This is a genomic window from Nitrosomonas supralitoralis (genome assembly GCF_003011925.2).
Lineage (GTDB): Bacteria > Pseudomonadota > Gammaproteobacteria > Burkholderiales > Nitrosomonadaceae > Nitrosomonas > Nitrosomonas supralitoralis.
Map to the genome: position 1 here is coordinate 57,672 of NZ_PXXU01000005.1, position 57,671 is coordinate 115,342.

Annotated in this window: 53 protein-coding genes, 1 tRNA gene, 1 pseudogene and 1 riboswitch (1 of these 56 only partly in view); of the genes and pseudogenes, 35 read left to right on the plus strand and 20 right to left on the minus strand. The window is 42.3% G+C overall.

Annotation, left to right across the window (positions count from 1 at the left end):
- Nucleotides 1-2: 2 nt before the first annotated feature.
- Together C7H79_RS02590 and C7H79_RS02595 are read left to right on the plus strand one after the other, a co-directional pair.
- Nucleotides 3-1,427: a glutamate-cysteine ligase family protein gene (locus C7H79_RS02590; RefSeq protein WP_106705739.1), complete on the plus strand. Its 1,425-nt coding sequence runs from the start codon at nucleotides 3-5 to the stop codon at nucleotides 1,425-1,427.
- A complete protein-coding gene (locus C7H79_RS02595; RefSeq protein WP_242447104.1) occupies nucleotides 1,424-2,449 on the plus strand; it encodes a M14 family metallopeptidase in 1,026 nt (341 codons plus the stop codon). The genes C7H79_RS02590 and C7H79_RS02595 overlap by 4 nt, the downstream gene beginning before the upstream one ends.
- A gap of 56 nt (nucleotides 2,450-2,505) precedes the next feature.
- On the opposite strand, the gene C7H79_RS02600 is transcribed toward C7H79_RS02595, so the two are convergent.
- Nucleotides 2,506-3,621: a transglutaminase-like domain-containing protein gene (locus C7H79_RS02600; RefSeq protein ID WP_106705740.1), complete on the minus strand. Its 1,116-nt coding sequence runs from the start codon at nucleotides 3,619-3,621 to the stop codon at nucleotides 2,506-2,508.
- 89 nt (nucleotides 3,622-3,710) lie between these two features.
- Between C7H79_RS02600 and C7H79_RS02605 the strand changes: the two genes are divergently transcribed.
- The 16 genes from C7H79_RS02605 to rnk all read left to right on the plus strand — a co-directional run bounded on the left by C7H79_RS02605 (nucleotide 3,711) and on the right by rnk (nucleotide 21,035).
- On the plus strand, nucleotides 3,711-4,412 hold the full coding sequence (locus C7H79_RS02605) for an alpha/beta hydrolase (RefSeq protein ID WP_106705790.1): 702 nt from the start codon (nucleotides 3,711-3,713) through the stop codon (nucleotides 4,410-4,412).
- Nucleotides 4,413-4,745: 333 nt separating this feature from the next.
- Nucleotides 4,746-5,909, plus strand: coding sequence for a methionine adenosyltransferase (gene metK / locus C7H79_RS02610; RefSeq protein ID WP_106705741.1), 1,164 nt, complete (start codon nucleotides 4,746-4,748; stop codon nucleotides 5,907-5,909).
- Nucleotides 5,910-5,959: 50 nt separating this feature from the next.
- Nucleotides 5,960-6,041: riboswitch (S-adenosyl-L-homocysteine riboswitch) on the plus strand.
- 16 nt (nucleotides 6,042-6,057) lie between these two features.
- On the plus strand, nucleotides 6,058-7,491 hold the full coding sequence (gene ahcY / locus C7H79_RS02615) for an adenosylhomocysteinase (RefSeq protein WP_106705742.1): 1,434 nt from the start codon (nucleotides 6,058-6,060) through the stop codon (nucleotides 7,489-7,491).
- A gap of 143 nt (nucleotides 7,492-7,634) precedes the next feature.
- Complete coding sequence (gene metF / locus C7H79_RS02620) at nucleotides 7,635-8,495, plus strand: methylenetetrahydrofolate reductase [NAD(P)H] (RefSeq protein WP_106705743.1); 861 nt, start codon at nucleotides 7,635-7,637, stop codon at nucleotides 8,493-8,495.
- Nucleotides 8,496-8,662: 167 nt separating this feature from the next.
- On the plus strand, nucleotides 8,663-9,352 hold the full coding sequence (locus tag C7H79_RS02625) for a hypothetical protein (protein WP_106705744.1): 690 nt from the start codon (nucleotides 8,663-8,665) through the stop codon (nucleotides 9,350-9,352).
- 91 nt (nucleotides 9,353-9,443) lie between these two features.
- Complete coding sequence (gene folD / locus C7H79_RS02630; protein ID WP_106705745.1) at nucleotides 9,444-10,310, plus strand: bifunctional methylenetetrahydrofolate dehydrogenase/methenyltetrahydrofolate cyclohydrolase FolD; 867 nt, start codon at nucleotides 9,444-9,446, stop codon at nucleotides 10,308-10,310.
- Nucleotides 10,311-10,341: 31 nt separating this feature from the next.
- Complete coding sequence (aceE, locus tag C7H79_RS02635; RefSeq protein WP_106705746.1) at nucleotides 10,342-13,002, plus strand: pyruvate dehydrogenase (acetyl-transferring), homodimeric type; 2,661 nt, start codon at nucleotides 10,342-10,344, stop codon at nucleotides 13,000-13,002.
- 90 nt (nucleotides 13,003-13,092) lie between these two features.
- Nucleotides 13,093-14,403 (plus strand): dihydrolipoyllysine-residue acetyltransferase, encoded by a 1,311-nt coding sequence (gene aceF / locus C7H79_RS02640; protein ID WP_106705747.1) that lies wholly within the window; start codon nucleotides 13,093-13,095, stop codon nucleotides 14,401-14,403.
- Between the two features lie 31 nt (nucleotides 14,404-14,434).
- Nucleotides 14,435-15,112, plus strand: a complete 678-nt coding sequence (gene nadD / locus C7H79_RS02645; RefSeq protein ID WP_106705748.1) for a nicotinate-nucleotide adenylyltransferase — start codon at nucleotides 14,435-14,437, stop codon at nucleotides 15,110-15,112.
- A complete protein-coding gene (gene rsfS, locus C7H79_RS02650) occupies nucleotides 15,109-15,456 on the plus strand; it encodes a ribosome silencing factor (RefSeq protein ID WP_106705749.1) in 348 nt (115 codons plus the stop codon). The genes nadD and rsfS overlap by 4 nt, the downstream gene beginning before the upstream one ends.
- A 12-nt stretch (nucleotides 15,457-15,468) precedes the next feature.
- Entirely contained in the window at nucleotides 15,469-15,939 is a 471-nt protein-coding gene (gene rlmH / locus C7H79_RS02655) for a 23S rRNA (pseudouridine(1915)-N(3))-methyltransferase RlmH (RefSeq protein WP_106705750.1), read from the plus strand.
- A gap of 111 nt (nucleotides 15,940-16,050) precedes the next feature.
- Nucleotides 16,051-16,668 (plus strand): Maf family protein, encoded by a 618-nt coding sequence (locus tag C7H79_RS02660; RefSeq protein WP_106705751.1) that lies wholly within the window; start codon nucleotides 16,051-16,053, stop codon nucleotides 16,666-16,668.
- 110 nt (nucleotides 16,669-16,778) lie between these two features.
- A complete protein-coding gene (gene rng, locus C7H79_RS02665) occupies nucleotides 16,779-18,233 on the plus strand; it encodes a ribonuclease G (protein ID WP_106705752.1) in 1,455 nt (484 codons plus the stop codon).
- 179 nt (nucleotides 18,234-18,412) lie between these two features.
- Nucleotides 18,413-19,630, plus strand: a complete 1,218-nt coding sequence (gene fabF / locus C7H79_RS02670) for a beta-ketoacyl-ACP synthase II (protein WP_106705753.1) — start codon at nucleotides 18,413-18,415, stop codon at nucleotides 19,628-19,630.
- Between the two features lie 18 nt (nucleotides 19,631-19,648).
- Complete coding sequence (locus C7H79_RS02675) at nucleotides 19,649-19,903, plus strand: acyl carrier protein (protein WP_106705754.1); 255 nt, start codon at nucleotides 19,649-19,651, stop codon at nucleotides 19,901-19,903.
- A 721-nt stretch (nucleotides 19,904-20,624) separates the two neighbouring features.
- Nucleotides 20,625-21,035, plus strand: coding sequence for a nucleoside diphosphate kinase regulator (gene rnk / locus C7H79_RS02680; protein WP_106705755.1), 411 nt, complete (start codon nucleotides 20,625-20,627; stop codon nucleotides 21,033-21,035).
- 646 nt (nucleotides 21,036-21,681) lie between these two features.
- On the opposite strand, the gene C7H79_RS02685 is transcribed toward rnk, so the two are convergent.
- The 10 genes from C7H79_RS02685 to rnr form a co-directional block, all read right to left on the minus strand.
- Nucleotides 21,682-23,787: a RelA/SpoT family protein gene (locus C7H79_RS02685; RefSeq protein ID WP_106705756.1), complete on the minus strand. Its 2,106-nt coding sequence runs from the start codon at nucleotides 23,785-23,787 to the stop codon at nucleotides 21,682-21,684.
- Between the two features lie 178 nt (nucleotides 23,788-23,965).
- Nucleotides 23,966-24,172, minus strand: a complete 207-nt coding sequence (gene rpoZ / locus C7H79_RS02690) for a DNA-directed RNA polymerase subunit omega (protein WP_106705757.1) — start codon at nucleotides 24,170-24,172, stop codon at nucleotides 23,966-23,968.
- Nucleotides 24,173-24,261: 89 nt separating this feature from the next.
- Nucleotides 24,262-24,879 carry a guanylate kinase gene (gmk, locus tag C7H79_RS02695; protein WP_106705758.1) on the minus strand — a complete coding sequence of 206 codons (618 nt, stop codon included), beginning with the start codon at nucleotides 24,877-24,879 and terminating at the stop codon, nucleotides 24,262-24,264.
- A gap of 39 nt (nucleotides 24,880-24,918) precedes the next feature.
- Nucleotides 24,919-26,442, minus strand: a complete 1,524-nt coding sequence (locus C7H79_RS02700; RefSeq protein ID WP_242447105.1) for an HDOD domain-containing protein — start codon at nucleotides 26,440-26,442, stop codon at nucleotides 24,919-24,921.
- A gap of 241 nt (nucleotides 26,443-26,683) precedes the next feature.
- Nucleotides 26,684-27,148, minus strand: a complete 465-nt coding sequence (gene msrA / locus C7H79_RS02705; protein WP_106705760.1) for a peptide-methionine (S)-S-oxide reductase MsrA — start codon at nucleotides 27,146-27,148, stop codon at nucleotides 26,684-26,686.
- 10 nt (nucleotides 27,149-27,158) lie between these two features.
- Nucleotides 27,159-27,824 carry a thiol:disulfide interchange protein DsbA/DsbL gene (locus C7H79_RS02710; RefSeq protein ID WP_309477317.1) on the minus strand — a complete coding sequence of 222 codons (666 nt, stop codon included), beginning with the start codon at nucleotides 27,822-27,824 and terminating at the stop codon, nucleotides 27,159-27,161.
- A 65-nt stretch (nucleotides 27,825-27,889) separates the two neighbouring features.
- Entirely contained in the window at nucleotides 27,890-28,696 is an 807-nt protein-coding gene (locus tag C7H79_RS02715) for an SPOR domain-containing protein (RefSeq protein WP_106705761.1), read from the minus strand.
- 26 nt (nucleotides 28,697-28,722) lie between these two features.
- Nucleotides 28,723-30,483 carry an arginine--tRNA ligase gene (gene argS / locus C7H79_RS02720; RefSeq protein ID WP_106705762.1) on the minus strand — a complete coding sequence of 587 codons (1,761 nt, stop codon included), beginning with the start codon at nucleotides 30,481-30,483 and terminating at the stop codon, nucleotides 28,723-28,725.
- A gap of 107 nt (nucleotides 30,484-30,590) precedes the next feature.
- A complete protein-coding gene (gene rlmB / locus C7H79_RS02725; RefSeq protein WP_106705763.1) occupies nucleotides 30,591-31,325 on the minus strand; it encodes a 23S rRNA (guanosine(2251)-2'-O)-methyltransferase RlmB in 735 nt (244 codons plus the stop codon).
- Between the two features lie 122 nt (nucleotides 31,326-31,447).
- The gene (rnr, locus tag C7H79_RS02730) at nucleotides 31,448-33,673 is read right to left on the minus strand and encodes a ribonuclease R (RefSeq protein ID WP_106705764.1); all 2,226 of its coding nucleotides are present in this window, start codon (nucleotides 33,671-33,673) and stop codon (nucleotides 31,448-31,450) included.
- Between the two features lie 57 nt (nucleotides 33,674-33,730).
- Here rnr and C7H79_RS02735 point away from each other — a divergent pair.
- Nucleotides 33,731-33,815 (plus strand) — tRNA-Leu (locus C7H79_RS02735).
- 474 nt (nucleotides 33,816-34,289) lie between these two features.
- Here the strand turns inward: C7H79_RS02735 and C7H79_RS02740 are convergent.
- From C7H79_RS02740 to C7H79_RS02770, 7 genes are all read right to left on the minus strand, one after another.
- Nucleotides 34,290-34,931, minus strand: coding sequence for a hypothetical protein (locus C7H79_RS02740; RefSeq protein WP_106705765.1), 642 nt, complete (start codon nucleotides 34,929-34,931; stop codon nucleotides 34,290-34,292).
- The gene (locus C7H79_RS02745; RefSeq protein ID WP_172592330.1) at nucleotides 34,924-37,842 is read right to left on the minus strand and encodes a DUF927 domain-containing protein; all 2,919 of its coding nucleotides are present in this window, start codon (nucleotides 37,840-37,842) and stop codon (nucleotides 34,924-34,926) included. The genes C7H79_RS02740 and C7H79_RS02745 overlap by 8 nt, the downstream gene beginning before the upstream one ends.
- Entirely contained in the window at nucleotides 37,823-38,731 is a 909-nt protein-coding gene (locus C7H79_RS02750) for a hypothetical protein (RefSeq protein WP_106705767.1), read from the minus strand. Before C7H79_RS02750 ends, C7H79_RS02745 begins: the two co-directional genes overlap by 20 nt.
- A 3-nt stretch (nucleotides 38,732-38,734) precedes the next feature.
- Complete coding sequence (locus tag C7H79_RS02755; protein WP_106705768.1) at nucleotides 38,735-39,019, minus strand: hypothetical protein; 285 nt, start codon at nucleotides 39,017-39,019, stop codon at nucleotides 38,735-38,737.
- On the minus strand, nucleotides 39,016-39,378 hold the full coding sequence (locus tag C7H79_RS02760; protein ID WP_106705769.1) for a hypothetical protein: 363 nt from the start codon (nucleotides 39,376-39,378) through the stop codon (nucleotides 39,016-39,018). The genes C7H79_RS02755 and C7H79_RS02760 overlap by 4 nt, the downstream gene beginning before the upstream one ends.
- A complete protein-coding gene (locus C7H79_RS02765; RefSeq protein ID WP_197714582.1) occupies nucleotides 39,375-39,677 on the minus strand; it encodes a helix-turn-helix transcriptional regulator in 303 nt (100 codons plus the stop codon). Before C7H79_RS02765 ends, C7H79_RS02760 begins: the two co-directional genes overlap by 4 nt.
- Before the next feature lie 81 nt (nucleotides 39,678-39,758).
- Nucleotides 39,759-40,358: a hypothetical protein gene (locus tag C7H79_RS02770; protein WP_106705770.1), complete on the minus strand. Its 600-nt coding sequence runs from the start codon at nucleotides 40,356-40,358 to the stop codon at nucleotides 39,759-39,761.
- Nucleotides 40,359-40,596: 238 nt separating this feature from the next.
- Here C7H79_RS02770 and C7H79_RS02775 point away from each other — a divergent pair, with 238 nt between their 5' ends.
- Nucleotides 40,597-41,064, plus strand: coding sequence for an antA/AntB antirepressor family protein (locus tag C7H79_RS02775; RefSeq protein ID WP_106705771.1), 468 nt, complete (start codon nucleotides 40,597-40,599; stop codon nucleotides 41,062-41,064).
- A 314-nt stretch (nucleotides 41,065-41,378) separates the two neighbouring features.
- Entirely contained in the window at nucleotides 41,379-41,663 is a 285-nt protein-coding gene (locus C7H79_RS02780; protein ID WP_106705772.1) for a hypothetical protein, read from the plus strand.
- Here C7H79_RS02780 and C7H79_RS02785 read toward each other — a convergent pair.
- On the minus strand, nucleotides 41,643-42,866 hold the full coding sequence (locus tag C7H79_RS02785) for a tyrosine-type recombinase/integrase (RefSeq protein ID WP_197714583.1): 1,224 nt from the start codon (nucleotides 42,864-42,866) through the stop codon (nucleotides 41,643-41,645). The genes C7H79_RS02780 and C7H79_RS02785 overlap by 21 nt on opposite strands.
- Before the next feature lie 23 nt (nucleotides 42,867-42,889).
- Here C7H79_RS02785 and C7H79_RS17835 point away from each other — a divergent pair, with 23 nt between their 5' ends.
- Complete coding sequence (locus C7H79_RS17835) at nucleotides 42,890-43,054, plus strand: hypothetical protein (protein ID WP_172592331.1); 165 nt, start codon at nucleotides 42,890-42,892, stop codon at nucleotides 43,052-43,054.
- A 1,024-nt stretch (nucleotides 43,055-44,078) separates the two neighbouring features.
- Nucleotides 44,079-44,294 (plus strand): hypothetical protein, encoded by a 216-nt coding sequence (locus tag C7H79_RS02790; protein ID WP_106705773.1) that lies wholly within the window; start codon nucleotides 44,079-44,081, stop codon nucleotides 44,292-44,294.
- Nucleotides 44,295-44,354: 60 nt separating this feature from the next.
- Here C7H79_RS02790 and C7H79_RS02795 read toward each other — a convergent pair whose 3' ends face one another.
- Entirely contained in the window at nucleotides 44,355-46,076 is a 1,722-nt protein-coding gene (locus C7H79_RS02795; RefSeq protein WP_106705774.1) for a sensor domain-containing diguanylate cyclase, read from the minus strand.
- Nucleotides 46,077-46,282: 206 nt separating this feature from the next.
- Between C7H79_RS02795 and C7H79_RS02800 the strand changes: the two genes are divergently transcribed.
- The 12 genes and pseudogenes from C7H79_RS02800 to galE all read left to right on the plus strand — a co-directional run.
- Nucleotides 46,283-46,783 (plus strand): hypothetical protein, encoded by a 501-nt coding sequence (locus C7H79_RS02800; protein WP_106705775.1) that lies wholly within the window; start codon nucleotides 46,283-46,285, stop codon nucleotides 46,781-46,783.
- A 28-nt stretch (nucleotides 46,784-46,811) separates the two neighbouring features.
- On the plus strand, nucleotides 46,812-47,039 hold the full coding sequence (locus C7H79_RS02805; RefSeq protein WP_172592332.1) for a DUF1499 domain-containing protein: 228 nt from the start codon (nucleotides 46,812-46,814) through the stop codon (nucleotides 47,037-47,039).
- Between the two features lie 295 nt (nucleotides 47,040-47,334).
- The gene (locus C7H79_RS02810) at nucleotides 47,335-50,139 is read left to right on the plus strand and encodes a monovalent cation/H+ antiporter subunit A (RefSeq protein WP_106705777.1); all 2,805 of its coding nucleotides are present in this window, start codon (nucleotides 47,335-47,337) and stop codon (nucleotides 50,137-50,139) included.
- The gene (locus C7H79_RS02815; protein ID WP_106705778.1) at nucleotides 50,139-50,468 is read left to right on the plus strand and encodes a Na+/H+ antiporter subunit C; all 330 of its coding nucleotides are present in this window, start codon (nucleotides 50,139-50,141) and stop codon (nucleotides 50,466-50,468) included. Before C7H79_RS02810 ends, C7H79_RS02815 begins: the two co-directional genes overlap by 1 nt.
- Nucleotides 50,465-52,003 (plus strand): monovalent cation/H+ antiporter subunit D, encoded by a 1,539-nt coding sequence (locus C7H79_RS02820; protein WP_106705779.1) that lies wholly within the window; start codon nucleotides 50,465-50,467, stop codon nucleotides 52,001-52,003. The genes C7H79_RS02815 and C7H79_RS02820 overlap by 4 nt, the downstream gene beginning before the upstream one ends.
- Nucleotides 52,000-52,500, plus strand: coding sequence for a Na+/H+ antiporter subunit E (locus C7H79_RS02825; protein WP_106705780.1), 501 nt, complete (start codon nucleotides 52,000-52,002; stop codon nucleotides 52,498-52,500). The genes C7H79_RS02820 and C7H79_RS02825 overlap by 4 nt, the downstream gene beginning before the upstream one ends.
- Nucleotides 52,494-52,763 (plus strand): K+/H+ antiporter subunit F, encoded by a 270-nt coding sequence (locus tag C7H79_RS02830; RefSeq protein ID WP_106705781.1) that lies wholly within the window; start codon nucleotides 52,494-52,496, stop codon nucleotides 52,761-52,763. Before C7H79_RS02825 ends, C7H79_RS02830 begins: the two co-directional genes overlap by 7 nt.
- Before the next feature lie 3 nt (nucleotides 52,764-52,766).
- Nucleotides 52,767-53,090, plus strand: a pseudogene (locus tag C7H79_RS02835) (Na+/H+ antiporter subunit G); the annotation flags it as partial.
- Nucleotides 53,091-53,719: 629 nt separating this feature from the next.
- Nucleotides 53,720-54,616: a sulfate adenylyltransferase subunit CysD gene (gene cysD / locus C7H79_RS02840; RefSeq protein ID WP_106705782.1), complete on the plus strand. Its 897-nt coding sequence runs from the start codon at nucleotides 53,720-53,722 to the stop codon at nucleotides 54,614-54,616.
- A complete protein-coding gene (cysN, locus tag C7H79_RS02845; protein ID WP_106705783.1) occupies nucleotides 54,616-56,520 on the plus strand; it encodes a sulfate adenylyltransferase subunit CysN in 1,905 nt (634 codons plus the stop codon). Before cysD ends, cysN begins: the two co-directional genes overlap by 1 nt.
- A gap of 79 nt (nucleotides 56,521-56,599) precedes the next feature.
- The gene (locus C7H79_RS02850) at nucleotides 56,600-57,559 is read left to right on the plus strand and encodes a DHH family phosphoesterase (protein ID WP_106705784.1); all 960 of its coding nucleotides are present in this window, start codon (nucleotides 56,600-56,602) and stop codon (nucleotides 57,557-57,559) included.
- Between the two features lie 79 nt (nucleotides 57,560-57,638).
- A protein-coding gene (galE, locus tag C7H79_RS02855) for a UDP-glucose 4-epimerase GalE (protein ID WP_106705785.1) crosses the window boundary here: on the plus strand, nucleotides 57,639-57,671 show its start. 999 nt of this gene lie beyond the right edge of the window; 33 of the gene's 1,032 nt are visible here — the first part of the coding sequence; its start codon is at nucleotides 57,639-57,641; its stop codon lies off the right edge, out of view.

Genomic DNA, 57,671 nt, shown 5'->3' on the forward strand with positions numbered 1-57,671 from the left:
AGATGGGCCAAGAGATATCCCAGACGCATTTCAATGAACAAACCTTTAAGGAATATCACCGTCGTTTACAGAATGAAGCGGAATTATTGCAAACTCAATTAGCGCAGGGACGTTTTTCGAATATTGGTGAGATTTGTGGATATGAGCTGGAATTCTGGCTGGTTGATCACAATTATTTTCCATCTCCGATCAATCAAGCATTTCTGACCCGTCTTAACAATCCTTTGGTGGTTCCTGAGCTTTCATGTTTCAATGCGGAACTGAACGGGACTCCCTTGCCATTGCGAGGGAATGTGCTGTCGGCAATCTCCAGGGAATTAAGTCAGAACTGGCGGCAATGTCAGGAAGTTGCGTATGAAATGGATAGTGTATTAATGATGGTGGGGATCTTACCCACTATACGGCAAAAAGATCTTTGCCTTACTAATATGTCCGATCTTAAACGCTATCGCGCATTAAATGATCAGGTGGTCATGCAACGGGAGGGCCGGCCTCTTCGTATTCGTATCAAGGGACGTGAAAATCTCGATATCAATCATCCGGATGTGATGCTGGAAGCTGCTGCAACATCGTTTCAGATACACTTACAATGCGCTCAGAACGACGCAGTTCGATATTTCAATGCGTCCATTATAGCCGCCGGTCCTTTATTGGCTGCGGCAGGAAATTCGCCTTTTTTGTTTAACACCGACTTATGGGATGAAACACGTGTTTCTTTGTTTGAACAGTCAGTCGAAATCGTTGACGAATCAAAATTGGAAAATCATCGCGTCAGTTTTGGACAAGGATATGCGCGAGAATCTTTGTTTGAGTGTTTTGCACACAATCTTGCAACGCATCCTGTCTTGCTTCCTATGTTAATGGATAGTCCGCCTCAGCAGTTTGCACACCTTAGACTTCATAACGGGACCATCTGGCGTTGGGTCAGACCTTTGATTGGTTTTGATCCAGATGGCACTCCGCATCTGCGTATTGAACAACGTGTATTACCCGCCGGTCCGACCATTGTCGATATGATGGCAAATGCGGCTTTGTATTTCGGTCTGGCTCGTTTCCTTGCGGATTTAAGCGATGCACCCGAGTCTCGGCTCAGTTTTAAGCAAGCGCGCAATAATTTTTATGCTGCGGCGCGCGAAGGATTGCATGCAAAGATGGTGTGGTGGGATGAGAATGCTACTGATGCAAAAACCCTGCTGCTGGAAGAAATTTTACCGATGGCGCGACAAGGTCTGCAGAGTTTGAAAATTGACAAGTTTGATATTGATTATCATCTGGGTATTATCGAAATGCGGGTACAGTCCGGTCAAACCGGTGCCGTTTGGCAGCGGACTTATCGTGAAAAACATCAGGCGGATAATCTGCAACTTGTAGCTGCTTATCTTGAAAGGCAATCTGATGGTGCACCTGTGCATGAGTGGGACATATGAGCATGTTGACTCAGTTGGATTATTTACCAGATGGTTTGCTGCAAGTTGAAGCAACAGAGCTGCATACCCTTATACCCGGCCCAACCTTAATACACCTTCCAGGACGTCGAGATGTGCCGTTGTTTGTATCCATTTTGCTTCATGGCAATGAAGATACTGGGTTAAAAGCAATACAGGATGTATTAAAGAAATATCAAAACGCTTCATTGCCACGTGCCCTCTCACTTTTTATTGGCAATGTCGAAGCGGCGCGTCGAGGTGTACGACGTCTGGAAGGGCAGTTGGACTATAATCGAATCTGGTCAGCGGGCAACGATGATATCGCTCCAGAATACCGCATGACGCGAGAGGTGACTGAAATAATGGCGCAGAGAGGTGTGTTTGCTAGCATAGATATCCACAATAACAGTGGATTAAATCCACATTACGCGTGCATTAATCGGTTGGATGATGCCTTTTTGCACTTGTCCACCATGTTTTCACGTATCGTTGTGTATTTCACTTCACCTAAAGGAGTTCAATCTGAAGCTTTTGCTCATCTTTGTCCAGCAGTGACATTGGAATGTGGGAAACCTGGGGGAAGAAGTGGCGTGGATCATGCCGCAGTTTTTGTCGAAGGCGCATTACACCTGTCAGATTTCCCAACACATCCTGTTGCCAAGCAGGACCTTGATTTATTTCATAGTGTCGCTGTTGTTACAGTACCTAAGACGGTTAGTTTAAGCATTGGTGCTGGCGAATCTGATTTGTGCCTGGAGGAACGTATTGATCAATATAACTTTTTCGAATTAAAGACAGGTACACGGTTAGGGTATGTGGCGAATGGGAATCTGATACCGCTGTGCACCCGCAATGAAAATGGTCAGGATATCAGCGCTTATTATTTCGAAATTAAAGCGGGTGAGTTGATAACTCGACGCCCAGTAATGCCCGCGATGCTAACACGAGATACCAGAATTATTCGCCAGGATTGTTTGTGCTATTTGATGGAGCGATTGAGCACGCTGCCAACCAAAATCTGATTTGATTTTTGTAGCGAGCTCCGGCTGCTAAAATCGAAGCGTGGGTAATAGGTTAATTAAAACTTGATGCCGGTTCCAACAAGCTCCGCAGAAGTGATTTTATACGAAAAATTTTCGTGATCTAGATTATCTAACGATTTTCCCTCAATTTCTGCATGAGGGTACATGAAGAAAGGAAGTTTTCCAGAACTATTAGGGCTAAGCGCCAGATCTTCGGCATGATTAAATGCCAACCAATTCATTTCCCAGGTACCAAAGAATTTTTCTCTGAGTTGTATAATTTTTGGATCATCCAGAGCTAGTTCACCTAGTTTTGATACTTGCAGAACATCAGACGGATTGACCGGTATCCAGCCGCGTCCTGCCAGGAAGAATTCCGCGCGACAATGCTGAGACTGACTGATGTCACCATATTGTCCGATACTAGCATGCAAGTCTGAATCGTTGATGCGAATCCCATACTGGTTTCGCGCTGGAATATCAACTGCTTTTACAAGTGCGACAAACAATGAATTGAGATCAACGCACTTTCCACTGAGTTCATTCTTTTCGAGCATATATGTAATATTGCCTTGCCCGCGTCCGCGAATTTTTTCATTATATTGCGTATTATCGATAATCCAGTCATAAATAGCTTTTGCTTTTTCTAATGACGTGGCGGCATTTTTCTCCTTGATAATCGAGTGTGCAGTTTCACGCACAATTCCATTAGTTTGTTTCAATTGGGTCGGATTAATATAATTCCTGATACTATTCGGTAATGCCGGGCTTTTATTTTCAGGGTAAAGTGTCGGATCGATAGCGTGATGAACGGTTTTGACTATACAGTTGACAGTGACATGCCGCTGATCGCTCTGTGGTTTACCATGCCACACCGCATTGAATATGGGAAATGGGTCCGCGCCCAAAGTAGAAAATGAAGCTTTAGTCGCATTGCCATGCCAATTGTTACCCTGAGTAAATTGAAAAGCAGTGTCAGAGTCATTGTTGTCAGGTAAGGGGAGCCATAAGTGCGCAGATTTACCGCTAGCTGGAAGAGTTATTTGGTAGGATATGCGATAACTGGTCCATTTACTATAATCGGAGGATAGTAATTGCGTTGCGATCGAAGGTGAAGCAGAAAGCGACAGTGCACTTGTTCCAAATAGTTTTATAAAATTTCTGCGTTTCATAGCTACCTCTTTACTTAGGACTTAATTAAGTTGAGCAGATTTTATCCTATCAATTTATTATGTCAATGCGATATGAGGATTTGTTTCAAATGATGACAGAAACAACTAAATTTTTACCTGCGATTGAAATTGAAACAGCTTCTAACCCAAATTACGCCATTATTTGGTTGCATGGATTGGGTGCAGATGGAAATGACTTTGTCCCCATCGTTAATGAATTGGAGCTACTAACCGAAAAAACGATTCGATTTGTTTTTCCACATGCTCCGGAACGTCCTGTCAGTATCAATAATGGATACATTATGCGAGCCTGGTATGATATTTTCTCTTCTGATTTTAATTTTCATCAGGATGAATCGGGTATTCGTGATTCGCAGAATACGATAACTGCCTTGATTGAGAGAGAAATGCAGCGTGGTATATTTGCAAAAAATATTTTTCTAGCAGGATTTTCGCAAGGTGGGGCAATGGCATTACAAGTCGGCCTGCGTCATGCCATGTCGCTCGGTGGAATTGTTGCATTATCGTGCTACTTACCGCTTGCTGAAACATTTTCAGCAGAAGCTAGTGCAATGAATACTATGACGCCCATATTTATGGCGCATGGTACTTTTGATACGATAATTCCTATTGCGAATGCAATTGCTTCGAAGGAGAAATTACTATCTACTCATTGCCGGCTCGAATGGCATGAGTATCCGATAGCACATTCTGTATGTGGACAAGAAATTGTCGATATTAATAATTGGTTGCGGCGAATCATGAATGATGGTTGTCCAGATAAATCTTAAAGAGCAAATTGAGTGCGTTTTTACATCTTCAAGTAGACGTAGGTAGTTTCTAAATGGTTTGTCGCCCCTTCTATCAAAAACATTGATCATAATAGTAACTAGTAACGCTGTGAATGACTGAATCCAAAAATACAATCAGGTATACTTAACAGGCTATTGAAAAAACGTTCCCTAGGAAATCAATACAAAGCGATAACGGATTAAAAACGCGGTTTGTGCATAATAATAAATTAGCGTTTTGAATCCGTTTTTAACGCTGCAAAGGTATTGCAGATAGTTTTCGACTGCCTGCTATACGATTAACTACTTTCCAAAACTTAATTATTCTAAACTATGAGTGAATATCTTTTTACGTCTGAGTCTGTTTCTGAAGGGCATCCAGATAAGGTTGCTGATCAGATTTCTGATGCTGTGTTGGATGCAATTCTGAGTCAAGATGCTAATGCACGGGTTGCTTGTGAAACACTATGCAGTACTGGCTTAATTGTTTTATCGGGTGAGATAACAACGCACGCCTCTGTGGATTACAATATCATTGCACGTGAAACAGTCAAGAATATTGGTTACACCAGTTCAAGTATAGGCTTTGATTCTATTACATGTGCGGTTTTGACCGCTTTTAACAAACAGTCTCCGGATATTGCTCAAGGTGTCAATCGATCTCAAGAAGAAGAAATGGAGCAGGGTGCAGGTGATCAGGGTTTGATGTTTGGGTTTGCATGCGATGAAACGCCACAATTGATGCCGATGCCCATCTTTTATGCACATCGTTTAGTTGAGCGTCAAGCAGAACTAAGAAAAAAAGGACAACTGGCTTGGTTACGTCCGGATGCTAAATCACAAGTGTCAGTTAGATACCAAAAAGATAAACCGAAGAGTATTGAAACTGTCGTTATTTCAACTCAGCATGATCCTGATATCTCGCACAAAACATTGACAGAGGCAGTGATTGAAGAAATTATTAAACCTGTATTGCCACCTGAATTGGTCAGTGATCGGATTAAGTATTTGGTCAATCCAACTGGACGCTTTGTTGTAGGTGGGCCTATGGGTGATTGTGGTTTAACCGGACGGAAAATCATTGTGGACAGCTATGGCGGTTCAGCACATCACGGCGGCGGTGCTTTTTCCGGAAAAGACCCATCCAAAGTTGATCGATCAGCTACCTATGCTGGGCGTTATGTTGCAAAGAATATTGTGGCTGCTGGAATTGCCAGTAAATGTGAGGTGCAAGTTGCGTATGCTATCGGTGTTGCACACCCCGTTTCGTTAATGGTCAATACATTTGGCACAGGCAAAATTACTGATGAAAAGATTGTGCAATTAATTGTAAAACATTTTGATTTACGTCCTCGCGGTATAATTCATACACTTCATCTATTACGTCCAATTTATGCCAAGACGGCGGCATATGGGCATTTTGGGCGTGAGTTACCTGAGTTCACCTGGGAAGCTACGGATAAGGCCGATCAATTACGTGTCGATGCTGGTCTATAAATTTTGGTTTATATTTTCCATCCCGATTAGATTTAAATTAATTCTTCCCCTGTGTTGAGGAGCGCTGCAACGGTTTGGTCCGTGAGGCTCATCATAGACGGTTATTATTTGTTACAACGGCGCTCGTTCATATTTTAAGGAGATGATTATGAACGCTGTGCTTAATCCCGACGGTAGCGTCTTCAGTGACTACAAAATTGCTGATATTTCATTGGCAGAATGGGGACGCAAAGAAATCGCAATTGCCGAAACGGAAATGCCTGGATTAATGGCATTACGCGCGGAGTATGCCAGTCAAAAACCACTGGCAGGCGCATGCATTGCAGGTTCTTTGCATATGACAATTCAAACCGCCGTATTGATCGAAACGCTAGTGGAGCTGGGTGCAGAAGTCCGTTGGGCGTCATGTAATATTTTTTCCACTCAGGATCATGCTGCTGCGGCAATTGCCACGAAAAATATTCCAGTATTTGCCTATAAAGGTGAATCTCTAAGTGATTATTGGGAGTATGCTCATCAGATCTTTGAGTGGTCGGCTGATGAGCAATCGCATGGTGCCAACATGATCCTTGATGATGGTGGTGATGCTACATTATTACTAATATTGGGTGCCAGAGCAGAAAAAAATTCTGCTGTGATTGCAAACCCGACCAACGAAGAAGAAACAGCTTTATTTGCTTCGATTAAAAATAAACTGGCATCACGACCTAACTGGTATTCAATGAATCTTGCCAGGATACGTGGCGTAACAGAGGAAACCACTACCGGGGTGCATCGATTATACGAAATGAATAAAAACGGAGAGCTGCCGTTTCCAGCATTTAATGTAAATGACTCTGTGACCAAATCAAAGTTTGATAATCTTTATGGCTGCAGAGAATCACTGGTTGATGGTATCAAGCGAGCAACAGATGTAATGATTGCCGGTAAAATAGCTATAGTTTGTGGTTATGGAGATGTTGGTAAAGGTTGTGCACAGTCGTTACGTGGTTTGGGAGCAACTGTATGGATTACCGAGATTGATCCTATTTGCGCGCTACAAGCGGCAATGGAAGGTTATCGTGTTGTTACCATGGATGATGCCTGTGATCAGGCGGATATTTTTGTGACTGCAACAGGAAATCTGCGCGTGATTACGCATGATCATATGGTAAAAATGAAAGATCAAGCGATCGTCTGCAATATTGGCCACTTTGATTCGGAAATCGACATTGCTTCTGTTCAGAAATACCAGTGGGAGAATATCAAACCGCAGGTTGATCATGTTATTTTTCCGACTGGGCGTCGTATCATTGTTTTGGCACAGGGTAGATTGGTCAATCTAGGATGCGCTACTGGACACCCCTCATTTGTAATGTCCAGTTCATTTACTAATCAGGTATTAGCGCAAATGGAGTTGTGGCAGAATGGCGCAAATTACCAAAAAAATGTTTATGTTTTACCAAAACGACTAGATGAAAAAGTTGCGAGATTGCATATCGGAAAGCTAGGAGTAAAGCTTACTGAACTGACAGATGAACAGGTAAAATATCTGGGCCTTGATAAGGATGGTCCATATAAGCCTGAAATGTATCGATATTAATCATTAGAAGATTTATTCATTGCAGAGGATCAATTGAATTTGCTCTAATTTGATTTTTCCTCTCGTTGACAAAATCTTCAAGGATCAAAGTAATAATTATCGACAGCAAGAGTGATAATTCTACATTTAATAGATTTGTATAGATGGATTCACAGAAAAAATTTTCCCCAACTTTCAGTTTTGAGCTTTTTCCACCGCAAACTCAACAAGGTATCGAAAGATTACGACTAACGCGTCAGCAGTTGGCGCAGTTAAATCCCAAATTTTTTTCTGTAACGTTTGGTGCGGGAGGCTCAACTCGTGAACGGACATTTGAAACAGTACTGGAAATTCAGTCGGAAGGACATGTTGTTGCACCTCATCTGTCTTGCATCGGCTCAACGCATCAAAATATCCGCATTATTCTGGAAAAATATTATCAGGTAGGTATTCGGCATATTGTTGCTCTGCGCGGCGATCTACCATCGGGTATGGCGCAAGCTGGAGAATTTCGTTATGCCAGCGAGTTGGTTGCTTTTATCCGGCAAGAGTTCGGTTCATCATTTCATATTGAGGTGGCTGCTTATCCGGAATATCATCCACAAGCTCGGTCTGCGCAAACGGATTTTGATAATTTTAAACGTAAAGTTGAATTAGGAGCAAATTCGGCAATTACCCAGTATTTTTATAATGCTGATGCTTATTTTCATTTCGTAGAGTCTTGCGAAGCAGCGAAATTAAATATTCCAATAGTGCCCGGGATTATGCCCATTAATAAATTTTCGCAGCTAGTTAGATTTTCAGATACTTGCGGCGCCGAGATTCCTCGGTGGATACGCAGGAAGCTAGAGGGGTATAGTGATGATAATGCTTCCATTCAAGCGTTTGGTTTGGATATTGTGACTGATCTCTGCGAGCGATTATTAAAAGCGGGGGCGCCCGGATTGCATTTTTATACTTTAAATTCAGCGCATCTAACCTCTACTATTTGGCAGCGGCTTAATTTTAAAGAAAACGCGCAGTAATTAGCTTTATTTTTACTTATCATAATAGTAGTCATTATAAACTTCGGGCAATTGGTAACTGATTGTCACTAGCAATGTATTCGGAATGATCTTTTTCTTGGTTGAGTAAGCCGGTATATAATGATTATCAATAATCTGATTAAAATAAAAAAGCACGAGGTTATCACATGAAAGAGAAAAATACCGCTGTCGATGAGTTGATTGTGGAAGCACCCGCACCAGAGACAATTACTCCAGATGTATCAACTATGGACGCATGTGTCGAACATGCCAGAATAGTTAAGAGCACGCAGCTTGAGTTGATTAAAAGCAAGAATTATGATTTTGCTCCAGAATTTTACGAAATGACAATTCAACTGTACCTGTTGGGTGCTATGTGGAAATTTGCGGAAAACCTGGGAAATTCAGAGCAAGCGCGTGAGATTGCCTTTGCAGCTTTGCAAACTATGTTAATTCAAGATGGTCTACATAAACAGAAAGCGATCAAACGTATTGAGTTTCTGAGAAAAATGTCCAAATTGGAAGAGGATCATAATGCCTTGGCGGTAGCCATCGGCTATGAATCTGAAATGGGTGACAGCAGTCTGGCCGAAGTATTTGATCACTATGTTGACGAAACACAGGTGTCTGGAGCTTTCTGGCGATTATATGACCGTGGCAGAAAAATAATGCTTTATGGCGGCTTGCTGTTAGCTTTCTTAGTAATTTGGTTTGTAACTTTGTTCATGCCAGGAAACAGCACAATCGCAATTCTTGCGGCTGGACTTATTGCTGCGGCACTTTTTGTTATACCAGTATTTTTGATCGGTATCTTTATATATCGCACAAGAATAAAAAAAAACAAAAAAGTCAATTAATCTTGGTTATAAGTTGTTACTAATATGCCCCATCTCATCCAACTTTATCGAAAACTTCAGCAGAATGATTCAACTGACGGTTAACAAATAGATGTCTGCTCATATACTTGATGGCAAGAAAATCGCCGAATTGGTACGTGCTGAATGGAAACTTCGTGCTGATAAACTCATTAAATCGGACGTCAAGCCAGGCTTGGCTGTGATTATTGTTGGCAATAATGCGGCGTCAGCGATTTATGTTAAGAATAAAATCAAAGCATGTGGCGATATTGGGATTTATTCTGAAGTACATAGCTTCCCAGAGCATGCAGAACTGGATGAGGTATTGGATTGTATTCAATCACTGAATGAAAATCCTAATATTCACGGTATTTTAGTTCAATTGCCACTCCCAGCACATTTTGAAAATAATCGCGTCATCACTTCTATTGCTATAGAGAAAGATGTGGATGGTTTTCATCTCTATAACGTAGGTGCATTAGTTACCGGAAACACTGTCTTTTCACCTTGCACTCCCTATGGTGTTATGATGATGTTGAAAGAAAACCGCGTCCCAATTGAAGGTCAGCACGCAGTTGTGGTTGGGCGCAGCAATATTGTTGGGAAACCAATGGCATTGATGTTATTAGAACAAGGGGCTACAGTTACTATTTGTACTTCAAAAACACATGATTTGTCGCAATTTACTAAGGCTGCTGATATTTTGGTAGTCGCAACGGGTAAGCCGCGCATGATTACTGCTAAAATGGTGAAACCGGGTGCGGTAGTAATTGATGTAGGCATCAATCGATTGCCCGATGGCAAGCTCTGTGGCGATGTCGATTTTGAATCAGTTAAAGAGACGGCCAGTTACATTACGCCAGTTCCTGGAGGAGTAGGGCCTATGACGATTACCATGCTGTTGTGTAATACTATCTTGGCCGCTGAACGTGCCCAAGTCGGTATTAAGAAACCGTAAGCCATTTAACCTTTAATGAGTATGCTTGGAAATGGAATTGCAACCTGATATTGATCCGCAGGAAACACAGGAATGGTTGGATGCGTTAGATTCAGTTATTGCCAGTGCTGGTGGGGAACGTGCTCACTTTCTGCTTGAAAAATTGATTGAGAAAGCACGCCGCTCGGGTGCTTATTTACCGTATAGTGCAAGAACTGCCTATATCAACACGATTCCGACTGGTAAAGAAGAACGTTCACCCGGTAATAATGCTATTGAACACAGGATTCGATCGTATGTTCGCTGGAATGCCATGGCTATGGTGTTGCGTGCCAATAAAAAAAACAATGTCGGTGGACATATAGCAAGTTTTGCATCAGCGGCAACTCTCTATGATGTTGGTTACAATCATTTCTGGCACGCCCCGAGTGAAACTCATGGCGGCGACTTGGTTTATACTCAGGGACATTCTTCTCCGGGGACTTATGCGTATGCATTTCTTTTTGGAGAGCTAAGTCAGGAACAAATGGATAGTTTTCGCCAAGAAACGGGGGGGAATGGATTGTCTTCATATCCACATCCATGGTTAATGCCCACTTTCTGGCAATTTCCAACTGTTTCAATGGGATTGGGGCCATTAATGGCGATTTATCAAGCACGGTTCATGAAATATCTCGGCAGCCGGGGATTGGTCAATACTGAAGAACGGAAAATCTGGGCATTCATGGGCGATGGTGAAATGGATGAGCCCGAGTCGCTCGGTGCAATTTCATTAGCATCTCGTGAAAATTTGGATAATCTCATTTTTGTAGTTAACTGTAATCTTCAGCGTCTAGATGGCCCAGTGCGTGGAAATGGTAAGATTATCCAAGAGTTGGAAGGTGCATTCCGAGGCGCTGGCTGGAATGTGATCAAAGTAATTTGGGGATCTTATTGGGATCCCTTATTGGCTAAAGATACTAAAGGTTTATTACAGAAACGCATGATGGAGTGCGTGGATGGCCAATATCAGAACTTTAAATCGAGAGATGGTGCTTACGTGCGCGAGCACTTTTTTGGAAAATACCCTGAGTTATTGGAAATGGTTGCCAATATGTCGGATGACGATATCTGGCGCTTAAATAGAGGCGGACATGATCCTTATAAAGTATACGCTGCTTATGCTGCTGCGGTGAAACATACTGGCCAGCCTACGGTAATACTCGCTAAAACAATTAAAGGGTATGGCATGGGTGAAGCTGGTGAAGCGCAGAACATTACGCATCAGCAGAAAAAAATGGGGACCACGTCACTAAAAGCGTTCCGTGACCGTTTTGGTTTGGATATTCCGGATGACAAGATTGATGAAGTACCTTATCTAACCTTTGCTAAAGATTCTCCGGAAAACGTTTATATGCAAGAGCGGCGTAAAATGCTGGGTGGTGCTTTCCATCGTCGTAAAACCAAGGCGCAGGCACTACAGGTTCCGCCTTTAGCCACTTTTGAATCGTTATTGAAAGCCAGCGCAGATGGGCATGAATCATCGACTACCATGGCCTATGTGCGCATTCTGAATATTTTGGTTAAAGATAAACAGATTGGTAAACATATTGTACCGATTGTTGCCGATGAGTCTCGTACTTTTGGTATGGAGGGTATGTTTCGACAGCTGGGGATCTGGTCATCAGTTGGTCAATTATACACACCACAGGATGCTGATCAGCTGATGTATTATAAAGAAGATAAGCATGGACAGATCCTGCAAGAAGGGATTTGTGAGGCGGGCGCAATGTCGTCCTGGATCGCGGCTGCGACCTCCTATAGTACGCATGGTATTCAGATGATTCCTTTTTTTATCTTTTACTCTATGTTTGGTTTTCAGCGCATCGGTGATTTGGCCTGGGCTGCAGGAGATATGCGTTGCCGCGGATTTTTGATGGGAGGAACGGCGGGGCGTACGACGTTGAATGGAGAAGGACTGCAGCATGAAGATGGTCATAGCCATATTGTTGCTTCAACGATCCCAAACTGCGTATCGTATGATCCGGCATTTGCATATGAACTGGCTGTCATTATTCAGGATGGATTACGTCGAATGTATCAGGAGCAAGAAGATATTTATTATTACATTACAGTAATGAATGAAAACTACTCGCATCCCGAAATGCCCGCCGGAGCCGAGAAAAACATTCTACATGGAATGTATTTGTTCAAATCAGGAAGTAAGAGAAGCAAAAGTCCACGCGTTCAATTATTGGGTGCGGGTACCATACTGCGCGAAGTGATCGCCGCTGCCGAAATACTCAACCAAGAATATAATATTAATGCCGATATTTGGAGTGTAACCAGTTTCAATGAATTAAGGCGTGAGGCATTGGACGTTATGCGCTGGAATATGTTGCATCCTACGCAACCGGCCAAACAATCGCATGTGGAGAATTGTCTTAAGGGACGTGAAGGGCCTGTAGTCGCCGCAACCGACTATATGAAAATTTATGCCGATCAAATTCGTGAATTTGTTCCAGGAAGATATTGTGTTCTGGGAACGGATGGTTTTGGTCGTTCTGATACACGTGAAAAATTACGTCATTTTTTCGAAGTAGATCGTTTTTATATTACCATTGCGGCACTCAAGGCACTTTCGGAAGAAGGGGAAGTTTCAAATCAGCAGGTTGCGGAAGCCATACAAAAATATGGTATCGATCCTGAGAAACCCAATCCCGCAATAAGTTGAGTTGAAAATGAATATGTAAAATACTAATTGATTGCTTAAGCTTAAGCCTTGCATCTTTATTTTTTTGGCGGAGTAATTTGAGGAAAGTATGTGTCTGAATTGAAAAAAGTCTTTATTCCTGATATTGGGGACTTCAAAGACGTTCCTGTTATCGATATCCTAATTAAAGCGGGCGATGCTGTTAATGCAGAGGATTCGTTGATTACATTGGAATCCGATAAGGCCACTATTGAGATTCCGTCGCCCTATACCGGTTTAATCAAGGAAATTTTTGTCAAATCCGGTGATAAGGTATCGGAAGGTAAGGCAATTTTAACTATTGAAGACTCCAGCGAGACGCAGGCGGAGACGTCCTCTCAAGACAAAGGGAAAAAAAATATATCCAAGGATGTCGCTATAGTTCAGCCTGAAGTGGAAGTCAAGCCGATTGCGCCTCAACAAGTGCAAAACAAGCCTCAACAATTATCATCCGAAAATAATGTGCCTTCTAAGGCACATGCCAGTCCTTCAATTCGCCGCTTTGCGCGAGAACTTGGTGTTAATCTGGAATTAATTACAGGAAGTGGCCCTAAACATCGTATTCTGAAGGAAGATGTGCAAGCATATGTCAAGGCAGAATTTTCGAAGCCCCTGAAGAGTGGTTCTGGTGCGATGCTTGATTTTCTGCCATGGCCAGAAGTTAATTTCGCTAAATATGGCTCAATAGAGTTAAAAAAACTGACGCGAATCAAACAAATTTCTGGTGCTAATTTGCATCGTAATTGGGTAATGATTCCACATGTAACTCAATTTGACGAAGCGGATATCACTGAGCTGGAGGTATTGCGAAAAGACTCCAACGATAATCAGAAAGGCAACAAAGTGAAACTGACTTTGCTGGCATTTTTAATGAAGGCTTTAACCGCATCATTAAAAAAATTTCCAGAGATTAACGCCTCTATCGATAATAATGCAGATGGTGATATCAGTTTAATCATCAAACATTATTATCACTTAGGCTTTGCTGTAGATACGGCGAATGGGTTAGTTGTGCCTGTAATAAAGGATGTCGATCAAAAAGGAATTATTGCGATTGCCGAAGAATTAACTAAACTCTCTTCATTGGCACGCGAAGGCAAATTAAAACCCACCGACATGCAAGGTGCGAGTTTCACCATATCGAGTCTGGGAGGAATTGGAGGAACAGCATTTACTCCAATTATCAATGCTCCTGAGGTCGCTATATTGGGTATTTCGAAAGCTAGCATTAAACCGGTTTATCGGGACCAACAATTTGTCCCGCGCTTAATACTTCCTTTGTCATTTTCTTACGATCATCGCGTCATTGATGGCGCCACTGCAGCGCGTTTTACCAAGTATTTGTCCGAAGTGTTGACAGATATGCGGCTTGCTTTACTATGAAGTATTTCCTAAATCTTAATGTTGATTACAGGTGGAAATTATCGATAAGTTTCCCCTGATTGGAATCTATGGCGGAACATTTGATCCTATTCATTATGGTCACTTGCGAATTGCAGAAGAATTGTTAGATATTGCAGGTTTGAGGCGCATATTTTTTGTACCATCCGGTGCGCCACGGTTGCGGGTTGCGCCGGCCGCATCAAGGGGTCACCGATCAGCCATGGTACGTTTAGCAATTCAGGATAACACTAAGTTTTCTCTTGACGAGCGTGAGGTAAATCGTCCTGGTGTTAGCACAACAATTCAATCGCTACGTGAATTTAGATGTGAACTCGGTGATAATGCGACGCTTTGTTTTATTTTGGGGATCGATGCATTTGTTAAGATAAATCAATGGACTGAATGGCAGGAGTTATTTGCTTTGTGCCATATTATTTTAGTTGATCGCCCAGGTTATGTTTCTATCAACGAACATAAAGCATTGTCGAAGGTGGTGCGAAAGGAATTTTTATCTCGCTCCGTAGCGTATTCCGGAGATCTCGGATCACAACCCAATGGTTTTATTTACACCGCACAGACATCGTTGCTGGAGATTTCAGCCTCGCATATACGATCGTTGATAAAAAATGGGAAAAGCATACGATATTTGTTGCCCGAGAATGTCGTTGATTATATTAAATCCAATCGATTATACACCGGAAATTTATGAATTCTGAAAAGCTTATCGCGGTCATTATTGATGCACTGGAGGAAATCAAAGCGCATGATATTGATATAATCAATGTTGCAAAAATAACTTCGATGTTTGAATACATCATTATTGCCAGCGCGGATTCGACCCGCCAGACGAAATCTCTGGCAAACAATGTGCAAGTAAAAGTCAAAGCTGCAGGAGGAAGCGTATTCAGTGTCGAAGGAGAGCAGACTGGCGAATGGCTGCTTGTTGATTTGGGCGATGTAATTGTTCATATCATGTTACCGACTGTTCGAGAATACTACAATTTAAAAGCATTATGGTCCGGTCAGAGCGAATCCCCATCTAATCGTACATAATTTTTCCAGATTATGAAATGTTGCATAGTCGCAGTCGGGCATAAGATGCCGGATTGGATCAACGCTGGCTATCTTGAGTATATCAAGCGTATACCACGTGAAATTTCAGTGAATTTGATTGAAATTAAGCCAGAAAAGCGTATCGCTGGAAAACCAACTGAACAACTTCTTTTAGCAGAATATCAACGTATACGCTCAGTTTTACCACATCATTGTCAAGTCAAAGTTTTGGATGAAGGTGGGAAGCAATGGACAACAAAACAATTTGCCATTGAAATACAGGGATGGATGGAATGTGGTGATGCGATTGCATTTGTTATTGGCGGGGCCGATGGCCTACATAGTGATATCAAGCACGCATCTAACGAACTGATTGCCCTATCAAAATTCACACTGCCTCATGGACTTGCTCGTGTTGTACTGGCAGAGCAACTCTATCGGGCCATATCAATTATTAAAAAACATCCTTACCATAGAGATTAAAAAGTGAAGATGCGCTAAACTCACTTTTCAGTCTTAATTCAGTTACGATAGTTAAACTGTTATCGATATTAAAAACTTGCGTATTTATTGATTAAGACTGTATTGATAGAAATGTTTCCTAAAAATCAGATATATCTTGCATCAAGAAGCCCTAGAAGACGTGAATTATTAAGTCAAATTGGTGTGAGATTTAATCTTTTATTGATGCGTGAAACATCAGGTCGTACCATTGATATCGATGAACGACCGCTTGAAACAGAAACACCTGCTGATTATATTTATCGAATTACGCAACTGAAAGCTAATGAAAGTTGGAAGAGGCTATTACAACGTCGATTGCCGATAGCTCCTGTTTTGGTCGCGGATACGATTGTCACGATTGACGGTTGTATTCTAGGAAAACCCAGAGACAAAATGCACGCAGAAGATATGTTAAGAAACTTATCCGGGCGATCACATCAGGTATTAACAACTATCGGAGTTGGAATCAAGGACAACATTCAACTCAAACTTTCGACCTCAACCGTACGATTCCGTGAAATAAGCGAGCATGAAATACGTCGATACCTAGAAAATAATAATATCCTGGATAAAGCGGGTGCTTATGCGATACAAGGTATGGCGGCCACATTTATTGTTGAAATATCAGGCAGCTATAGTGGGATTATGGGCCTTCCACTGTATGAAACTGCACAATTGCTGGAGGAAGTGGGAATAGAAGTTACTTAGTTGATATCAAGCTTAAGATTTTCCTTAACTCAAGATACTTTCGACGAATACTGTAATAATCTTTGGCTCTTAAAATTAATGCCTGATTTTTATAATAATACATATTGAATATGAGTAACGAGATACTAGTCAATATTACCCCACAAGAAACTAGGGTAGCCATACTTGAGCAAGGTGTAACGCAAGAACTTCATATTGAGCGCACCAGTGGACGTGGAATCGTAGGAAATATTTATAACGGTCGCGTGAGTCGTGTATTACCAGGTATGCAATCCGCATTTGTAGATATTGGTCTTGATCGGGCAGCATTTTTGCATGTAGCGGATATCCGCGATTCAAATGCCGAAGGTGATGCAACGAAACCTATTGAAAAATTACTCTACGAAGGCAATAGTATTTTAGTCCAAGTGATCAAAGATGCAATTAGCACCAAAGGCGCTCGTCTTTCTACTCAAATAAGTCTGGCGGGACGTTTGTTAGTTTATCTACCGCAAGAATCCCATATTGGTATTTCGCAACGCATCGAAGATGACGGTGAGCGCGAGTTATTGCGTGAAAAGCTACAAAAAATTCTTCCTGAAAATGAGAATGGTGGTTATATTATTCGAACCATGGCAGAAGCCGCAAATGAAAGCGATTTACGTGCGGACCTCGAATATCTGCACCGTTTATGGCGTGACATTCAGCAAAAATCTGCGACTATTTCAGCGCCAGTATTACTATATCAGGATTTAGATCTTAGTCATCGTGTACTGCGCGATTTTGTCGATGAAGACACTACTCAAATTCTTGTGGATTCGCGTGAGAACTCCCAAAAACTGGTGAAGTTTGCACAAAATTACATGACGTGCATCGCGGAGCGGATAACTTTGTATACCGGCGATCGACCGCTATTTGACTTGTACGCAGTTGAAGAAGAAATTGAAAGATCTTTAGCCAAGCGAGTTAATTTAAAGTCTGGCGGATATCTAATCATCGATCAAACTGAAGCGCTTACCACTATGGATGTTAATACTGGCGGTTTTATTGGCGTGCGCAATTTCGACGATACAGTTTTTAAAACAAATCTTGAGGCAGCCCAAGTAATCGCTAGACAACTACGTATGCGTAATCTGGGAGGGATCATCATCATTGACTTTATCGATATGGAATCCGAGGATCATAGAATTGCGGTCCTGGCTGAATTCAACAAAGCTTTGTCAAAAGATCGAACACGTATCACCGTCAATGGTTTTAGTGTGCTGGGACTAGTTGAAATGACGCGCAAGCGTACTCGCGAGAGTCTGGCACATGTGTTATGTGAGACCTGTCCAACTTGTAAAGGGCGAGGGGAAATCAGGACGGCACAGACCATTTGCTACGAGATTTTGCGAGAGCTACTTCGAGAATCGCGGCAATTTGAAGCGAATGAATTTAGAATTCTGGCATCACAACAAGTCATTGATATGTTTCTTGACGAAGAATCACAGAGTTTGGCTCAGCTAGGCGACTTCATAGCCAAGCCCATAAGCTTGCAAATCGAAGAATCTTACTCACAAGAACAATATGATGTGATATTGATGTAATTCGATTCTGCAGAAACCACAGTTCAATCAGATATCAATTCGATTAAATTCCATGTTGAATAAGCTTCTTTCTTAACCGCCATAGCGGTGTGTTTGACAGTCTATCAGGCTTTCAGTATATTCAGAAGATGTTAAGTTATTTTTGATATCCTGTCTTAAAATTCACTGTTTGATCTTGTATGCGCATCGTTGTTACTGGAATGGGAGTTGTTTCACCGATCGGTACAGGTACTGATCAGTTTTGGAATGCGGCTGTTAAAGGTACGAGCGGAATCAATGTTATTCACTGCTTTGATGCAACCGGTCAACATTCCCGTATAGCCGGGCAAGTTATTGATTTTGATCCGACTGATTTTTTGACGACCAAACAAATAGATCAAACCGATCGATTCACGCAATTGGCATTACGGGCGACTGATCTGGCACTGGCAGATGCGGGTAGTCTGGAAGACTATAGATCACGGCGTTTAGCTGTGAGCTTGGGCTCCGGTATGGGTGGATTTTCTACCTTTGAGTCTTCTGCGGTACGAAAGTTTCAAAACAAATCCATGCCACCGTTTACTGTACCTCGCATCATGGCTAATTCGGCTGCAGCATGGATTGCAGCAAGATACGGATTAAAAGGCGCTAATCTAACGTGCAGCACGGCCTGTTCATCAGGTGCAAATGCCATTGGCATGGCGCTGGATTTGTTGCGCACAGGAAAAGCAGATGCTGTAGTTGCGGGTGGGTCGGAAGCGTGCGTATTGCCTCTGACTATGGCAGGCTTCGAGGCGTTGCACGCATTATCCACGGGTTTCAATAACGATCCGGCACACGCATCGCGTCCTTTCGCCAAAGGACGCGATGGTTTTGTCATCGGCGAGGGCGCAGGTATACTGATTCTGGAAAAAGAAGAGGACGCACAGCGACGCGGAGCCAGAATCTACGCACGGGTTGCCGGGTATGGTTGCGCTTGCGACGCAGCTCATATCGTCGCACCTGATATGGACGGACAGGTCGCGGCGATGCAAGCCGCAATTGAGGATGCTAAAATGATTTCGAATCAAGTGGATTACATCAACGCGCACGCCACTTCCACGCCGTTGGGCGATGTGATCGAAACCAAGGCAATTAAACAGTTGTTCGGTGAGCGCGCACAAGAAATTTCCATCAGCGCCACTAAGTCATTGATCGGGCATACGATCGGCGCATCGGCGGCAATTGGCAGCATCGCCACCATCATGACGTTGCATACTGGAATGATTCATCCCACGATCAATCTCGATGCAGCGGATCCTGAATGCGATCTCAACTATACGCCCAATAATGCCGAGCGGAGGAAAGTAGAAACGGGTATGTGTAACGCATTCGGTTTTGGTGGCAATAATGCCAGTATCATTTTTACAACTCTTTAATAACAGGCGCTAGCAAAAATGGACACAGCAGAATTAGAAATCAAAGTAATAGAGTTTATTGCGTCAAAAGTTGAAAATATAGACGCGTCCATGATTACTACTGCATCAAAATTTGATGAACTTGGATTCGATTCGATGGATACTATCCAGCTTTTATTTGATGCGGAAGATACCTTTGGTGTCAGTTTTGAAGGTGAGGAAGTCAAAGGACTTCGTAGTGTGGGGGATATTATCGATTATATTAACAAGCACCCGTCGGAGAGTAATTCTTGATAACAGATTTCATGAAATATTGATCTAATTTGTGCTTCACCAAGTAGCGATGTTATTTAGTATAGACTAAGTTTTTCTTGCATCTGATCCAAAGATCCGAATTTTTTATTCATGGCTACTGTTCATGATCTCTAGGGATTCAAACAACCTAATGCGACAACGATTTATTTGATAAATGTTCATTTAAATCATAATGTAACATAATCATTGTTGGATTATCTCACAATTAATGCGAATTATATTGCAGCATACATGAAACTTAATTTAAGTTAGGCTATCTGTACATTCTACTCAGATATGGCAAGGAAAAATAGCTTCAACCAAAAAAATATGCATCGGATCGACGATGAATAGATATTCTAAGGATTTATTGTTCCGAAAAAATAATTGATCAAGCTCTATTGGGTTTCGGAGACCAATAGGTAACTGGAAACTTAATCTTTCACAGGACAAAAGTTAAGAACTTTGAGTTTGAGTAAAATTAAATTCCCTGTGGCTTTCTTTTGCTCGGTTCGAAACGACGAAGTTATCATCAAGCTGGACAGTTTGTTTGCGAGAGAATCGCACGCTTTTTTTATCATACACTCTATTCTGTTTCAGGGATTCAATTTGATATGGTCTAAAAATTATTCTAGCAAAAGCGACATAGTAACGCGGCTAAACTCAAATGATGGGCGATTGCCCTTGTGTAATTTTATTTGCAATTTAAGAGGATAAAATCGTGAAAAATATACCTTCTATTATTATCACCAGCCTGGATCAAGCACGTCTTGAGCGCTTATTCAGCTCAAAGAATTATAATCAACTCGCTGGAATGGATGCTCTCATTAATGAAATTGATCGTGCTTCAGTTGTTGAACCAACAGAAGTACCACCTGACGTTATCACTATGAACTCGACTATTCGTTTTGTTGATGATACGAATGGCTCGGAATATCAGCTTACACTTGTTTATCCTGATGAAGCTGGCGCACCTGAAACGATCTCTATAGCGGCTCCAGTCGGAAGTGCCTTACTTGGTCTGTCTGTAGGTCAGTCTATCATGTGGCAAGTTCCCGGTGGACGAGAATTAAGCCTGCGAGTGCTTGAGGTAGTTCGACAGCCAGAGGCAATGGGTGAATACTGTCGTTGAAATTATGGCCAGTACAACTATTTTAATTGTCATCAGGCCTTTAATGAGAGCAGCGCTACGCCCGACCGGATTAGCTCCAGACTTTAATCTCTGCGGATTCAATTCTCCGCCCCTTGGAGCGAAAACAGGCTGAAAACCAACAGATTGAAGAGCGCAGTTAATACACCCGCTGCTTGCAGCGGGTGCTTTACTAATATGAGTTACATTTTATCTATGAAACGTTGCTATAAGTCTCAACCGATTCTAAATAGAATCGTAATGAGATAATAAATTGATATGATTGGCAAACCATCGGTTATGAGAAAGGAAGTGTGCCGTGAATTCAACCTATCTTAGGTACGATATTTCAGATGAAGGTGGAGTGTTGTTAGAGTAGTATTAGCATCGCCGAGAAGGACACTGGTAAAATATATAATGAAATAAATAATTTATGAAATTATGTATTTTAAATTTTAAGAACCGAAGTTCTTCATAGCATGATTTTCCTCCTTCGTATGATGACGGGAAGATCACACATGGAAGAGATGCATCCTGTAAACAATGGCTCGACATAGCCATACGTTCTGCCAAGACTTCAGCATCTTTACTTGCAGTTGATCAGATTCGATCGTTGCTCGCTCTGGGGCATATTTCGTGACGATACAATCTAATCTCCTGTACGACTAATCGTGGTAATTTCTTGCAGATGTCTGAGGCTACGAATAACCTGTGCGAGGTGAAACCTATTGTTTACTTGCAGGATAAAGCGCATGTGCATGTATTCATTTTCACTTTCCATGATAATATCATCGATATTAGAATCGGCTTTGGCTATTTCAGCAGCAACTCGCGCCAATACTCCTTGCCTGTTCATCGCAGTTATTTTAATGCCAGCATCAAAAGTTCGATTGATATCTTTACCCCAGGCAAGATTTAGGTGATTCTCCTGGTTTTTTGGATTGTGTGAGATATTATTACATTCCAGCACATGAATGACTAACCCAGAATCTTTTTTGATAATACCGACGATAGGATCTCCTGGAATTGGGTGACAACATTTAGCAAATTGAACAGCTAGGCCCTCAGTTCCTAATATGGTAATAGGATTTGCGGCTTGTTCTTTGGCAATTGATTCTGACGGGGCTGTCAATCGCTTTGCTACGACCGCGGGAAGCTGTTTTCCTAAAATCATTTCAGTGAACAATTCTTCTTTGGACTTCACGCCACTATCTCGCACTAACTTATCCCATTGGGTTGCAGTAATAGAATCCGGATTAATATTAAATGAAATCAGTGCTTGATTTAACATGCGCTCACCTAATTTAACTGATTCATCATATTGAATTGTCTTCAGAAAGTGGCGAATATGTGAACGGGCTCTTCCGGTTGCAACATAACCAAGCCAGGACGGATTGGGTTTTGCATAAGGTGCTGTGACGATTTCAATACGATCACCACTTTTAAGTTTTGTGCGTAATGGTGCATTCTCGCCATTAATTTTAACGGCAACACAACAATTGCCGACATCAGAATGCACAGCATAGGCAAAATCAACGGCGGTTGATCCTCTCGGTAGAGTTAATATTTTGCCTTGAGGAGTGAAAACAAAAACATCGCCCGGAAATAAGTCAACCTTTAAATGTTCGAGGAATTCTGATGAATCAGTTGAACTACTAAGTGTTTCCACTAAACTTTGTAACCATTGACTCGTTTTTAAATGTAATTCATCAAATTCTCCGTCCAAATTTTTATAGAGCCAGTGTGAGGCTACGCCGTTTTCAGCAATTCGGTGCATTTCGGCAGTGCGAATTTGAATTTCAATAGGTATGCCGAACGGGCCTAACAGTGTGCTATGCAAAGATTGATAGTCATTGTTTTTTGGAATTGCAATGTAATCTTTGAATTTTCCGGGAATGGGTTTGTATAAACTGTGCAACATTCCTAATGCAACATAGCATGAAGGAATATCTTTGACGATAACACGGAAACCATAAATATCAAGCACCTCAGAGAATGATAAATGTTTCTCTACCATCTTCATATAAATGCTGTAAAGATGCTTTTCGCGTCCAGTCACCTCTGCATTCAGACTCGCTTCTTTGAGTTTCAGAGTGATAGCCTCAAGAATTTTTCCAACTACTTCGCGGCGATTGCCGCGCGCTGCCCTGGTTGCTTTTACCAGTACGTTATACCGCATGGGGTAAGAGAATCTAAAACCAAGCTCTTGAAGTTCCTGGTAAATATTGTTTAAACCTAATCGATGGGCGATCGGTGCATAAATTTCCAGGGTTTCACGTGCGATGCTGCGTTGTTTTGCTGGAAGCATGACTTCTAAAGTCTGCATATTATGCAAACGATCAGCCAACTTTATTAGGACGACGCGTACGTCTCGAGCCATAGCCAGCAGCATCTTGCGAAAATTTTCAGCTTGTGCCTCTTCTTGCGTTTGAAATTCAATTCTAGCAAGCTTAGAAACACCATCGACTAATTCTGCAACAGATTCACCGAATCTTTCACTTATTTCTGCTTTGGAAATATTCGTATCTTCCACCACATCATGCAGTAAGGCAGCTGTCAAAGTAGGGGCATCGAGATGTAGCTTGCTTAGAATTCTTGCTACAGCTACAGGGTGAGAGATATATGGTTCGCCAGACTTCCGAAATTGCCCTGAATGAGCTCCTACGCCGAATGTATAAGCATTTCTGAGCTGAATGATATCTTCTGGTTTAAGATATTGTGATGTTTCTGAAAATAGAAATTCTGCTTCTGGCATGGAATTTAATTAATTTAGCACGACGCGTCAACCAAATTACATATTATGTTCTCAAATTAAGGTTTCAATCAATATTCAAATACTATTGTGATTATTCACTCAAAGATTCGAGCAAGAGAATGTGCACTAGACTCAATAAATTACCAGAATCTGAAAATCTTATGTTATTGAAGTTATATTACATATTCTTTGGATTGAGAATCTCCAAACCTACCTTGCCATGGGCTACTTCACGTAATGCTACAACCGTTGGTTTGTCACGTGCGGGCTCCACCAAAGGAGCAGAGCCAATTGCCAGTTGTCTTGCACGCGTTGTTGCAACTAAAGTCATATCAAATCGGTTAGGTATTCTTTTTAAACAATCATCAACAGTTATTCGTGCCATCGTATTCGCCTTGATTATGATAGTAATGATGTAAGAATTTTACAGTAAAAAACCTTAAACAATGGTATTTATTAAAAATAACATCAAAATTATGATAGCTGTGTAACTAGAGCTTTGTACGTTATCATTTGTCGCTCTTTCCTCAAGCGTTCAGCTTTAACAATGCAAATTAGATCGTTCAGTGCTTCGTCCAGTTTACTGTTAACAATGACGTAATCAAACTCTGCAACATGACTGATTTCTTCCCGAGCCGCAGCAAGTCGTTTCTGGATGACCTCATGATTATCCTGAGCGCGAGTTTTCAACCGGGTTGCCAATGCTTCGACCGAAGGCGGAAGAATAAAAATGCCGATTGAATGAGGAAATATTTGTTTTATTTGCTTTGCTCCCTGACAATCTATTTCAAGCAAAATATCCTGACCGAATGACATAGTTTCACTAAGCCAGTGCTGTGAGGTACCATAGAGATTGCCATAAACTTCTGCGCTTTCTACAAATTCACCATCAAAGAGCATTTGTTTGAACTTTTGTTCGGTTACAAAATGATAGTCACGACCATCGATTTCTCCATTGCGCGGCGGTCGGGTGGTGTGTGAGGTTGATAAACTAAGGTTTAGGCCCGACTGCAGTAAAACCCTAACCAGACTTGTTTTTCCGGCTCCTGATGGCGCACTGATAATAAATAAACAACCCGGTGTTTTAATCATAATACTTGTACCTAGCCAACTTTTTATGCCAGTGATTTCTTATTTTGTGTTAAGAGCGATCATGATTTGTCCTTTCATGATTCTAACAAGCTTCGCTTCATCGTCCGTTATTCCTTCAGACGATTCTGTATCGCGGTCTGCATAAATTAGACCCATAGGTTTTTTATTTACTACTAAAGGAAGTATAAGGATGCTGCATGCATCGGGTAATAGGGTTGTATGCCACAATGGTATGAGTCTACGTATTCTGGGTATAAAAGCATTTGAAATGTCGAGATCTATATTTCTTTGCATTGCAAGATGAAATAAATCATTTGTAGGAACGGCAGAGAAATTGAAATGTTTTTGGTACTCTAAATTCTTTTTGCCTAATGAACTGCGTGCACGAAATGAGTTTATTTTAGAATCTCTAAGGCATAATGTAATAAAACGAAATCCAAGTGCAGCATAAAGTGAATCCAGGCTCAAGCTAATAAGATTTTCAAGTCTATATTCACCTGATGCCATCATTTCAGTGGTATTTTGAATACCGTTTAGAAGTAAAATCGATGCATTATATGGTTTGTTGCTGGAAAAGCGTTCAGTAACTTGTAGGTTATGAGTTTCAACGGTATTTAGCGTTAATTCACTGATTAAATTTTCTTCTGCCGCGACATCAAATTCGCAATGTGCTGAAGAATCTTGATTAATTTTATTTCTCTTGTCCACAGGAGCCAGGTCTGAACTGATGAGAAGTTCACGAGCTTCAAGGTTTGCCTTATTGATTAATTCATCCAGTACCGGCATAGTCAGATTAAGTACTTTACCAAAACGGTGAAGCAGTTTGTTTTTTAGCACGATATCTTCATTTTTGTTGACACTTAGAATAAGTGGCGCTGCTTTCTCACAAAATTCTGCTGCTACCCTCATCCATTCTTGTTTGTTCTTGGGTGTAATCAAGGTGTTATCAGGCTTTGCATTGAGAGCTTGTATTACATTAGCAGGCACATTCCATTTTTCTAACAAAGTTTCAGTCAAAGCATCAAGCCTGAAACCAAGCACCTGCATGGATGCTTGTGCTGGCGAGTGCTGACCTTGAGCGGCAAGTGACATCATTTCGTGATAAAGATCGGGTTTATAGGTAGCTAATAAAATACGCCCTAGATTCTTGAATAGAGCAGCAATAGAAATTTCTTCAATATCCTTGGTGAATGAAGTTAGCGCAGCCAATTTACGACTAATCATGCCCGCAGCCAATGCGCAAATTAATTCGATGCGAACATGTGTTGCATGTTTTGCAGGCATTCCATCAACCAGCAGTATGGCCAAAGCACTGGTTTTAACAGAATCAAATCCTAATAAGTATATTGCCTTATTAATGCTGGAAATTTCTTTGTTTGTAATTGCTTTGAAAGCTGCAGAATTGGATAAACGCAAGATCTTCTGTGTTAAAGATACATCGGATAAAACATAATAAGTCAATTGTTGTATTGATTGATCATCAGATGAAGATAGTCTAACAATCCGTGCAATGGAACTGCCAAGTGCCGGAAGGTTAGGATCATTAGCGACAGCTTCGATCAAACTATCTTTAATAGTTTTGGAATCGTCTTTGGTTGCCGGCACACGGTCAGTGGTGTTTGATGAGCATGGAGGGATATGGTTTTTTTGTATCGGTCTCATCATAATTTTTAAAGGATATTGATATATATGAAATAATTAAATATTTCCACTCATATCAGAATCTTCGGTTGAATGCTACAGAAACTTAAAGTATTTTGTGTTTTATTGTTATCGACACAAATAGAATTTCATTGATAAAAAATTAATAAATACCATGTTTGGTAAAATAATCCTGATGATATTCCTCTGCGACATAAAATTGGCCGGCAGGTAAAATTTCCGTTACGATCGGGTCTTTCCAGCGTTTGCTTGTCTGCAGTTTATCTTTGAATTCTTTTGCAGATTTCTCTTGTTCTGGTGTGAAATAAAAAATGACTGAACGGTATTGCTCACCTATATCCGGGCCTTGCCGGTTCTGCGTGGTAGGATCATGACAGTTCCAAAATTTATCTAACAAGTTTTCAATAGAGATATCAGTTGAATCATACTCTACAAGTACCACTTCAATATGTCCGGTAGTGCCGGTGCAGACCGCAGTGTAAGTAGGATTAACCGTATGCCCGCCAGAATAACCACAGATTACGTTAGTAACCCCTTTAATGCGGCGAAAAGTTGCTTCGACTCCCCAGAAACAGCCTGCGCCAAAAATGATCTTGCTTGCTGTCATCAATATCTACTCATTCTTCTTTACGCGCTTTTTGAATGAGTCCTTCTAAAGTTTTAATGGTATCTTGTGGTGTTCCACCCATTCTTCCACTAGTGAGATATTTTCCATTAATAACCAGAGCAGGAACGCCATTCATCTGATATTGACGAGTCATTTGTGTCGATTTTGCAACCTGATTTTGTACAGCAAATGAATTAAAGATATTTTCAAATTTTTTTCTGTCAATACCTTGTTTTTCGATCCAGTCAAATAAAATCGATTCATTATTTAAATCGATTTTATCATTGTGAATGGCATCATAAACCTTGTCCTGAAGTGTATCAGTTTGTCCCATGGCTTCGATGGCATAATAAATCTTGGCGGCGGATACCCAGTTGGTGCGAAGAATTGCCGGTACATAACGAAAGCTAACATCACTGGGGATATTCATCAACCAAGTTTTAAGATGTGGATGTAAGCTATAGCAATGCGGGCAACCGTACCAGAAAAACTCCAGCACTTCAATTTTGGTATTGTCTTCAGTAGGCTGCGGTTTAGTCAGAACAATATAGTCTTTACCTTCAACAATATCAGCTTGCACAGTCGTTAGATTTATAAAACCAAGAGTCGACACGAAGAAGAGTAGTGCAATAAACTTATATCGCTTCATTTTATCCCCTAATAAAAAATGTTTCATAGATTACTGGAATTTTTTGCTGAAAGCTTGCTTAAAACAAATTTAAGTATATCTTAATAAAGATTTTATTGTACCCTGATAAACTGAGTATCTATGCCATTTTCTTTTAGAGAGTTACTGGTCTGATCGCTATCCGATTTATTTGTGAAAGGGCCGATCCGTACTCGATACCACACTCCCTTCTCTACCAAATCAATTGGTTGTATGGATGCAAAAACTCCAAGTAGCGCGAGCCGTGCTTTAAGATTTTCTGCCTCATCATTTTTTCTGAATGCGCCAGCTTGCAAAAAGATTTTTTCTTTAACAGTTGAAGGGTTTTTTATTTGAGGTGACACCGATTGCTGCGATTGCGGAATCGGCTGTTTTGGCTCAACTGGAAGCGTGCGTAGTGGAATGGCGGCAGTATGTTGCGGGGAGGAGGGTGCGGTTGTGATGCCGGAACCAGGCAGGGACGGTTGCGATGAGATTTCCATCGATTTGCTATTGACTTCAGTTGTTTGGGCCGTCAAATGTGGCTGCGTTGATTGTTCAGCGCTTTTACGATACTCATGGTCCATCTCAGGTTCATCAATGCCGGGCAGTATTTTATAGAAATCAAACCGAGGTTTTTCTTCAACCATAATCTCTGGCTCTTCATGTACGGGTTTATTAAGCGATTTGCGGGTCTCGTCAGTTGGCTGAGTTTGATTCGATGAACTAGCTGCTTTCTCAGTCGGCAAGAACGGACTGGGCGCATAGTTCAGATACAGCCATATGCCAATTGCGCTTGCGAGACCTAATGCATAGCCGACAAATCCGCCCATGAATGCTGAGCCTCCATTTTCATTTGTAGATTTGGATGAAGATTTGCGAGTTTTATAATCTCGACTCATGAGTGTCCTTATACAATATAATTGGTTTACATTTTAACAGGTGCGCTCACACCTAATAACGTTAAACCCTTATTCAATACTTGACGAACTGATGCAATCAACGCCAGCCTAGCGTGTTGCAATGGAATTTCAGGCACTAGAAAACGCGTTGAATTATAGTAACTATGGAATTCGCTGGCCAGTTCTCTAAGATAAAATGCAATGAGATGAGGCGAGAATTCTTTGGCAGCTATTTCGAGTATATCCGGAAAATCAATTAATTTTTGCAGCAAAGCCAATTCTGCAGGGCTGGATAATGCATCGGTATTGGCTTCATGCAGCTTGTCGACATTGCCATCCCATTGCGCTAATACACTGCAAACGCGTGCGTGAGCATACTGAACATAGTAAACCGGATTTTCGTTGCTTTGCGATTTAGCCAAATCCATGTCAAAGTCTAAATGCTGATCACTTTTACGCATCACATAAAAAAAACGAGCGGCATCTTTACCGACTTCCTGGCGTAATTCCCGAAGCGTCACAAATTCACCAGAACGAGTAGACATCGGAGCTTTCATACCATCCCGATAAAGTACAGCAAATTGCACCAAAGCAATTTTCAGTTTTTCAGCATCCAGACCCAGCGCCTGCAACGCACCCTTCACACGAGGAATGTAGCCATGGTGATCTGCACCCCAGATATTAATCACCTGCTCAAAACCTCGTTCAAATTTATTCAGATGATAAGCTATATCTGAAGCGAAATAAGTAAATTGGCCATTTTCTCGTTGCACCACACGATCTTTCTCGTCGCCAAAATCTGTGGAACGAAACCAAGTTGCACCGTCTTGTTGAAATAAGTGATGTTTCTTTTCAAGCAGATCAATAGCATATGCTACTAGGCCATTGTCATATAACGATTGTTCTGAAAACCATGTATCAAATTCGACGCCAAATTCCATTAAATCATTGCGGCAATCGCCAAGCTGTTCAGTTAGCACAAAATTGTGTATATAGGCATAATCCTGGCCCAATATTTTTTTGGTATTGGCAATCAGCTTATCCAGTTGTTCATCGGTATTCACTGCGGTCGCTTGAACAGCTTCCGGCAAACTATCCAGTAATAGCTCGGGTTGATGAACATAGCGCTGTGCATGCGCTTGAAAAATGAGCTGCGCCATGGTTTTGACGTATTCCCCTTGATACGCATTCTGCGGAAAAGGAATAAGGATATGATTAAGCTCCAGATAACGTAACCAAGTTGACAATGTTAAGATATCCATTTGTCGCCCTGCATCATTGACGTAGAATTCTCGAGACACATCAAACCCCGCAGCAGCCAAAATATTGGATAAACTTGCTCCAATCGCTGCACCACGACCATGGCCAACATGCAGTGGTCCGGTTGGATTTGCCGAAACAAACTCCACCTGGATTTTTTTTCCTTGGCCAAAATTACTATTTCCGAATTGATTTTTGCTACGCAATATGTAATGCAGGTATTGTTGCTTGGCGGAATTTTTTAGAAATAGATTGATAAATCCTGCGCCGGCTGCTTCAACTTTTTCCAGATAAGGGGATGGCGGCAGTGAATCAATCAACAACTGCGCAATTTCTCGCGGGCTTTTCTGCAAAGATTTGGCTAACTGCATAGCCAGATTACAAGAATAATCGCCGTGACCTGCTTGCTTGGTGCGCGTCAATTCAATATCAACACCTACGGTTTCTAGAGTTGTAATAGCGTTGACTGCTTTCTCGAGAAGCCCGACAAAGTGTGTTTTGAAGTTGGGAAAATCAGATGATGTCATTATAGTAGTGAGCAAACGTTATTATATTTTGATATGGTAAATTACAATGCATAGGATACATTTGAGTCACTTTAATGTTAAATACATTGCGGGTTCATATTTCAAACCTAAGATTGCTGGCGGTGTGTTTCAAAAAGGCAAATACCTGCGCTTACGGCAACATTCAGGCTTTCGATATTACCCTGCATCGGAATGCGAACCAACTGATCGCAACTCTCGCGCGTTAGTCGCCGCAATCCTTTTTCTTCGGAGCCAAATACCCAGGCAACGGCTCCGCTAATTTTGAAATCGGTTAAATCGTGTTCGGCATCTTCGGCAGTTCCATAAATCCAAACACCGTGTTCTTTCAGTAGTTTCATTGTGCGTGCCAAGTTGGTGACAGATATAAAAGGCACAGTATCAGCAGCACCGCTCGCGACCTTGTACACAGTGGGAGTTAATCCAACAGCCCGATCTTTTGGCGCAATCACCGCATGCACCCCAAAAGCATCAGCGACGCGTAGGCACGCACCCAAGTTGTGTGGATCCTGAATTCCATCCAACACCAGCAAACGTGCAGGTTCGGTTAATGCGTCGAGAATATCGTCTATGCTGACATAATTAAGCACACTATCAATGTTTGCCACAATGCCCTGATGACGGTCATTACCTGACATGTTGGCGAGCTTTGATCCATTGCATGAAATTACGTGAATCTTATTGCTTTCGGCCAGCTTGATTAATTCCTGTGTGCGTTGATCTGTACGCGTGGCCTCGATAAAAATCTCTTTGATACTATTTGGGTTTTGTCGCAAGCGGCTTGTAACTGCATGAAAACCAAATATAAAGCAAGTGCCGGACACGTTTTAATTAAACCTGAAAGAATGTTGAAGCATCGCTTACCATGTGGCGTGTCAAAATAGGAATAGGATTGAATACGTAATTGCAGTTTGTGTATGCTTGTATTGTAAAACAATTTCAAATACTAATGCGATTTCTTGCTACTGATAGAAACTTTTGCTTTGGGTTGTCTGGTTTTCTTTTCTGACTCGGCTATAACAAAATCAATTTTGCTGGTTTCTAAATCGACCCGAACTAGTTTGATACGGATTCGATCACCAAGGCGATATTGCTTGCCGCTGCGTTCGCCCAGCAAACTGTGCTTGGTCGCATCAAAATGAAAATAATCACTCGGTAGTTCGGAAATATGCACCAGTCCTTCCACATAAACGTTGTCCAATGCGACAAACAAACCGAAGCCAGTCACACTGCTGATTACTCCATCGAAACATTCACCGATTTTATCCTGCATATAAAAACATTTTAACCATGACTCAACATCTCGAGTGGCATCATCTGCACGTCGCTCGGTCATTGAGCAATGTTGACCAAACTCGTGCCAATCGCCGGGATGGTATACTTCCCCTTTTAATACTGCTTTAATCGCACGATGCACCAGTAGATCCGGATAGCGCCGAATTGGCGAGGTAAAATGTGTATAGGCATCGTATGCAAGTCCGAAATGACCGGTGAGATCAGGACTGTAGATGGCTTGTTGCAAGGATCTCAACATCACTGTCTGTAGCAATTGTGCATCCGGCCTGCCTTGTATTTCGAGTAAGGTCCGCGCGTAATCTTGGGCACTGGGTTTGTTTTTTCCTCCTAGTTGAATGCCGAACTCCTTCAAAAATTTACGCAATTTATCGATTTTTTCCGGAGTAGGGCTTTCATGAATGCGATAGAGTGTGGTCTGTCCGTGTTTCTGTAAAAAATCTGCAGCACAGACATTAGCTGCAAGCATGCATTCCTCAATCAATCGGTGTGCTTCAGTGCGTTGCATTGGTAAAATCTTTTCAATTTTACCCTGATCGTTGAAGAACATTTGGGTTTCAGTGGTTTCAAAATCGATTGCACCACGTTTCTTACGTACTTTCAGTAAGGCTTTGAAAAGTTTGTAGATCAATTGCAAGTGTGGTAATAATTCTACGTGCTCCTGCGCTTCACAGCTTTTTGCATCAGCCAGTATTGCGGCAACTTTGGTATAGGTCAATCGCGCGTGCGAGAGCATAACAGCGGGGTAAAATAAATAATCCAGAATATCGCCGTTGGCCTGAAATTGTATCTCGCACACCATACAAAGACGTTTTTTATCGGGGTTTAATGAGCATAATCCGTTAGATAATACTTCTGGCAGCATTGGGATGACACGGCGCGGAAAGTAAACCGAATTTCCTCGATTGAGTGCTTCGCGGTCAATCAAATCGTGCGGTTTGACATAGTGACTGACATCCGCAATTGCTACATACAACCGGTATCCTTTCCCGTCTTTTGCGCAGAAAACTGCATCATCAAAATCCTTAGCAGTTTCACCATCGATGGTTATCAGTGGTAAATGACATAAATCTTTACGTTCGACCAGTTCTTTTTTTAATACATTTTTAGAGAATTTAGCTGAAAGTTGCTCGATTTCAGACGAGAATTCATAGGGAAGATCATGCTTGCGCAAAGCGATTTCAATTTCCATTCCTGGAGCGGTATAGTTACCAAGGATCTCAATAATTTTACCGATGGGCTGGACGTGCTTACTCGGCTGTTGAATAATTTCCACCATCACGACCTGGCCGGCTTTGGCTTTAAGTGAGTGCTCCTGGGCAATTAGAATGTCCTGACTGATGCGTTTGTTTTCAGCTACCACCAATAGAATTCCGTGATCAATGTGTAACCGGCCTACTAATCGAGTATTGCAGGATTCCAATACTTCCACGATCGCACCTTCCCTGCGTCCGCGTCGATCCAAGCCGGTTTCTCGAACTAAAACCCGGTCACCATGTAAAGCTTTTTGCATTTCTTTGGCGCTTAGATACAAATCAGCGCTACCATCATCTGGAATTAGAAAACCAAACTTATCGGCATGCCCCTGAATTTTGCCTTTGATCAAGTCCAGCTTTTCCATCACGCAAATATCGCCTTTACGGTTGCGGAAAATCTGACCTTCGCGCATCATCGCCGACAATCGACGATTAAAAAGATCTTCTTCTTTTTTCGTAATGGAAAGCAATTTTTGTAATAAACTTTCGGTGATGGGAATGCCCTGTTGTTTGAGAATTTGCAAAATATATTCCCGGCTGGGTAATGGATGTCCGTAGCGTTCTTTTTCACGCTCATAATAAGGATCTTGGTTCCGCAGCTTTTGTTTCTTCTTAATTGACAAAACAGTGATTTCCTATAGAATTACGCGTTCTTTGGCAGCCGGATTCGGTTGTCTCTTGCCCAGATGGCGGAATTGGTAGACGCGCATGGTTCAGGTCCATGTGCCTTCGGGTGTGGAGGTTCGAGTCCTCTTCTGGGCACCATCATAAGAAACTAACATATTGAGAGTAAACATAATTATTTTTCAATATAAAATTTATATGCCCAAAACTATGCCTAAATAATTTTGCTGGCTAATTTTTAAGCAGTAAATTACTGCCAATCAACCTTACATTTAATTTATATCACATCTCATCTCTGATGTGAGTACCTAAATACAAGATTAATTCAATACCCCCCTCCAAAACTCCCGCACATAAAAATCTGATTAGGCGAACGGTCTATGGATGATAAGACACAGACTTTTGACATGCCCCCGGTATGAACTGGCAACAGGTAAAGACACGGATATTCAGGATTCTCAAATAAAAACCGAATTAATTTACTCACTCAATAGCAAGTTATTGATAATGCATACGTTAATATTGACCCCCCCACCTTTAAATACGATTTTTTGCAAACGAATGGCAGCGAACGGTCTGGAAGCTAATAGCTGTAGACTTTTAACCCGCCCCCGGTCATGCCGTGGGCTGGTAATCATTACATGATTCAGGTGCTACCAGCACACGTTCGCCAACATATAAAGCTTCAAGCATATGATGGTTCTGGCCGCAAACAAATCTGAATACCGGGCGTTTGTCGGTAAGTATTTTTTGCATGCTTATGTGCTTGCACCCTTGGCAGCTTGTGCCTTTGTTGGGTGATTCGGTGAATGGATAAATAATCCTGTATGGATCAATCCCGTACTTTTGGCAAGTCATCGCCCATGATCTGATTTGTTCTGATTGCGTCATGGTTTGAAGCTTCATCATTTGTTCCAGAATTTCTTCACTACTGGCTGTGACTTTATTACAACAGGTTAGCAGCATGCAGATTGCAATAGGATTAATTGAGTGCGTTTTTGCGTCGCGAAAATTATCTGAAGCCACGCCTTCAACGTGCGGATTATTTTCCCGTTCTAGTCCTACCCCCTTATTTTTTAGTGGGGCGAGTGGGGCGAGTGGGGCGGAATCTTTGAAACCGTTATGGTTATTAGCTTCTGGCCGCCCCACTTTTTCATACTCGACACTCAAGGCAGTGGGGCGCGCCCCACTTTCGGGGCAACTTCTGCCACCTTCAATGCTATTCTCTGCCCCAATCAGAACATCCCAATTAATCATTTTCATCGCCCCAAATCGTAGGCAACACATGAAAAACACGCTTTCTGCCCTCGCCTGGCAAATCCTTTTTTGGCTGCAAATGCTTGCCATCGCCCTTCATATAACCCAAGTTAATCAGCAATCGTGCAACTGCTTTTGAATCGAATCCTTTGCATATTTCCGCTTTGAAAACTTCGGGGTAACAGTAGTACTCAAGATTACCCTCAGCATTTTTTACACGGAATCCGGCTTTATTCATCGTTCGGGGCGTATGGTTATCATCAACCACTGTGCGTTCAATATCGGTAAACCTGGCTTCACCATGCGATTCAAGAAAGTAGCGCACTTGTTCAACCATCGCTCGATCTTCTCGGCTGCCTTCCCCACCAAAAGCCTGAAGCCATGCTTTAAAGCAGGTGATGGCGGCTTGCATCGATTCACCTGGTCGCCATCCGGTAATACCCCAATCAGTAGCCAATTCACCCGCAGCACCGGCAAGGGCAAACCGCGCAGCTACTCGCCGCGCTTGTCCACTGGCCGCATTGGTGAGGGTTGATTTCTCAAACCTCAGCCGTGCATCAGCCAATGATCCACGTAAGGATTCACGATTCTTCAACACCTGTTCAATGAAAGCAGGGAAGGCGGTACCGTAGTATTTCTTCACTGCCAACCCCAAGGCAATGGCGAATTTGTCACCATCTTCAAAACCGTGCAGATTCTCAAAGCAACCCATGCCACACCCGGCATCAGCGGGAATATCGGCCATACGCAATTCGGCACCGGCTGGCGCTTTCTTTCCCGCTTCGGCCATATGCTGGCTTAAACTTAATTCGCCAGAAGACAAGAACAGCAACCGCCATTTAGCCGTAGTACGTGAGCCCCCGTTCTGGTTTGCTCTTACCTTGGCCGAACCATTGGCCAGCATATAAGCCGATTCACCCACAATTCTGGCTTCCATCTGCTTTATTTCATCCAAGGTCAGAATTGCATCGCAGTGTGAAAGTGCAGTACTTTCCAGCCCGTTATCCGTTGAACGCCACCGTTGTAAATACTCAGGCGAACCGCATACGCTGCCAGCCATAAATAAGGCCGTTGTCTTGCCGTCTGAACTTCTGCTCCGGTAATGAAAGCCGCCCGATTCCATTTCAATCAAATGCAGCAATGGTTCTGCAAATGCAATCGAAACTGCAAAGGTTAAGCGGCTATTACCCACACACAAGGCCGCTACATGCTCCCGCCATTGCTTCAGCGTTCCACGTTGTCGGAATAAATTGGAGTCAGGGCGATTATCACTGAATAGCCATTCATCATCGGATTGACCAATGGAACCATCCTGCAACACAAAAACCAAATCATCGTTGACACCATGCCAGCCGGAGCGGTTAGTGGTACGCGCTCGCTTCTCGGGGGTTTGTGTTTGCAGATATTCAATGACTAATTGCCGGGCTTTGGGTGCTATGGTCAAACCTTCTGATAACAAGCGCCCTGAAGCTTCCAAACCCTCACCATTAAATGAACGGGCAGGGATAACCAACTGCTTGACTTTATTATCAGGATCAGAAAAACGAACCAGTGTTCCCCATTCCCTTGAATCAGCATCACGCGCCAGTGCCAGCACTTCAAGCCGTGCGCTGACTTTACGGCGGCGTAATCCGTCTTTGGTTGGTTCCAGAAAATACAAACCATCATCGAACAATTCAAAGCCACGCTGCACGGTTTCGGATTGCTGTTCATCTGGCTTATTGCCTGGCTTTGTTTCTTTGGAGCCAGGTGAAATCAAGATATCTTCACGCTTCAGCAACAGGGTGAAATGCTCCGCTTGCCAGCCACGCGCAACCAAATCAGCGGCATCGTCACCAATGGCCAGTGGCTCACCTTTTACCAAGTCTGGCATGCGGCTAGAGCCGCCATCCTTGATCTGTTCATCCACCAATGGTGGTTTTACCAAGTCTGGCTTGCGATTTGAGCCTTCACCGATCCATTCCGGATTAAATGCTAAATGATCAATATCCAACATCCGAACCGAACGAGCACCCGCAGCCTTTAACTGCTTCACCAAATCATTGGCGGCTTTTTTACCGGCCAGATCGTTATCAGGAAAGATCGCACAATCACGACCGGCAAGCGGGGTGTAATCCGATTTGTCAACAGCCTGGCTTCCGCCTTGCCAGCACAGAATAGGGTGATCAGGTAGCAGCTTTTGCAGGGCTTCCTCTGCCTTTTCACCTTCAACAAACCAGCAATCAGCATCAGGAAATTGCTGCAAGGAAGGCAGCCCATAGAGCGGACGCAAGCCACCCGGAGCCTTGAACCGCCATTCCAGCTTGCTGTTTTTCTCCCAAAGTGTCAGCGGTGAGAATTGCTTTTTCTCACCCTTCGGCTTATCAAACCGGTCATGATAAAAATTAATGCGGCCATCTTTATCATGATAGGGATACCGCTTTGACGGCTTCCCATGCTTAGGATGTGCAACCGGCGGCCTAGGTGCTTTATCCGGTATCGGCATAACACATTGCCAGCCGTCATCATCGCCGCCCGGATTCTTACCGCCATTTAATTCTTTTTGTTCGGCTGATGGTTTACTGTTACCGGATTGTTTTGAATCGCTCCGGGCTGGTTTTTGCGGGTTGGCTGGTTCCGATTCAATCCCAAGAAATGCACCCAGTCGCTTGGCTGCTTTCAATTGGGTTTCACCTTCCAGATAAGCAACCAGGCTGACCAGGTCAAGCCCTTTGTCATCGGTTGCAAAGTCTGACCATTTGCCGGTATGAAGATTAATTGAAAATGAACCCGGCTTACTGTCCGATCTTTTAGGGTTCAGCGGCAAATATTCATCACCTTCACGCTTGCCACCGGGCAGCCACTGACTTAATACACTGTCAATGCTACCCAGTGCAGCGGATGCAATTTTTTTAATGAACGGTATCGACAAGATCACCTCCATCAGCAGGTGTAAGCCCCTCAAGAGCCCTGCTAAAATCATTGCCAGCCTGACTCACTATCATGGACAACGCAGTTAAATCTGATTTTCTAAACTCAAAGTTTGAATCAATTAGCCTTATCAAGAGATCCAATTGATCAATTGCCATCCTACAATTCATGCCTTCTTCAGAATCTATTGGCATATGATTCTGCAATTCCCAGATCTCTTTGCGAAGTGCTTCGGTTTCGATCTTTAATTTTTCAGGATCAATCAGAAGCTGGCTCCCATTTGGGAAGATATACTTGTCATAGAGTGCTTGAAATTTAGGCTGAATGGCCTTGATGCGTGCTGTTAATACGCTTTCGTAATTACTGGCTTGGGAAACAATGTGACAATTACCTGCTATTTTCCTTGCAAAAATTTCTTCCAGTGATGTAATCCAAACAGGCAATCCATTGCAGCAAATCTCATTAAACAGTAACAAAACACTTTTTAGATCGTGCTCGAAAAGGGGTCTATGATCGAGTTCACAAACGTGCTCGCCGCTCACCTCTACCCTTGGCTGAAAATGACACGATATGAACCCGGCATGATCCGCATGCACTTTTAGATTCTCGGCAATTTCTTGAATCTTGCCGTCATTGGCTATCTCTAATTGATCAATAATTAAATACAAATCTCCAAAAGATTGCGACAAAACATCCATAAACCCCAAGCTGTCAGCGCTTGACATGAGCTCGTACTCATCAGCTTGTTGCAGACTTAACAGACTGTCATGCAAAAAACTAAAAGTGCTTTCTATGCTTCTTAATTTCCAAATGATTTTTGGGTATTCGTCTTGTGGTATGACTGCTGAATGATTGGTGTCTGATGCAGTAGATTGATTAACTGAGGCCATGGCTTATGCTCCTTTGTTCACGGTTCGAGAAACCGCCACCCGTGCACGACACGGGGCGGGTGAATAAGTCAGGTTGGAAGACTGGACGAAAGTACCAGCGAGCCCGAAGGCTCCCCAAAATATCCACCCATAAAAAAACAAAGGGCAAATAAAATAAATACCGGATACAAAAAAACCGCTCAGCGGCGGTATCCGCTTTCGTAACAGGCTTCCAAACCTGGCCAATGATTTTGCATTGACGAACGAAGCATAAAGCCAGAGGATTGTATTTGTCAATGGAAACATCATTCACGCCCACCTTTAGCCCTATCTGCAAGCCATTTAAGTGTGTCAATCATGAAAACATGTTCTTTTCTTGAGTGCCCAGGGTGATCCATAATCCAGTCTTGCAACGTATCCCGCACCATAACTGGAACAAGATAATTGATTCCACAAGAACACCTTGTATTTATACGTTCTGAAATGGTCGTGGCGGTTTTCCCATCCTGACAGAATGAATTCATGGTCACGGTAATAAGATCAGGATTAGCTTTTGAGTATCCTTCACCGAATCTACTATCAATGATGCGGATCGCTCTATCAAAGATAGATTCCATTGCGCCGCTTGTTTTAGGCATCAGGTCTGAAGGGGATAGCTGATTGCTCATGTCCGCACCTCTGCATGCTTGCCGGATGAGTTGCCTTCAATCTGATTGTGAATCCATTCTTGAACCTGAGATTCACGCCACCGGCTGGCATTGCCAATTTTTAAAGGTTCTGGAAATTTACGCTGTTTAATTAATTCGTAGAGATAACTAGTACCAAATCCCACTTGATCCTTCACTTTGGAAATCGGCAATAACCTTTCTGGCTCTACTATTCTTCCAATTCTCTGAACGTCTGCTGGTGATTGATTGACATCCATGCTCAATGATTCCTGGATGGATTTTTTGCTGTTGATTTTCATAACATTCCCTCTGTATGCATGCAAAATTGCATGTCAAGGAATGTAATGATTTGTAATAGGTATTTCGAGAAGCTTACCTATTTATTTATGCGGGCTTATTTTTCTCTTTTCGTGGGCTTTAAACCCTCTGGACAACAAATGCTTCCTAATGGACTCGCAGGCACTATCAGGATAACCAAGATTCTTGCTAATTATTCGAGCTAATAACGAAGCTGATCTATTTGCAGGATTTTTCTGCTTGATTCTATCGGCCTCTTTCTCCCATTCTGCCTTTATTTTTTCAGAGTACTTTGTACATGACTCTTGCAAGGTCTCAATTCGCTTAGTATTTTTGGCTATAACATTCTTTGCAAATTGAATGAAAGGCTTATCAGTCTGATAATTTTTTTCAATAATTGATATTTCTCTTTCTAGAACAATAATTTGTTTTTTGTATCGAAGATTAATACTTGAATCAGAGGATTCTGGAATTGGTGCAAATAAATTATTTAAATGAATTCTTGATTTATTTGAGATTGGACATACTGCTTCTAAAATGTGCACCATGCTATCAGGAAGGGATTCAGCCTCAAGCCTTCTGGCCAGTTTTCCGGGCTCCAAAAATTCTTTTACATGTTCTGGCAATTCAGGATCAATTATCCCTCTGATTATCTCTCTAATATAATCATCACCATCAAACATATATAACACCCCTTCAAAGTGCACCCTTCAAGATAGGTCACCCCAAGGCGGTGAAGGTTTCCGCTTTTCGCCTGGCCGGGCTATGGAGTGATTGAAATTATTCTAACCTAAAACCCAGTTTTTCAACTCGCAATTTCCTGAATAGTATTTATCGATTTGAAGTCTGATTTTGTCTGACTAAATACTAATCACTCACTGAAAAAAACAGGGGGCACTTTCGCAAAATGTGAGTAACTTTGTGAGTAACAATATATTTTATGAAACACATAATGGCGGGGAGATTGGGGGAATTGCTAATGCTAAAAATAATGTAGCCCTAGAATCAATGGGATACGAGTCCCACGGGCAGCAAGGGAGTGTTGAGTACGCGATTAGCCTTGATATGGCCAAAGAGCTGTCCAGGGTCGAGCGTAATGTTCAAGCATTTCTATCCACAGGTAAAGCAGCTTCACGGCGTGCGATTCTTGCCTTTTTCGTGGGTGGTTCCAATAGTTTGGCCGCTAAGTCATGGAGCGTAAGCAATAACTCAAGGTGTCGCTGCGCCCAAACGGGCAGGGGGGCAACACCGGTCAACCAATTGCTGACACTTACCGGGCTTAAGCCTGCCTCCATTGCAAAATCTGATTGCTTCCAATTAAGCCTGGTTAAACCATTTCTGAATTCTTCCGGAGTCATAATTTTCCTTGCGCATGCGCGAGATAAATGAAATCTGAGAATAGCAATAAATAAACGTTAAAGCAACTTTAATTAAAAGTGGGGAATCGATGCTAAATATTAACGCAACTTTATCAAAAAGTGGTAAAACGTTGCTAATGATGAATTTAACATAACGTACGTTATCGGAAATTGAAAAAAAATCTCTCGAAAAGTGGGAGATTCAATATTCATGCGTGTTTCAGGTGCATTATTGAATCTTAGGCAGTAATTCACATAATTATTTTGATTGCAAAATAGCGCAATGAATAATTATTTATGTGATCGTCTGATTAAAAATTAATCATTTTCACCCGTGCCGGTAAGGTGGCAACAGGAAACTTTCGCGCAGCATTTTCGCCTCAATTAGGTCACACAATTCCAAAAAGTGGGGCACACATTGGCACCCAAGTTACATTAATTCCGCCCTTAAGTGGGGCGCGCCCCACTGCCTTGAGTGTCAAGTCTGAAAAAGTGGGGCGGCTAGAAGCTAGTAACCATAACGGTTTCAAAGATTCCGCCCCACTCGCCCCACTCGCCCCACTAAAAAATAAGGGGGTAAGAATAATCGCGGAAATGATGCTGCAAGATTTAAATTGCATTTTTGAATAACGGCACGACAATTTCACTGGTTTTCAAAGCATCGATATAATCAGCCCATTGCTGAATCAATTTGTGACGTTCATCAAGAAATTGTGTCCTATCATATGCAGCCTGCACTTCACCCTTCTTTGCATGCGCAATCTGAGCCTCCAATACATCAGGATCAATTCGTAATCTTTCCCTTGCAATGGTTCTTAGTGTGGCACGGAAACCATGCGTAACAGTTTTTCCACGCATTCCATTTTCCCTTAGTACCTTGCTCAAGCTGTCACGGTGCATATGCTGGTTGATAGGATCGCGGAAGCCTGGGAATACAAAAGGGGATTCATGGGATAATTTTTGCAATTCGCTCAGCATTGAAATCAATTGACCAGGCAGGGGCGTGATGTGGTCATTGCCCATCTTCATTCTGCGGGCTGGTATGTGCCATTCCCTATTTTCTAAATTTAATTCATCCCATCGCATACCAGCCACAACACCTGGGCGGGTAGCAGTGTACAAGCAAACCAGTAAGGCCACTTTTGAATGAATTGAGTTTATGCCATCAATCGCTTTTATCAAAGCGGGCAAGTCATTAGGTTTGGTGACAGCAGCATAGTGACCTTTGATTGATTTGGGCAAAGCACCTTTCAGAGATAATTCCCGGCCATCCTCCCGCAATCCTTCTTGTATTGCATATCCTATGATTTGATTGCAATACTGCCGTGCTTTTACTGCCAGTCTGGGCGCGCGCTCATGAATTTCAATCAGCACCAGCTTTACATCAGCGGAAGAAATGTCTGTAATTGATTTCTTCGCAAGTCTTGGAAATAGAGAATCATCCATTATTCCGCGTGCTTTTCTGGCTGTTTCCTTTGCCCACCCTTTGGCTTTATGGGCGTACCACTCTTCAGCTATAGCTTTGAATGTGCCACGTATAGCGGTTTCTTGCTTTTGTTTTTCTGATTTTTTATGCTCAACAGGGTCAATCCCTTGTCTTAGTCTTTGTTGAATTTCTTCGGCTTGTATGCGTGCAATACTTGCAGACACATCAGGATAAGAACCAAGTCCAATCATATTGCGCCTTCCATCAGGTCGCCTGTAGCGTAGTGCCCACCTTTTATTGCCATTAGCATCGACAATAAGCTCCAAACCTTTGCCGTCATATTTGGTTTCACCTGGCTTTGCTGCCCGGATTTGCACATCAGTAAGATTCATTATTTTTTTAGGCATGGTTCGGGTCTCAAGAAATTCCTATGCCCAAAACTATGCCCAAATATTTCCGGCTGAGCAAGGATTATTTTGGATTGCTACGGACAACTATTTTTTGCAATGGCTTATTTACTGAGTTACAGAAAGGGCTTTTTGGATTGCTGCGGATACTGGCGGAGATCGGTTCGGGGTTTCTTCTGGCACCATAAATTACCACTAAGTTTTCAGTATTACTATAATAAATCATTTTATGTATCTCAATTCTACTGCATACACATAGCGCTACAGGAAAAAAGTCCTTGCTATCAAAGCGAATCAGCCGGTAAATTCTATTTAAGAATTGGTATTATTGTTAGTGCATCATCGCCCGCATTGTCATTAGAACATCGCTACCTCTCAAAGCAAAAATTTTGTCGTCAACTGATTAGTCGTTGATCCAGAAGTAATTTCCGGCAATTATCTCGTGGAGCATAGAAATGATAATTGTCTGAAAAATTTATCTCTCAATGACTAAATTTCATCAAAAACTCAATAAATCTACACCTTACCAAAGACAAATAGAATACGAAGAATTGTTGAAACCGTAGTTTCAGACTCTATGCGGCGACGGCCGCCAATAAATTGATACGACTGCTGTGGAAATATCCTGCAGTTAACCAAAAATATAAAGTTAATTATTGCATATCTTCCTCATTGATTTCACTTTTTGTTTCCTAGTGCCGAGTCCTCGCTGCCTAGGGTCTTAATCTTGGCAGCACTGAGCACTTCGGTTCATCGGTGAATGTGGTCGCCATAATCGTTTGTAAGCTTGTATAGCCGGGTAGTTTGCACTGAAACTCCAGAATGTCGCAAAAGTTTGGGAATATGAATAGAGATTATTCAATTGCATTCCTTGTGCTTTAGCATATAGATGCACCGAATAATCTCTTGAAGGCAACTAGCATGCGGATTATTTTGTCCAACTTCTGTTTATGGGATACAGGAAGTCGGAGAGCTTCAGTTCCAAATTCATGAGCTAATTCTTGTTTTTTTAATCCGATTAGTTTTTGTTGCAACAGTTGATTAAAAACGTGCTTAACACTGCTTAACACTAGTTATGCAAACAAGTAAAGTTATAAAAGTTTTTTTATGCTTTCAAAATATCAGGAGAAACTATTTCTAATCTGGAATTTAAATCATATGTCGTTATGTTTTACTGGGAGCGTACCCAATAACGTTGCAAGGAGGCTTACCATGATGAATCATAAATTTTCGTCTGATAATAACGATGACATAGATCCAATGACCATGGATTTCGATGACGAGGAAGCGCTGGCTGATGGCATGATTCCGGACAGTCGTATCGTTAAGCTTATCGATGAATTAGAGATTGGTGAGGATGATTTCGACGTTGCAGAAGAATCTGAAATCGCAATGAAATCTTTGGGATTTGACCAATACTTCGAGTGACGAAGAAAAATATTGGTTGCAAGTACTAAAGTTTGGCATATTGATGGTAGGATGCTTTTATTATTGGTATGGTTTCTGGTCGTATGGATCTGGATAGACGCAGTTACGCCCTTGTTTCTTGGCCTGATACAATCGTCGATCTGCTCGGGCGATTAATTCATCCAGCGATACGTCGATATCGTGAGTGGTTGCAACGCCAAAGCTTGCAGTAAATGAGAGTTTCTCGGCTTTATCAATATTGATCTGAATAGACATAATTCTTTTGCGCATTCTGTTTGCGATGGTTACTGCATCCACCAATCGTGTCTCCGGCAGGAAAACGAGAAACTCTTCTCCTCCCCAGCGCGCCAGCACATCTCCACTGCGTGCTTCTTTCTGTATTATTTCTGCTAACTTGACGAGAACGCGATCCCCCATGGGGTGGCCATAATTGTCGTTCAGTAATTTGAAATCATCGATATCGAGTATAATGACAGAAGTACTGCTTCTGCTGCGTAAGCTCATGGCCCAAAGTGGTTGCACAAATTTATAAAATGCGCGACGATTATTTAAGTTGGTTAGTAAATCAATATTAGCCATCTTCTCGGCAGCCAGTTTCTCGTCTTGGTTGATATTAAACCGTTCGGCAAGCGCAAGTGCCAGAAAAATGGCATCCGCCATCATGCCGATATCTGAAGCCCGATAAGTGAGCCAATTGAAAGGAATAAAACCCCATATAGCATTAGCTGTGATGGTGCCGCCAAATATCGTAAAAATCGATGCCAGCAAAAAGTATTTGGCAAACTTGTTACCGGCTCGCAGAGAAATAACGCCTAATATAACGGCAAGGATAAAGAAATAGAAAATAAAAACAATTGAGATGAGTAGAGTCGCTATAAATTTACCAGCAATGATTGTAATCAGTGCCAATGCGCTAAAGCCGAAACAACTAGATACAACCCATTGATAAATGCGAGGCCAAGTTACTTTTATATTTAGGAATTGTAGCGTAAATGCAAAACCACTCAATGTACAAGCCATGATCAGTATCGGACTTGCCCATTGCTGCCACATTGGAGACTCGGGCCATAGCCATTGATAGCCGTGACCTGTATAAGCTACATTCAATATCACAAATAATAAGAGATAAAGGGAGTAAAAAAGGTAGGGATTGGCTCGTAAACCGATATATAGCATGAAGTTGTAGGCTACCAAAGCCAAGCACACGCCATAAATTAATCCGTAGCTATAAGCTTGCAACGTATTTCTGTCGGCTATTTCTTCACTAGTAAGGAAATAAATGGGTATAACCATCGCGTCTGCAGATTCAACTCGGATCAACACAACAGTGTCACCGACACCAAAATCATGTTTATTTACAAAAAATCGATGATTAATAGGTCGTTGCGAAAATAACAAACTGTCACCGAGATGATAGCTGTTGACTAATCGGTCTTTTTGGAGAAAATAAACGTCAATTGTATCCAACCAGGGGGTTTCAAACAGCAATTTTCGAGACACATAATTATGCGTATTATTTCTGACGTAAAATGCGAGCCATACGGGTTTTGCCCCGATGCCAAAATTAAGTACGGAATTACTGGATTGCGAAAAATGGCCATACTTAAATGCTTCATATGCGCTTCTAAAACTTAAGTGATTGTTTTCACTCCGATAAATATGAATTTGTTGTCCAATCGGTTCTTCATATTTTCCGGAAACATCAATGCCTTGTGCGCTTGCCAGTAAGTTCCAGAATAAGCATACGGGCACTAGCGCTAGCAATACGATTATGTTTTTCATGAACGACTTGTTCGCGATAGTTAAAGATTAAGGGCAGTAGCAGTAGCAGTAGCAGTAGTTTTGAACGGATTAAACTCGTGTTATCTTAAATTTCTTAAACAGGCATTCGTGTAGCTTGCATAAATAAATAAATGTTGATTAAAAATTATACCGTTTCCCTGTGAAGCGAGAATAAAGTGTAATCATTATTGATTATTTTTCATATCATGAAAACAACCAAAACAAAAAGCATTAAGAACCAGACTTTTAATTTTACTTCCTGGAGTCTAAAATTTTCTGGATCGGCTGCATTGATCGCGGTATTATCGGTAGTAGGTCAACGTTCTGTGCTGCTGGATTTCAAATTGGTTGTATTGCTACTTGCGTTGAGCGTGCTAATAACGTTAGCTGCCATAGTTCTAGGGTTAATCGGAACTTTGCGTGCTATCAAAGCAAAGCATTCAGTTATCACTGAAACGTTATCCGGTTCAACTTTGGCTTTATTCGTGATCATGCCGGTACTCATGACCGTGCTAACGGGTGCAGGTGCGCCACAGATTCATGACATTACGACCGATTTGGTTGATCCTCCTGAATTTCTGGCTGTAAAAGCGCTACGCACAGGTGAACATAATCCGCTAGATCGCTTCACACCGGAAAATCTGGCTAATCTTCAGAAAGAGGGGTATCCCAATCTGAATTCAATCATTCTGGATCGTCCATTTTGACCAGGTTTTTGAGCAGGTGGTTGCATTGGTGAAAAAGCGAGGTTGGGAAGTTTTGGCTGTTTCTGCTGCTAATGGCCGGATTGAAGCTACCGATACCACAGCAATAATGGGCTTCAAGGATGATGTCGTGATTCGAATACGAGCGGAAGGCAAGAAATCGCGTGTGGACATGCGTTCCGCTTCTAGAGTTGGAAAGGGGGATTGGGGAGTCAATGCTGCGCGTATAAGGCTTTTCCTGTCTGAATTGAAACAATGATGTCGGTAATCTCAAAACTACGGAATGAATAATCAAATAGGCAACCCTTAAGTATACTGATGGTATCATTTTGCAAATCATTTTGATTTTGAATCTGTTAATTGCCAGCATTATCTTTTAGCCGAATCGATTCCATTTCATCAATGGGGCAAATTTGTGGCAAAACTCCAAGAAATTCCATAGGATGACTGTATGCGAAAGAAGCATATTATTTCTACAGAATCATATGTAAGTAATTGATATTCAAATAAGCTATATCGATTGAGTAAAAACATCCAACACTAATCAAATTGTTATGAATTTATATTTTGTCGCCCTTATACCTTTTGTCGGCGCAATTTTTGTTGCATTGATATCCCGCCTAGGCAGATTGCATGCTGCCTGGGGTGCTGGTGTCGTGACGTTACTCGCACTGGTCTTTTTATATCCCATGATCACTGATGTTTTCTCAGGACAAATTGTAATTCAGCGCTTCAGTTGGATATCTACGCTCGGCCTGGACATTGCCTTCCGTCTCGATGGATTGGGCCTGCTATTTTCGCTGATGATCTTAGGCATTGGCCTGCTCATTATTCTCTACGCAAGATATTACTTATCTGAACGAGACGATATGGGGCGTTTTTTTGCTTACTTACTGATGTTCATGGGGTCCATGCTGGGGATCGTATTATCAGAAAACATTATTCAACTGTTGATTTTCTGGGAGCTGACCAGCCTATCGTCGTTCTTGCTCATCAGTTATTGGCAACATCGGAAGGAATCCCGGAGTGGTGCGCGCATGGCTTTAGCTGTTACTGGTGGCGGCGGACTCGCTCTTCTTGGTGGCTTTCTGTTATTGGGTGAGATTTGTGGCAGCTATGATTTATCAGTGATTCTGGCATCTGGAGACAGTATACGTACTCATGAATTATATTTGCCGACGCTGATTCTAGTTTTGCTCGGTGCTTTCACCAAATCGGCTCAATTTCCATTTCACTTTTGGCTGCCCAATGCCATGGCGGCTCCCACACCAGTATCCGCTTATTTGCATTCTGCAACTATGGTAAAAGCCGGTGTATTCTTGCTTGCGCGCCTATTCCCTGCCTTGTCGGGTACTCCAGAGTGGTTTTGGCTGGTCTGTATGACAGGGCTCACCACATTGCTTGTTGCCGCTTTCATTGCTATGTTTAAGCACGATCTAAAAGGATTGCTTGCATATTCGACAATCAGTCATTTGGGTTTAATTACTTTATTATTTGGCATTGGCACGCCGCTTGCGGCAGTTGCTGGTGTTTTTCATATTATTAATCACGCGATTTTCAAGGCATCCTTATTTATGGCTGCGGGCATTATCGATCACGAAGCAGGCACGCGTGATATGCGTCGTCTGCGAGGACTATGGAAATTTATGCCACATACGGCAATGCTGGCCATGATAGCTGCCGCTTCTATGGCTGGTGTGCCTTTATTTAACGGCTTCTTGTCCAAGGAAATGTTTTTTGCCGAAACGTTGCACCATACCAACCAGCCATGGGGTTGGTTTATGCCTGCCGCAGCAACTCTGGCGGGTATTTTTGCCGTTGCTTACTCATTACGTTTTATCCATACGGTTTTCTTTAATGGTGAGCCGGTTGATTTGCCCAGAACACCGCATGAGCCTCCTCGATGGATGAAAGTTCCAGTGGAAATTCTGGTAGCTTTATGCCTGCTGGTTGGCATGCTGCCGGCATTGACTGTGGAGCCCATTCTTGCAGTGGCCGCTGCTGGTGTTCTGCAGGGGCCTGTTCCAGATCATGATTTGGCTATCTGGCATGGTTTTAATCCGGCATTATGGATGAGTATTATTGCCTTATCAGGAGGAATTCTGATTTATCTGGTCCGCCGTCCATTGTTCGCACAGTATGAAAAGATCGGCGACCGATTGGAATTCAAATTACTTTATAATTTGCTGCTTAATCAGCTTTTCAAAATCTCCGGGCAAGCAACTTATTTGCTAAATGCAAATTCGTTACAACAGATGCTGTTTATCTTTATGCTTTTTATTCTGACACTTGGTTTGGCAGGTTTCAACAATAATACATCCGCTTTAACCGGTGAGCGTATATTATTGCCTATGGATGGTATCAGTATACTTGTTACTCTGATTCTCGTTGTTGCTGCCTTAGGAACCGTAATTCTTCACCGACAACGCCTAGTATCGCTAGTTTTAATGGGGGCAGTTGGTTTGGGTGTATCTCTTGTTTTTATTAAGTTTTCTGCGCCAGATCTTGCTTTGACACAATTATCCGTCGAGGTGGTCACGATTGTTCTGATGTTGTTAGCCTTGTATTTTTTACCGCAGTTTTCACCGCCAGAATCCGGAAATTATTTACGTAGTCGGGATGCCTTGATCGCCACCGCGGCAGGCTTAGGAGTGAGCTTATTAGTTTGGGCCATATTAACCCGTCCTTATCAAAGTATTGCAGATTATTTTTTGACTAATAGTGTGCCGGGTGGCGGGGGGGCCAATGTAGTGAATGTTATTCTTGTCGATTTCAGGGGTTATGACACACTCGGAGAAATTACCGTGCTGGCGTTAGCCGGACTGGGTATATATGCGATGCTGCATCAATTGAAATTATCCGGATCTGAAGAGGATAGCCAGGGACTCACTTGGGATCATGACATACACCCAGTTATCATGGCGTCATTTGTGCGCTTGTTATTGCCGCTCGCTTTACTGGTCTCTGTATATATTTTGCTGCGTGGACATAATCTACCTGGCGGTGGTTTTATCGCAGGGTTGATAACCGCAGTAGCACTAATCATGCAATATCTGGCTAATGGTGTCACCTGGACGCATATCAGACTGTCGGTAAATATGCATAACGTGATTGGCGCTGGAATTTTCATCGCTACGCTGACCGGACTTGCCAGTTGGTTTTTTGACCATCCATTTCTGACATCTACATTTAGTCATTTGCATTGGCCATTAATTGGAGAGTTTGAGTTAGCCTCCGCCATGATTTTTGATCTGGGTGTTTATCTGGTTGTCGTCGGCACCACGCTGCTGATACTTATTTATCTTGGTCTGGTGCATAAAGAAAGTCATTTGACAAACGTTAGAAAGAGAACTCGATAATGGAAGCGCTGGTAGCGATACTAATTGGGACGCTTACAGGTTGTGGCGTTTACCTTACTTTACGCAGCCGTACTTTTCCAGTCGTGCTGGGCTTGACCTTTTTGTCTTACGCAGTCAATCTATTTCTTCTGGTGATGGGACGACTCACTATTGGCAAACCACCCATTATTGTTGAGGATGTTGCGGAATATGCAGACCCTTTACCGCAGGCGCTTGTACTCACAGCTATTGTGATCAGTTTTGCCATGACTGCTTTTGTCATTGTATTGTCTCTCAAGGCACACTTGGAAATGGGAAATGATCATGTGGATGGAAAACATAAATCATGATAAACCATATAGTTATTCTCCCGGTGATATGGCCGTTGTTGATGGGCGCATTGTTATTATTGCTGCAGAAACAAAGTCTGCAAATGCTTCGCATTCTGAGCATTACTTCCGTGAGCGTATTGGTTTTGTTGGCGGGATGGCTACTCAGTATTGTTAACAGCGGCGAGATCCTGGTTTATGCGCTAGGCAATTGGTCGCCACCATTTGGCATTGTTTTGGTCGCTGATCGGTTGACGGCCTGGATGCTGATAATTACTGCACTGGTGTCGTGGGGCGCGCTTGTTTATGCAGTACGCGGTACAGACACTGCCGGTCCGCATTTTCATGTTTTATTTCAATTACAATTATTTGGCTTAAATGGTGCGTTTCTGACCGGAGACTTGTTTAACTTATTTGTATTCTTTGAAATTCTGCTGCTCGCTTCTTATGGTTTATTGCTGCATGGCGGCGGACGGTTACGCACGATGGCTGGATTACATTTTGTCATCATCAACCTTGTCGGTTCTACCTTGTTTCTGTTTGCCGTGGGCACACTATACGGGCTTCTGGGCACATTGAATATGGCTGATCTGGCCGGTAGAGTTGCCAACACTCCTCCCGAAGATATTGCGCTCATTCGTACGGCTGGCTTACTGCTGTTTGCAGTATTTGCCCTTAAAGCCGCGCTGTTGCCACTTTATTTATGGCTGCCTGCGGCTTATGCACATACAACTGCTCCGGTAGCAGCCTTATTTGCCATTATGACCAAGGTTGGTGCATACTGTATTTTACGTATTTATACCTTGATCTTTGGTGAGCAGGCAGGTCCGATTGCTGATTTGATCGAACCTTGGTTGTTACCGCTGGCTTTGACAACACTGATTGCAGGTGTGCTGGGTGTGTTGGCAAGCACACATTTGCGACAACAGGTGGCCTATCTGGTGGTTGCATCCGTTGGTACACTGTTCATCGCTTTTGGCATCAATACAAGTGCCGGAATAGCCGCTGGATTGTATTACCTGCCACATTCCACCTTTGCCGCTGCAGCATTTTTTCTACTCGCAGATAACATTGTTAATCGCCGTGGCGAAATAAGTGATCGACTTGAACCAGGTCTGATCATGGTGCACCAACGAATAATGGGCACCCTCTTTTTTATTGTGGCGGTTCTGATGGCTGGGTTGCCACCATTATCTGGTTTCGTCGGAAAATTTCTAATCCTGCAAGCGGCGCTGCCGCATCCGGCTATGCCATGGGTCATGGCTATTGTATTAATAACCAGCTTATTTACCATCATTGCGCTGGCGCGTAGCGGCAGCTTGCTGTTTTATCGAGCACAAGCTCCTCAGGCAGCTCATGCTCCAACAACGAATCTTCACGTTCATCCCAGTATAACGCCAGGCATAAGTGGTTTGGCGGTCGCAGCATTTTTGCTTACGCTTTGCTTGGCTTTAATGGTTTGGGCGGGTGCAATTACTGATTTTGCACAGGCTACGGCAAATCAATTGCTGCAACCTGATAACTATATTCAATCTGTGTTAGGTACTGGAAAATGAAAATTATAACCCGCCTACTGCCTCATCCGGTTCTATCTCCCACGCTAACAGTTTTATGGTTATTATTGGTAAACAGCATAACACCCGGGCAGATTTTTCTCGGCTTATTTCTGGGCTGGGTGATACCATTGCTCACTCTGCGCTTCTGGCCAGAGGCAGTGAATATTCACAGACCGTTTGCCTTGCTGCGATATATTGGAATGTTACTGCTAGACATCATATTGGCCAATTTTACGGTAGCCCGTTTGATTCTTGGCGATCCAGATCGGCTTAAACCGGTTTTTATTGAACTACCCATAATTTTGACATCTGATCTGGCCATCAGTTTATTAGCTAACAGTATCACATTGACACCTGGAACAGTGTCGGCGCGATTGTCTGATGATCGCCGATATTTATTGGTTCATGCTCTAAACGAAACGGATCCGAATGCACTGATTGCGGCGATTAAGGATCGTTACGAACGTCCATTGCAGGAGATTTTTGAACAATGTTAGATTCCGTAATTACTATTGCACTTGGTTTAGTGGCAGCGGCAGTCGCGATGAGCTTCTGGCGCTTACTTCGTGGCCCCAGCATGCCGGATCGGATTCTGGCGCTGGATACTTTATATATAAATTCCATTGCATTACTGATGCTGCTAGGTATTCATCTGGGTAGTGCGCTATTCTTCGAAGCGGCATTGCTGATCGCTTTGATGGGCTTTATTGGCACTGTTGCACTGTGCAAATATCTTTTGCGCGGCGATATTATCGAGTAAATTATGCTGGAATATTTTTTGTCTTTTTTGATTCTGACTGGCGCTGCCTTAACTTTCATCGGCTCTCTGGGTCTCTTGCGACTAAAGGATTTTTATATGCGTTTGCACGGACCGACTAAAGCTACGACCTTGGGAGTTGGCAGCTTGCTGATTGCATCGGCGATATTTTTCAGCAGCCGTGATGCCGGCATCAGCTTGCACGAAATATTGATTACGCTGTTTCTTTTTATCACAGCTCCGGTAAGCGCACATTTGCTCGCTAAGGCAGCGTTGCATTTAAATTTGCGTTCTTTTGCAAAAATGCCGATCAAATCAATAAAAGAAAAAGAAGGAGCAAGCAATGGTACAATCGGAACTCAAATATTGGAAGACAATCCTTCCTCATCGAATACTCATGCACCCAAAAAATCGGTTCAGCCTTGAACTTTTTGTAAAAAAGAATATGGCACATAGTGACTATCCAATTCTTTAAGCTTGTGATTTATCTTGGTTTTGCCATGTAGAGTATTCATTCTTGCTTCAGATATTTCTTAAGGTAATACAGAAACTATATTTCACTTGATCTGCTTGCAATTTTATTGCCATGCATATTGTTTAGATGCTAAGTATTGTACTTAGATCGGTTTAATCCTTTAGAAATTTGCACAGTACCCGTTATTCGCTGCTAGTATCGCAAGACTGAAGCTCGGGCGTTTGTTCATTACATGAAAAAACAAATAGATCGATAGGAAAATTACAGTAAGCTTTGAAGTTGAATTTTTTAGTAACGGATATTATTCAATGATAAAGTCGCAAGTTGGTCCACATCCGCATTTTTTGAACAGAGAATCAGCAAATTTGCTTGTAAGCATTAAAACTACAGGAATAAACAGGCTTATATCGTGATAAGAAAGATTCTGTACTCATATTAATATAACCCTAATGCTATTATATTTTTTTGAAGGAAATTATTAACCATGTTGACACATATACAACGTCTTGAAGCGGAGAGTATTCATATCATGCGGGAGGTTGTTGCAGAGTGCGAGCATCCGGTGATGCTTTATTCTATCGGCAAAGATAGTGCAGTGATGCTACATCTTGCAGTAAAAGCATTTTATCCCTCGAAACTACCTTTTCCATTGCTGCATGTCGATACAACATGGAAATTTAGAGAAATGATTGAATTTCGTGACGTAATGGCAAAGAAATTAGGATTTGATCTCATTGTTCACATTAATCCCGAAGGTGTTAAAAAGGGTATTAACCCTTTTACCCATGGCTCCGCAATACATACGGATATCTGGAAAACTGAAGGATTAAAGCAGGCTTTGGATAAACATGGGTTTGATGTTGCATTCGGTGGAGCACGTCGCGATGAAGAAAAATCGCGCGCTAAAGAACGTATTTTTTCTATTCGCTCAGCGCAACATCGGTGGGATCCTAAATTGCAGCGCCCTGAGCTGTGGCATCTATATAATGCGCGCAAAAATCCGGGCGAGAGCATTCGGGTTTTTCCGCTTTCTAATTGGACTGAGCTCGATATTTGGCAATATATCCATTTGAATAATATTCCTATTGTGCCATTGTATTTTGCTAAAGAGCGGCCTGTTGTAGAGCGTGATGGTACTTTAATTATGGTTGATGATGAGCGTTTGCCGATGAGAGAAGGTGAGTCGCCGATGATGAAAAAAGTTCGTTTCCGCACATTGGGTTGCTATCCTTTAACCGGCGCGATTGAAAGCGAGGCCAGTTCTCTCGTGGATATTATTCAAGAAATGTTGTTGGCAAGAACATCTGAGCGGCAAGGACGATTAATCGATCACGATTCCTCAGGTTCAATGGAAAAAAAGAAACAGGAGGGCTACTTCTAATGGCACACGTATCTGATTTAATTGCTGAAGATATCGATTTGTATTTAAAAACTCATGAAAACAAGAGCTTGCTCAGGTTCATCACTTGCGGCAGTGTTGATGATGGAAAAAGTACCTTAATTGGACGAATGTTGTATGAATCCAAAATGTTATTTGAGGATCAATTGGCTCAATTAGAGGTAGATTCTAAGAAAATAGGTACGCAAGCTGGCGACTTAGATTTTGCACTACTGGTAGATGGACTCGCCGCAGAACGTGAGCAGGGAATAACTATAGATGTGGCCTATCGCTTTTTTTCTACCGATAAGCGAAAGTTTATCGTCGCAGATACGCCTGGACACGAACAATATACACGTAACATGGTCACAGGGGCTTCAACAGCTGATGTGGCAATAATTCTTATTGATGCACGCAAAGGTGTGCTAACGCAGACGCGTCGTCACAGTTATTTGGTTTCTTTAATTGGCATTCAACATGTGGTGCTCGCAATCAATAAGCTCGATATGGTGGGATATTCAGAAGAAGTTTACAATCAGATTGATATGGATTATCGCAGTTTCGCAAAAGAAATAGAACTGAATAATATCATAACCATTCCGATGTCAGCGCTGAAAGGCGATAACATTACTTCACTGAGCGACAACACACCCTGGTATCGTGGTGAAACATTGATGGGATATTTGGAGAATGTGCAGGTCGAGGATGTCAATGTAGAATCCGGGGTTTTTCGTATGCCGGTACAATGGGTCAATCGTCCAAATCTGGACTTCCGAGGCTACTCCGGTATGATTGCTCGGGGCAGCGTTAAGCCGGGTGATCTTATTCGTGTCCTGCCTTCCGGCAGAGAAAGTCGTGTAACTCGCATTGTGACCAACGATGGCGATTTGACACAGGCCATTTCAGGACAATCCATTACCTTAACGCTGGCTGATGAAATCGATATCAGTCGAGGTGATATTTTAGCAGCCACCGAGATTCTGCCTGGTGTGGCTGATCAGTTTGAAGCTACGATTGTATGGATGGTTGATGAATCGATGCTTCCCGGTCGACCGTATTTGATGAAGATCGGAACAAAAACTGTCACCGCAAATGTTTCAGTGCTGAAATATAAGGTAAACGTCAACACTCTCGAACATGTCGCTGGCACTAAATTGGAGCTCAATGAAATTGGTATTTGTAATTTGAGTACTGATCAATTGATAGCTTTTGATCCGTATAAAGAAGATCATGATATTGGCGGTTTCATTCTCATTGATCGTTTAACTAATAACACGGTTGGCGCCGGCATGCTACATTTTGCCTTGCGTCGATCACAGAATATTCACTGGCAAGCGATCAATATCAATAAGCAGGCACATGCCGTCATAAAAGGGCAAAAACCATTTATTCTTTGGTTTACGGGCTTGTCCGGCAGCGGCAAGTCTACCATTGCCAATTTGGTCGAGAAGAAACTCTATTCCCTTGGTAAGCATACTTATTTGCTGGATGGAGATAATATACGACATGGGCTTAATAAGGATCTTGGTTTTACCGATGCAGATCGAGTTGAAAATATCCGCCGCATCGCTGAAGTTGCTAAATTGATGGTTGATGCAGGTCAGATTGTCGTTGTGTCATTCATCTCACCTTTTCAATCAGAGCGTAGAATGGCGCGTGAATTGGTAGAGCAGGGTGAATTTTTTGAGGTGTTTATTGATACGCCAATTCATGTTGCGGAAGAGCGCGATCCGAAAGGATTGTACAAAAAAATGCGTCGAGGTGAATTGAAAAACTTTACCGGTATTGATTCACCTTACGAAGCACCAGAGAATCCGGATATTCATATTAATACCACGAAGCTGTCTCCGGAGCAGGCTGTCGATCAAATTGTCAACTACCTGACACATATAGGCGCATTAAACTAGCTTTTTTAATAGTCAATATCCACTGAATAAAGAATGATAGTTATTTTTTTCATATATTTTCATATAGGATGCTATCCGAATGAATCGTTTTTATGTGTTTAATGGTGATGCGGATGGTGTATGTGCATTACATCAACTCAGGCTTGCTGATCCAACAACTGCCAACCTGATAACTGGAGTTAAGCGAGATATCAAGCTGTTGGATCGAGTGAAGGCAGATTCAGATGATCTTGTAACAGTACTCGATATTTCTCTGGATAGTAATCGCAAAGAATTGATGCGATTACTGGAGTCGGGCGTCAAAGTGGAATATTTTGATCATCATTACGCAGGAGAAATACCGCAACACCGCAATCTGACGGCGCATATCGATTTATCTGTTGATGTCTGCACCAGCCTTCTGGTCGATCAATTTCTGAAAGGGAAATTTCATTTGTGGGCGATTACAGCCGCTTTCGGCGACAATCTCATACAGAAGGCCCGTCAATTGACAGTTTCAGCAGGGCTTACAGAGGCTGAGACAGACCAACTTGCACATTTGGGGGAATATCTAAACTACAATGGTTACGGTGATAATTTACCTGATCTGCATTTTCATCCCGTTGCACTTTACGAGGAAATAAAACCTTATATCAATCCATTCGATTTTATCGCAAAATCGATCGCTTTCAAAAAACTTGCTGCTGGATATCAGGATGATACGAGTCAAGCGAATTCACTACAGCCTTTGACAGCCACTGAACAGTATGCTGCATATTTATTGCCGGATGCCCCTTGGGCTAGGCGCGTCAGTGGTATTTTTGCTAACAAACTGGCAAATGCCTATCCAAAGCGCGCGCATGCAGTGATAACACCTAATCATGCCGGCAACTATACTGTAAGTGTACGAGCATCTCTCGCAAATCCGAGTGGAGCTGATGTCTTGTGTTTGCAATTTGATACTGGGGGAGGGCGCAAAGCCGCAGCCGGTATCAACCATTTGCCAACCAATTCGTTAGATATATTTGTAACCAGTTTTAAACAGCATTTTTGCAGCTAATTCAGCGAAACACTGGGGAATTTAGGCGAATTTCAATCCGGCTAAATAAGTCTATCATTACTTGTCGAGGTTTATTGTCATGATTCTTGTTACCGGTGGTGCCGGATATATT

What these genes read in the sequence shown, in the direction of transcription:
- C7H79_RS02825 (WP_106705780.1), top strand. Translation starts at nt 52,000, where the DNA reads ATGAAAATTATAACCCGCCTACTGCCTCATCCGGTTCTATCTCCCACG.
- C7H79_RS02810 (WP_106705777.1), top strand. Translation starts at nt 47,335, where the DNA reads ATGAATTTATATTTTGTCGCCCTTATACCTTTTGTCGGCGCAATTTTT.
- C7H79_RS02625 (WP_106705744.1), top strand. Translation starts at nt 8,663, where the DNA reads ATGAAAGAGAAAAATACCGCTGTCGATGAGTTGATTGTGGAAGCACCC.
- C7H79_RS02740 (WP_106705765.1), bottom strand. Translation starts at nt 34,931, where the DNA reads ATGATTAATTGGGATGTTCTGATTGGGGCAGAGAATAGCATTGAAGGT.
- C7H79_RS02590 (WP_106705739.1), top strand. Translation starts at nt 3, where the DNA reads ATGGGCCAAGAGATATCCCAGACGCATTTCAATGAACAAACCTTTAAG.
- aceE (WP_106705746.1), top strand. Translation starts at nt 10,342, where the DNA reads ATGGAATTGCAACCTGATATTGATCCGCAGGAAACACAGGAATGGTTG.
- cysD (WP_106705782.1), top strand. Translation starts at nt 53,720, where the DNA reads ATGTTGACACATATACAACGTCTTGAAGCGGAGAGTATTCATATCATG.
- C7H79_RS02750 (WP_106705767.1), bottom strand. Translation starts at nt 38,731, where the DNA reads ATGGCCTCAGTTAATCAATCTACTGCATCAGACACCAATCATTCAGCA.
- C7H79_RS02605 (WP_106705790.1), top strand. Translation starts at nt 3,711, where the DNA reads ATGATGACAGAAACAACTAAATTTTTACCTGCGATTGAAATTGAAACA.
- C7H79_RS02830 (WP_106705781.1), top strand. Translation starts at nt 52,494, where the DNA reads ATGTTAGATTCCGTAATTACTATTGCACTTGGTTTAGTGGCAGCGGCA.
- gmk (WP_106705758.1), bottom strand. Translation starts at nt 24,879, where the DNA reads ATGATTAAAACACCGGGTTGTTTATTTATTATCAGTGCGCCATCAGGA.
- C7H79_RS02800 (WP_106705775.1), top strand. Translation starts at nt 46,283, where the DNA reads ATGAAAACAACCAAAACAAAAAGCATTAAGAACCAGACTTTTAATTTT.
- C7H79_RS02675 (WP_106705754.1), top strand. Translation starts at nt 19,649, where the DNA reads ATGGACACAGCAGAATTAGAAATCAAAGTAATAGAGTTTATTGCGTCA.
- C7H79_RS02795 (WP_106705774.1), bottom strand. Translation starts at nt 46,076, where the DNA reads ATGAAAAACATAATCGTATTGCTAGCGCTAGTGCCCGTATGCTTATTC.
- argS (WP_106705762.1), bottom strand. Translation starts at nt 30,483, where the DNA reads ATGACATCATCTGATTTTCCCAACTTCAAAACACACTTTGTCGGGCTT.
- metK (WP_106705741.1), top strand. Translation starts at nt 4,746, where the DNA reads ATGAGTGAATATCTTTTTACGTCTGAGTCTGTTTCTGAAGGGCATCCA.
- C7H79_RS02770 (WP_106705770.1), bottom strand. Translation starts at nt 40,358, where the DNA reads ATGTTTGATGGTGATGATTATATTAGAGAGATAATCAGAGGGATAATT.
- C7H79_RS02595 (WP_242447104.1), top strand. Translation starts at nt 1,424, where the DNA reads ATGAGCATGTTGACTCAGTTGGATTATTTACCAGATGGTTTGCTGCAA.
- rng (WP_106705752.1), top strand. Translation starts at nt 16,779, where the DNA reads ATGAGTAACGAGATACTAGTCAATATTACCCCACAAGAAACTAGGGTA.
- C7H79_RS02850 (WP_106705784.1), top strand. Translation starts at nt 56,600, where the DNA reads ATGAATCGTTTTTATGTGTTTAATGGTGATGCGGATGGTGTATGTGCA.
- C7H79_RS17835 (WP_172592331.1), top strand. Translation starts at nt 42,890, where the DNA reads ATGCCCAAAACTATGCCCAAATATTTCCGGCTGAGCAAGGATTATTTT.
- C7H79_RS02660 (WP_106705751.1), top strand. Translation starts at nt 16,051, where the DNA reads ATGTTTCCTAAAAATCAGATATATCTTGCATCAAGAAGCCCTAGAAGA.
- C7H79_RS02765 (WP_197714582.1), bottom strand. Translation starts at nt 39,677, where the DNA reads ATGAAAATCAACAGCAAAAAATCCATCCAGGAATCATTGAGCATGGAT.
- folD (WP_106705745.1), top strand. Translation starts at nt 9,444, where the DNA reads ATGTCTGCTCATATACTTGATGGCAAGAAAATCGCCGAATTGGTACGT.
- C7H79_RS02820 (WP_106705779.1), top strand. Translation starts at nt 50,465, where the DNA reads ATGATAAACCATATAGTTATTCTCCCGGTGATATGGCCGTTGTTGATG.
- C7H79_RS02685 (WP_106705756.1), bottom strand. Translation starts at nt 23,787, where the DNA reads ATGCCAGAAGCAGAATTTCTATTTTCAGAAACATCACAATATCTTAAA.
- C7H79_RS02790 (WP_106705773.1), top strand. Translation starts at nt 44,079, where the DNA reads ATGATGAATCATAAATTTTCGTCTGATAATAACGATGACATAGATCCA.
- msrA (WP_106705760.1), bottom strand. Translation starts at nt 27,148, where the DNA reads ATGACAGCAAGCAAGATCATTTTTGGCGCAGGCTGTTTCTGGGGAGTC.
- rlmH (WP_106705750.1), top strand. Translation starts at nt 15,469, where the DNA reads ATGAAATGTTGCATAGTCGCAGTCGGGCATAAGATGCCGGATTGGATC.
- metF (WP_106705743.1), top strand. Translation starts at nt 7,635, where the DNA reads ATGGATTCACAGAAAAAATTTTCCCCAACTTTCAGTTTTGAGCTTTTT.
- cysN (WP_106705783.1), top strand. Translation starts at nt 54,616, where the DNA reads ATGGCACACGTATCTGATTTAATTGCTGAAGATATCGATTTGTATTTA.
- C7H79_RS02785 (WP_197714583.1), bottom strand. Translation starts at nt 42,866, where the DNA reads ATGCCTAAAAAAATAATGAATCTTACTGATGTGCAAATCCGGGCAGCA.
- C7H79_RS02815 (WP_106705778.1), top strand. Translation starts at nt 50,139, where the DNA reads ATGGAAGCGCTGGTAGCGATACTAATTGGGACGCTTACAGGTTGTGGC.
- rsfS (WP_106705749.1), top strand. Translation starts at nt 15,109, where the DNA reads ATGAATTCTGAAAAGCTTATCGCGGTCATTATTGATGCACTGGAGGAA.
- fabF (WP_106705753.1), top strand. Translation starts at nt 18,413, where the DNA reads ATGCGCATCGTTGTTACTGGAATGGGAGTTGTTTCACCGATCGGTACA.
- ahcY (WP_106705742.1), top strand. Translation starts at nt 6,058, where the DNA reads ATGAACGCTGTGCTTAATCCCGACGGTAGCGTCTTCAGTGACTACAAA.
- C7H79_RS02710 (WP_309477317.1), bottom strand. Translation starts at nt 27,824, where the DNA reads ATGAAACATTTTTTATTAGGGGATAAAATGAAGCGATATAAGTTTATT.
- C7H79_RS02760 (WP_106705769.1), bottom strand. Translation starts at nt 39,378, where the DNA reads ATGAGCAATCAGCTATCCCCTTCAGACCTGATGCCTAAAACAAGCGGC.
- rpoZ (WP_106705757.1), bottom strand. Translation starts at nt 24,172, where the DNA reads ATGGCACGAATAACTGTTGATGATTGTTTAAAAAGAATACCTAACCGA.
- C7H79_RS02600 (WP_106705740.1), bottom strand. Translation starts at nt 3,621, where the DNA reads ATGAAACGCAGAAATTTTATAAAACTATTTGGAACAAGTGCACTGTCG.
- C7H79_RS02755 (WP_106705768.1), bottom strand. Translation starts at nt 39,019, where the DNA reads ATGATGTTTCCATTGACAAATACAATCCTCTGGCTTTATGCTTCGTTC.
- C7H79_RS02715 (WP_106705761.1), bottom strand. Translation starts at nt 28,696, where the DNA reads ATGAGTCGAGATTATAAAACTCGCAAATCTTCATCCAAATCTACAAAT.